Below are 56,392 nucleotides of genomic sequence, written 5' to 3'. Positions count from 1 at the left end.
GCTACGAATTGCGTACGCCGCTGACCTCGATCAGCGGGTTCGCCGAGATGCTGCATGGCGGCTATGCGGGGAAGCTCAGCAAGGATGCGGACACCTATGTCGAGGCGATCCTGCAATCGGTCGAGCGGCTGGGGCTGCTGATCGACGACGTGCTCGACCTGACGCAGGGGGGCGACGATGCCGAGATCGAACGGGTCGACGTCGATCTGGCGGTGGTCGCCCGGGCTGCGGCGGACACGATCATGCCGGCGGCGAAGCGGCGCAAGCTGGACTTCGCGGTGGAGGTCGCGCGCTCGGCGGGGCGGGTGACGGGCGATCCCAAGCGGCTGAAGGAAGTGATCGAGCATCTTTTGCGCCATGCCGTCGCGGCGACGCCTGAGGGCGGGCGAATTCTGCTTCACGCCGACGGCAGCGCGACGGGCGCGCGGATCGTCGTATCGGACGATGGCTTCGGCATGGATGCGGAAAGCGTCGCCAAGGCGTTCGACCGGTTCGGCGAGCCCGGCATGCAGCCGACCGGCGAACGCGCGCTGGGGCTGGGCCTGCCGCTCGCGAAGCAGTTCGTCGAGGCGCATGGCGGGCGGATCGATCTGGTGTCGCAGCCGGGTGAGGGGACGCTGGTGACGGTCGAGCTGCCGCGGCGGTGACGGTTCGTATGTGGATGACACTTGCTTTCCGTCACTCCGGACCGGTTCCGGGGTCCACTCCGCGGCGAGCGGGTTGGTTTGAGGCGTGGGCCGTCCCCTCGTGGACCGGTGGACCCCGGACCAAGTCCGGGGTGACGGAGTGGGGGTGGTGACGTCGATCTTGCTTTCAGACGCGGTGGCGACGGAAGCGTTCGGGGCGAGCCTTGCCGACCGCGTTCGTGCGGGCGACGTCATCGCGCTGAGCGGCGACCTTGGCATGGGCAAGACGAGCATCGCGCGCGGATTGCTCGCCGCGCTCGGGCTACAGGGTGAGGCGCCCAGCCCCAGTTTCGCGATCGTCCAGCCCTATGACCCGCCGGAGGTGCGGGTGCCGGTCCTGCACGTCGATCTGTACCGGATCGAGGACCCGGACGAACTCGAGGAACTGGGCCTCGACGAGGCGCTGTCCGACGCGGTGCTGCTGGTCGAATGGCCGGAGCGGGCGCCGGGATACTGGCCGCATGCGTTGCGGCTGACCCTGGCGCCGGCACCGGACGGCGGACGAATCTTGACAGCCGACGTCCCGGCGTCATGGAAGCCGCGATGGCCGATATGACCCCGCCCGCCGGTGCGCCCGCCTTCCTCGCGATCCATGGCTGGTCGGGCACGATCAGCCCGGTGGCGGGGGATGCGTCGTTCCGCCGGTATTTCCGCGTAACCCAAGCGGATCGCACCGCAATCCTGATGGATGCGCCGCCCCCGCACGAGGATCCGCGCCCCTTTATCGCGATCGCCCAATGGCTGCGCGAACGCGGCTTTGCGGCGCCTGCGATCCACGCCGCCGACCTCGATCAGGGCCTCGTCCTGCTCGAGGATTTCGGCGACGCGCGGCTGCGCGAGGCGGCGGATGCCGACGCCGCGGCGGCGCTGCCGCTGTACGAGGCGGCGATCGACCTGCTCGTGGCGCTGCGCGGGCATGCCCCAGCCGAGATCGCGCCGTACGATCATGCGGTGCTGCATCGCGAGGCGGCGCTGCTCCCAGAATGGTATGCCCCGGCGGTCGGGCTGGATGTCGACGTCGCGGGCTATCATGCGGCCTGGGATGCGGTGTTCGATCACGCGCTGACCGATGCGCCCGTCACGGTGCTGCGCGATTACCATGCCGAAAACCTGATGCTGGTGGGGTCGGCAAAGGGGCTCGGCCTGCTTGACTTTCAGGACGCGTTGGCGGGCCACCCCGCCTATGATCTCGTATCGCTGCTGCAGGATGCGCGACGCGACGTGGATCCGGAGGTCGAGCGCGTGATGCTGGACCGCTATCGCGCGGCGACGGGCGTGGGCGAGGGTTTCATGGACGCCTATCATGTGCTCGGCGCGCAGCGGAATGCGAAGATCATCGGCATCTTCACCCGGCTGTGGCGCCGCGACGGCAAGCCGCGCTACGCCGCGCTGTGCCCGCGGGTGTGGAGCTATCTGGAGCGGGACCTGTCGCAGCCGGCCCTGGCGCCGGTCGCGCGCTGGTTCGATGAGAACGTGCCGCCCGAATTGCGCGGCGATCCGAAGGTGCTGTCCGCATGACCCGTCAGCGATCGCTGCGTCCCGATCCCGGCGGCGCGGTGCCGCACACCGCGATGGTGATGGCAGCCGGCATCGGCAAGCGTATGCGCCCGCTCACCGCGACGCGGCCCAAGCCGCTCGTCGAGGTGGCGGGCAAGCCGCTGATCGATCACGTCTTCGATCGGCTGATCGACGCGGGCGTCGCGAAGGCCGTCGTCAACGTCCATTATCTGGCGGATACGCTGGAGGCGCATGTCACCAACCGGTTCGACGGGATCGAGGTGGCGATCAGCGACGAGCGCGCGCAGCTGATGGAGACGGGCGGCGGGCTGGTGCAGGCCCGCGGCCAGTTGGGAGACGACCCGATCCTCGTCGTCAACAGCGACAATCTGTGGATCGACGGGCCGGTCGACGCGATCAAGCTGCTGAGCCATCGCTGGGACGATGCCACGATGGACGCGCTGCTGCTGGTCGTGCCCTATGCGCGCGCGCATAATCACAAGGGGCAGGGCGATTTCCGCGTCGCGGCCGACGGCCGGATCGTCGGGCGACGCAAGGCAGGGGCGACCGCCCCGTTCGTCTACACCGGCATTCAGATCCTGCACCCGCGCCTGATCCGCGACTGGCCGGAAGGGCCCTTCTCGACCAACCTGTTCTGGAGCCGCGCGATCGAACAGGGCCGGGCCTATGCGCAGGTCCATCAGGGCCTGTGGTTCGACGTCGGCACCCCCGCCGCGATCCCCAAGACGGAGGCGATCATCGCCAATGGCTGAGGTGTATCCTGATGGCGGTGCCAGCCCGCTCCCCCTCCCGGCCACCCACACGGTATCCTGATGGGTGGCCGGGAGGGGGAGCGGGCCGGAACCGTCGAGCATAAAAAGCGCCCGCAACTCTTCACCATTCCGGCTCACCGCGCGTTCGCCGACACGCTGGTCGTAGGGCTGATGAAGCGCACGGGCGGTGACGCGATGGCGCTGGCCCGCGGCCTGATCCTGCTGCCCAACAACCGTGCCGCCCGCGCGGTATCGGCGGCGTTCGTGCGGGCGAGCGGCAGCGGGCTGCTGCTGCCGCGACTGGTGACGCTGGGCAGCCCCGATCTGGGCGAAGCGGTGGGCGCGGCGCTCGACCCTGTGGACGATGCCGATCCGCCGCCGCCCGCGATCGCGCCGATGCAGCGGCGCATGATCCTGGCGCGGCTGGTGTTCGAGGAGCGCGCTGCGGCGGGCGCGCCGGTCGACGCCGCGGAGGCGGTGCGGCTGGCGGGCGAGCTATGCCACACGCTCGATCAGTTGCTGGTCGAGGAGGTCGCGCCCGAGCGTTTGCGCGATCTCGATCTGGCGCCTGAGCTGACCGATCACTGGCAGCGGGCGCTGTCGACGTTCCGGATCGTGCTGGAGCGCTGGCCAGGTGAGCTGGCGAGGGCCGGCCGGCTCGACGCGGCGACGCGGCGGCGGATGCTGCTCGACCGGTTGGTGACGCGCTGGCAGACGCGGCCGCCCGCGGGCTTCGTCTGTGCGGCCGGCGTGACCGATCCGGCGCCCGCGGTCGCGCGACTGTTGCGCTGCGTCGCGGAGGCGCCGCAGGGGCTGACGGTGTTCGCCGGGCTCGATCTCCAGATGCCCGAGGCCGAGTGGGATGCGCTGGGGCCGCACGCACCCGATCCGGTGACCGGGCGCATCCGCCGGTCGATCGAGACGCATCCGCAATTCCATCTGAAGCTGATCCTCGACCGCATGGGCGTCGGCCGCGGCGAGGTGGCGCATTGGCCGGGCAGCGCCGGGCCGGACGCGGGGGCGTTGCGCGGGCGCGCGATCGCCAATGCTCTGGCGCCGGCCGCCTTCACCGGCAAATGGACCGAACTGAAGGCGGAGGACCGGCGCCTGACCGGGGTCGCCGCCGTGGAACTCGCGACGCCGGCGGAAGAGGCGCAGGCGATTGCGCTGGCGCTGCGCGGTGCGATCGAGGAACCGGGCAAGACTGCCGCGCTGGTGACGCCGGATCGCGCGCTCGCCCGCCGGGTCAGCGCGCATTTGCGGCGGTGGCAGATCGAGGCGAACGACACGGCGGGCCGGCCGCTGTCGATCCTGCCGCCGGGCACGCTGCTGCTCGCGCTCGCCGAGGCGGCGGCGCAGCGGTTCGCGCCGCTGGCGCTGCTGGCGCTGCTCAAGCATCCGCTGGTCAAGGTCGACCCCAGTGACCGCGCGCTGCGGGGCGCATGGCTGGACGGGACGCGCACGCTCGATCGCGCGTTGCGGGGCCCGCGACCGGCGGCGGGGCTCGACGGGATCATGGGGCATCTGCTGGCCAACCGGCGGGATCGGGCGGCGGCGTGGTTCGCCGAGCCGGTCGGCTTGCTGAAACCGATCGAGCTGGTGTGCGATCAGGGGCCGCAGCCGCTATCATCGCTGCTGGCGGTGCTGCGCGAGACGGCGCAGGCGTTGTGCGGGGACAATCTGTGGTCGGGACCGGCGGGACGGGCCGCGGCGGAGTTCCTCGACGCGCTGGAGGCAGAGGCGGCGGTCGGGCCGCCCCGCGTCGCGCCCGATGGCTTCCCGCCGTTGCTGCGCGGGTTGCTTGACGAAGTGGCGGTGCGGCCGGGATCGGGCGTCGGCCATCCGCGTATCGCCATCTATGGCCCGATCGAGGCGCGGTTGCAGACCGCCGACCTGATGGTGCTGGGCGGGCTGAACGAGGGCGTGTGGCCGGGGCGGCCGGCGCCCGATCCGTGGCTGGCACCGCGCATCCGGGCGGCGCTGGGGCTGGCCGGGCTGGAGCGGAGCGTCGGTATCGCGGCGCACGATTTCGGCCATGCGCTCGGCGCGCCGCGCGCGCTGGTGACGCGGGCGCGGCGCGATGCGGCGTCGCCCGCGCTTGCGTCGCGGCTGTGGCTGCGGTTGCAGGCGATGGCGGGGGATCGTTTCGTTCGAGCCCATGATCTGGAAGGATGGGCGCTCGCGCTGGACGATCCCGGTCAGCATCGCCCGGTCGTTCGGCCGGAGCCGATGCCGGGACCGGCGCTGCGGCCGAAGGCGATCTCCGTCACCGAGATCGACCGGCTGAAGGCGGACCCTTACGCCTTTTACGCACGCCGGGTGCTGGGGCTGATGCCGCTCGACCCGGTCGATGCCGATCCCAGCGCGGCGTGGCGCGGCACTGCGGTCCACGACATCCTGGAGCAATGGTGGAAGCAGGACGGTTGCGCGCCCGACGCGCTCGTCGCGCGCGCCACCGCGATGCTGGAGGACGAGCGGACGCATCCGATGATGCGCGCCCTGTGGCGACCGCGGCTGATGGAGGCGGTGCGCTGGATCGCCGACACCGTGACGGCGCAGGACGCGGAAGGACGCACGGTCGCCTCGGCGGAAGGCAAGGGTCATGTGACGATCGCCGGCGTGACGCTGTCGGGCCGGTACGACCGCGTCGATCGGCTGGCGGACGGCACGCTCGCGATCGTGGATTACAAGACTGGCAAGCCGCCCTCCGCCGCCGCGGTGCGCGCGGGGTATAGCCTGCAACTCGGGCTGCTCGGCGCGATCGCGGAGCGGGGCGGCTTTCAGGAGGTGAAGGGCAAGGCGGGCGGCTTCGAATATTGGTCGCTCGGCAAGAAGAAGGATCAGTTCGGCTATATCGAGACGCCGGTGGATGCCGAGGGCAAGCGCGACAAGATCGTCACGACCGAATTCACCACGATCGCGGTCAGCAATTTCGTCGACGCTGCCGGCACGTGGCTGACCGGCGATGCGCCGTTCACTGCGAAGCTGGTGCCGGAATATGCGCCTTATGCCGAATATGACCAACTGATGCGCCGGGACGAATGGTATGGCCGGGACTGAGCTGGCGACCCTGCCGCGATTGAAGGGCGCGCAGGCGGCGGCGAGCGATCCGCACGCGCACGTCTGGCTGTCCGCATCGGCCGGCACCGGCAAGACGCAGGTGCTCGCCGCGCGCGTGTTCCGCCTGCTGCTGCGGGGCACCGATCCATCGGCGATCCTATGCCTGACCTTCACCAAGGCGGGCGCGGCCGAGATGGCGCAGCGGATCAACAACCGGCTCGCCGCCTGGGTGCGGATGCCGGCACCGCAATTGTACGCCGATCTGGAAGCGCTGGGCGAGAAGGGTACGCCGGATTTGCAGGCGCGGGCCCGCACGCTGTTTGCGGGCGTGCTCGACGCGCCGGGTGGCGGCCTGCGCATTCAGACGATCCATGGGTTCTGCCAGAGCCTGCTCGCCGCATTTCCGGTCGAGGCGGGGCTGACCCCCGGCTTCCGCCCGCTGGAGGCGCGCGAGGAGGCGGTGCTGGCGCGCGAGACGCTGGCGACCCTGCTGACCGATGCCGAGCGCGAGGGCCGCGAACGGCCGATCGAGACGATCGGCGCGCTGTCGCTGCGACTGGGTGAGGGCGGGGCGGAGAGTTTCCTGCTCGCCTGCGCACGCTCGCTGCACGCGCTGGAGGCGCTGCCGATTGGGATCGGGCCGTGGTTGCGGCGCGCGCTCGACCTGCCGCAGGGGGATATCGGCGAGGCCTTGGCCGAGGGCTGCGACTGTATCGACACCGATCTGGTCGAGCGGCTGGCAGCGGCGAACACCGCCTGGGGTGCGGCGACGGGGGTGGGGCATGCCTACACGCTCCACCGCTGGCTCGCGGCGGCACCGGCGGAGCGGGCCGCGACGCTCGGCGACCTTGCCGGCGTGGTGCTGACGGGGAAGAACGAACCGCGCAAGGCGTCGAAGAAGCTGATCGATGCCGAACCCGATTATGCCGAGCTGGCCGTCGCGCTGGGGCAGCATTGCCTCGACCTGCTGTCGCTCACCGCGCGCGCCGCTTATGCCGATCTGCTGGCCGACGCGCTGGAGGTGGGCCGCGACTATGCACGCGCCTATGCCGCGGCCAAGCGGCGGACCGGGGCGGTCGATTTCGACGATCTGATCGGCGTGACGGTGCGGCTGCTCGAACAACCGGGCATCGGCGAATGGGTGCGCTACAAGCTCGACCAGGGCACCGAGCATGTGCTGATCGACGAGGCGCAGGACACCAACCTCAACCAGTGGCGGATCGTGACCGCGCTGGCAGGCGAGTTTTTCGTCGGCCGCGGTGTGCATGCGCCCTCGACCCGGACGCTGTTCACGGTCGGCGATTTCAAACAGGCGATCTTCGGCTTCCAGGGCACCGACCCGATCAACTTCCGCTGGGCAGAGGGGCATTTCGCCGGTCGTGCGGCAGAGGTGGAGGGGGCGGACGACTGGCCGGAGGAGGAACGCGGCCTGCCGTTCCAGCGCCTGTCGCTGACGCATTCGTTCCGGTCGACACGGCCGATCCTGGAGTTCGTCGATGCCGCCGTCGCCGCCGCGGGGGAGCCGGGCCTCGGCGCGATCGACGCGATGCAGGCGCATGCCAGCGAGGTGCCCGGCCCCGGCACGGTCGAACTGTGGCCGCCAGTGATCGCGGGCGGCAGCGAAACGGACGAGGAAGCGTGGATCGACGATGCCGTCCGCGCACAGGCGGTGCGGATCGCACGCGCGGTGCGCGACTGGCTGAACGGCGGCCTGATGCTGGAGAGCAAGGGGCGGGCGCTCAGGCCCGAGGACGTGATGATCCTCGTCAAGCGGCGTGGCGACCTCGCCTCGCTGATCGTCGCGCGCCTGTATGCCGAGGGTGTGCCGGTCGCCGGCGTCGACCGGTTGCGGCTGAACGCGCCGCTGGCGGTGCAGGATTTGCTCGCTGCGGTGCGCTTCGTGTTGCAGCCGGAGGACGACCTGTCGCTCGCCGCGCTGCTCGTGTCGCCGCTGATCGGCTGGACGCAGGACGAGCTGATGCATGCCGCGCCGCGAGAGCATGGCAGCCTGTGGCGGCACCTGACGCAGACGCTGTCGGAGGAACGCCTGGCGCCACTGCGCGCGATGCTGTCGCGCGCCGATATCGCGACGCCCTACCAGTTCCTCGAAGAGATCCTGTCGGGGCCGCTCGACGGCCGGCGGAGGCTGCTGCGCCGGCTGGGGGCGGAAGCGCGCGATCCGATCGAGGAACTGCTCAACGCCGCGCTGGCGTTCGAGACGACGTCGACGCCATCGCTGCAACGCTTCCTCGACTGGTTCGACCGCGGGGATGTCGAGATCGTGCGCGATCCGTCGGCGCCGCTCGACGCCGTGCGCGTGATGACCGCGCATGGCGCGAAGGGCTTGCAGGCGCCGCTGGTGATCCTGGCGGACGCGACCGTCGATCCCACCGCCGCGCCGCGTGCGCTGGTGCGCTGGGTGCCGGAACCGGGGGCGCAGCCTATCCCGATCTTCCGGCCCCGGTCGGGCGAGCGTGGCGGGCCGCTGGATGTAGCGATCGGCGAGGTCGAGCGCCGTGAGCTGGAGGAGCATTGGCGGCTGTTCTATGTCGCCGCGACGCGGGCCGAGGAACGGCTGGTGATTGGCGGCGCGCTGGGGCCACGTGCGCAGGGCGAGCCGCCGGTCGCGAGCTGGTATGCCGCGGCGGCACGCGCGCTGACCGAGCTGGGCGTGCCGGACGAGGGGCCGCGCGTGTTCAGTGGCTCCGATCCCCAGCCGCCGGTCAAGCCGCGCGGCGCTGCGCCGGCACGCTCGCCCGAACGGGTCGTGCTGCCCGATTGGGCGCATGTGCCCGCGCCGCCCGAGAGCCGTCCGTCGCGCCCGCTGACCCCGTCCGCCCTCGGTGAGGATGAGGTGAGCGACCCGCCGCCCGGCCCCGCGATGCGCGCCGCCGCCGAACGCGGGCGGCTGTTTCACGCGCTGTTCGAACGCCTGCCGCCGGTCGAGCCACAACATCGCGCCGGCTGCGCGGATCGTTGGCTCGCCACCGCGGGTGGTGTCGCCGACGCGGCCGAGCGGCAGCGGATCGTCGCGGGCGTGCTCGCGGTGATCGAGAACCCCGCCTATGCGCCGCTGTTCGGCCCCGACAGCCTTGCCGAGGCGCCGATCGCCGCGACGCTCGCCAACGGCATGGTCGTGTCGGGCACCGTCGACCGGCTGCTGATCGCGCCGGACGCGATTCGCCTCGTCGATTTCAAGACCGGGCGCCGCGTGCCGGATACCCTCGACGATATCCCGCCCTATCACCTCGATCAGATGGCGGCCTATGTCGCGGCGCTGCGCGTGATCTTCCCCGATCGCACGATCGAGGCGGCGCTGCTCTACACCGGCGGGCCGCGTCTGTTCGAACTGCCCGCAGACACGCTCGCCGCGCACAAGCCGCGCTTTCGCCTTCCGGAGCAAAGCTAGGGGCCGGACGGTTGAGCCGGGCGGCACGCCATCCTAGATGGACAGCAAAGGAGATATTCATGGCTACCAAACAGATTACCGACGCCAGCTTCGACGCCGACGTCCTCAAGGCTGATGGCCCCGTGCTCGTCGATTTCTGGGCCGAATGGTGCGGCCCGTGCAAGATGATCGGGCCGAGCCTGGAAGAACTGTCGGAAGAGCTGGGCGAGAAGGTGACGATCGCCAAGCTTAACATCGACGACAATCCCGATGCGCCGGGCCGTTATGGCGTGCGCGGCATCCCGACGATGATCCTGTTCAAGGGCGGCGCGCCCGCGGCGACCAAGGTCGGTGCCGAGCCCAAGGGCCGGCTGAAGGCCTGGCTCGAGGGCGAGCTGGCGTAAGAGGGTGAGGGGCGGGCCTGATGGTCCGCCCTTTCTCCTCCTACCGTTTTCCCTGAGCCCGTCGAAGGGCGCATGCCACGAGCGCGACGCTTGCGGAAAGCCACCCTTCGACCGGCTCAGGGCGACGGGTTGGGAGGGTGGCCTCAAGCGTCCTCGCGGACCAGCCCCACCGCCCGCTCCCACATCGCCTCGCTCGCCGCCGCGATCATCACGTCGCGGGGATCGCCGATACGGTAGGGGCTGCCATTCAGCTGACGCACCACACCGCCCGCTTCGGTAAGGAATAGCGCGCCGGCGGCATGATCCCAGGGCAGCGAGCGCTGGAAGATGGCGGCATCGTCCACCCCCAGCACCAGCCGCGGATATTGCTCCGCCGCACAGCGCGGCATCGGGTGCAGCGTCCAGTCGTCGCCCGCCCGGGCCGCCAAATCGGCCTGCTCCATACCGTCGAGGAAATAGGTCGGCACGCCCAATACGGGGCGTTCGTCCGTACGGGGACGTGCCGTCACCGCGACATCGTCGATGAACGCGCCGCCACCTGCGACGGTGTGGCACAGCCGGTCTGCGACGGGATCGAGGATCCAGCCCGCCAGCACCTCGCCCTCCTCGGCGAGCGCGATCATGATGCCGAACGGGGTCTTGCCGCTGGCGTAATTGTTGGTGCCGTCGATCGGATCGACGATCCACACCCGGCCCTGGTCGATGCCGTCGAGCAACGTCGCGTCCGCCGCCACCGCTTCTTCGCCGACGACCCGCGCCGATGCGTCGATCGCGACGAGGCCGGCGGTGAGCGCTTCCTCGCTAAGCCGATCGGCGATCGTCACCATGTCGTCCGCGGCCTTTTCCTCCACCTCGTCGGCGGCCAGGTTGCGGAAGCGCGGCAGGACGATCTCGGCCGCGACGCGCCGCATCAGCTGGACGACGGCGTCATGGTGCGGGTGATGCATGTCAGCTCCTATAATCGGCGTTGATCGAGATGTAGCCGTGGGTCAGATCGCAGGTCCAAACCGTGGCGGTGCCATCGCCCAGGCCGATATCGACCCCGATTTCGATATGCTGGCCCTTGAGGTGCGCGGCGACCGGCGCCTCATCATAGCCCTCGACCGCAAGGCCCGCCTGCGCAACCTGCGTGTCGCCGAAGCGGATCGACAGACGGTCGCGCTCGGCGGGTTCACCCGCCTTGCCCACCGCCATCACGACGCGGCCCCAATTGGCGTCCTCGCCCGCGATCGCAGTCTTCACCAGCGGCGAATTGGCGATCGACATGGCGATGCGGTGCGCGGAACGGTCGCTCTCCGCACCCTCGACCGCGATCTCGATCAGCTTGGTCGCGCCCTCGCCGTCGCGGACGACCAGCATCGCGAGCTGGTGGCAGAGGTCGGCAAGCGCAGCGGCGAAGGCATCGGCGCCCGCGCTGTCGCTGCTCTCGATCGGGTCATTGCCCGCCGCCCCCGTGGCGAAGGCGAGGACCGTGTCGCTGGTCGACGTATCGCCATCCACCGTGATGCACGAGAAGGTCTTGCCATTCGCCGCCGCCAACGCGCCTTGCAGGAAGCCGGGCGCGACCGCCGCATCGGTGAAGATGAAGCCGAGCATCGTCGCCATGTCCGGCGCGATCATGCCCGATCCCTTGATGATGCCGACCAGCGTGACGGTCCGGCCATCGACGATCGCGGTCGTCATCGCGCCTTTCGGATAGGTGTCGGTCGTGCCGATCGTCTCCGCCACCGCCAGCCAATCGCACGGGGTCGCGGCGAAGGCGGCGTCAAGGCCCGCTTCTGCCTTGTCGATCGGCAGCGGCACGCCGATAACCCCGGTCGAGGCGACGAACACGTCCGACGGCTGGCAACCGACGTGCTGCGCGGTGCGCGCCGCGATCGCCTCCACCGCCGCGCGGCCGCGATTGCCGGTGAAGGCGTTGGAGTTGCCGGCATTGACGACCAGCGCACGCGCCTGGCCCAAGGGCAGCGCCTGCCGGCACCATTCGACTTCGGGCGAGGGGCATTTGCTTTGCGTCAGCACGCCCGCCACGCTGGTGCCCTCGGTCAGCGTCACGAAGGTGAGGTCGCAGCGATCCCACGTCTTGTACCGTGCGCGGGCGACATGCGGGGTGACACCGGCAATGGCAGGCAGGGCGGGGAAAGAGGCGGGGGCTAGCGGCGAACGGGCATGATCTGTCATGTCTCAAGCCTATAGAAGCTCGCGTAGCGGCTTCAACGACGGAACGATGACAGTTGAAAAGGGGAGGGACGATGGTTTCGAAAGCGATGGTGCTAGTAGCATCTCTCACGCTGACCGGCGCGGCTCTGCCGGGCCAAGATAATGCTGCGGCGAGCGCGAAGGCAGAACCGGCAAACAATCCGGCCGACTGGATCGGCTACGCTGATTATCCGCCGGCATCCCTGCGGGCGCGCGAAGCCGGTACGGTCGCCGTTCGGCTCGTCGTCGATTCGACGGGCCGCGTGACGGCCTGCCAGATCGTGAGTTCGAGCGGGTACGCACGTCTTGATGAGGGCACATGCGCCACTTTGGTCGCTCGCGCGCAATTCGTTCCCGGTCCATCCGGCCGGACATTCGAGCGTCGAATCGTCTGGAAGATCCCAGAGGGTGATTCCGCCGTTTCGATCGGCCAGCCCTTCACCCCCACGAAGCCGATCGATGTCGCGACGACCACCATGGAAGATTACGTTGCCGACGTAGCGATCACCGTGGGGTTCGATGGTAGGGTGGAAAGTTGTCGCGTGATCGAGGCAAAGCCGACGTACATGCCCACAGACCCCTGCGCACAGAACCCTCCAGGTACGCCAATGGGCGTCGGGTATGTTCGCGCCGGCAAACCCATCAAGGCGATCATTCATCGCCGAATGACGTCGAGCGTGAGTTTCGAATGAGATGCGACGGACGGATGCGGATGGACGACGGACCGCATCTGCAATAGGGACTGCCCCTGTGAACCTGCTGCTGCTCCTTTCCGCGCTGCTGTCCGCCCTGACCGGCGGCGCCTCTGCGGCGCGTGCGCCGGTGGCGGCGCATGCCGCAGCGGGGATCGTGGCGAGCGTGCAGGCCGAGGTGCGGGCCGCTCGCGCGGCCAGCCGGCCGCAACAGCGGGTGCCGGGGCTGGCCGCGCTGGCCGATCTGGGCGTCACGACCGTGCTGGCGCTGCCCGCGGTCGAGCCTCTTTTTGCGAGCCGCCGGCGCGAATAGCGCGCGCGTGCGTTGCTTCGGCCACGGCCGACCCCATCTTTTCATGCACTCGACGCTGCGCGCCCTTCGTCCGTGCGCGCGCGCACAATCATCAGGAATCAGCCTATGTTCGGCGGCCTTGCCAAGTCCATTTTCGGGTCATCCAACGATCGTTACGTGAAGTCGCTGGGCAGCATCGTCCACAAAATCGCTGCGTTCGAACCGCAGCTCCAGGCGCTGTCCGACGAGGAACTGTCGGGCCAGACCGCCAAGTTCCGCGAGCAGCTGGCGAACGGCACCAAGCTCGACGACCTATTGCCCGAAGCCTTCGCGACGGTGCGCGAGGCGGCGGTGCGCGTGCTCGGCATGCGCCACTTCGACGTGCAGATGATCGGCGGCATCGTGCTCCATCGCGGCGAGATCGCCGAGATGCGCACGGGTGAGGGCAAGACGCTGGTCGCGACGCTCGCCACTTATCTTAACGCGCTGCCGGGCGATGGCGTCCACGTCATCACCGTCAACGACTATCTCGCCGCACGCGACGCGGAGTGGATGGGGCAGGTGTATCGTTTCCTCGGCCTCACGGTCGGCGTCATCATCCCGAACCTGACCGACGAACAGCGCCGCGCCGCCTATAACAGCGACATCACCTACGGCACGAACAACGAGTTCGGCTTCGACTATCTGCGCGACAACATGAAGTATGAGCGCAGCAGCATGGTGCAGCGTGCCTTTGCCATGGCAATCGTCGACGAGGTCGATTCGGTGCTGATCGACGAAGCCCGCACGCCGCTGATCATCTCGGGCCCCACCGACGACAAGTCGGAGCTGTACATGAGCGTCGACGCGATCGTGAAGCAGCTCACCCCCGACGATTACGAGAAGGATGAGAAGCAGAAGACGATCATCCTGACCGAGGACGGCACCGAACGCGCCGAGCGTCTGCTGGAAGCCGCCGACCTGCTGCAGGGCGCGAACCTGTACGATTTCGAGAACACGCAGGTCGTCCACCATCTGAACCAGTCGCTGCGCGCCAACATGATGTTCAAGGCGGACACCGATTACATCGTCAAGGACGGCAAGGTCGTCATCATCGACGAATTCACCGGCCGCATGATGGACGGGCGCCGCTGGTCGGACGGCCTGCATCAGGCGGTCGAAGCGAAGGAGGGCGTCACGATCGAGCCCGAGAACCAGACGATGGCCTCGATCACCTTCCAGAATTATTTCCGCATGTACCCGAAGCTTGCCGGCATGACCGGCACCGCGGCGACCGAGGCGGCCGAATTCTACGACATCTACAAGATGAACGTCGTGACGATCCCCACCAACGTGCCGGTGCAGCGGATCGACGAGGAAGACGAATTCTACAAGGATACCAACGACAAGTTCCGCGCGATCGCCAAAAAGATCCGCGAACATGCCGCGCTGGGCCAGCCGGTGCTGGTCGGCACGGTGTCGATCGAAAAGTCCGAACTGCTCAGCGAATTCCTGGTCCAGGAAGGCGTCGAGCATAAGGTGTTGAACGCGCGCTACCACGAGATGGAGGCGCATATCGTGGCGCAGGCGGGCCGCAAGGCCGCCGTCACGATCGCGACGAACATGGCGGGTCGCGGCACCGACATCAAACTCGGCGGCAACCTCGAATTCCGCATGCTCGACGAGCATCCGGACCTTGTCGAGGGCACGCCCGAATATGAAGCCGAGGCGACGCGCATCCGCGCCGAGATCGAGGTCGAGAAGCAGGAGGTGCTCGCCGCAGGCGGTCTGTTCGTGCTCGGCACCGAGCGTCACGAATCGCGCCGCATCGACAATCAGCTGCGCGGCCGGTCTGGCCGCCAGGGCGATCCCGGCCTGTCGCGTTTCTACCTCAGCCTCGACGACGATCTGCTGCGCATCTTCGGGCCGGACACGCTCTTTGCGCGCATGATGCGCTCGAATATCGAGGACGGCGAAGCGATCGGCAGCAAGTGGCTGTCGAAGGCGATCGAGACCGCGCAGAAGAAGGTCGAGGCGCGCAACTACGACATCCGCAAGCAGGTCGTCGAATATGATGACGTGATGAACGACCAGCGCAAGGTCATCTACGAACAGCGTGCCGACATCATGGATGCCGATGCGGTGGGCGACGTCGTCACCGACATGCGTGCCGAGACGGTCAACGTGATCGTCGGCGGTGCGTGCCCGCCCAACAGCTATCCCGAGCAATGGGATATCGAGGGCATGAAGGCGGGTCTGGTCGACGTGCTCAACCTCGACCTGCCGATCGACGACTGGCTGAAGGAAGAGGCGATCGACCCCGAGATCGTCGAAGAGCGCGTGCAGGAAGCCGCCGACGCCGCCATCGCCGCCAAGTCGGCGGAGCTGGAGCCGGAGACGTGGACGCAGGTCGAAAAGTCGATCCTGCTCCAGAACCTGGACCATCACTGGAAGGAGCATCTGGCGACGCTCGACGCGCTGCGCCAGGTCGTCCACCTGCGCGCCTATGCGCAGAAGACGCCGATCAACGAGTATAAGCAGGAGGCCTTCAGCCTGTTCCAGCGGATGCTCGACGCGATCCGCGAGGACGTGACGAAGACGATCGCGCACGCGCAATTCCAGCTGCAGCCGCTGCCGACCGACCTGCCCGAACTGCCCGACTTCATCACCACGCATTTCGACCCGTTCACGGGCGAAGACGATTCGAACGACATCGATGCCGGCACGATGGGGCGCATCACCGCGCAGATTCCGCCGATGCAGATGATGCAGCCGGATGTCCCGACAGAGCTGGGCGACAATCCGGAGCTGTGGGACGGCCGCGTGAACCGCAACGCGCCGTGCCCGTGCGGTTCGGGGCGGAAGTACAAGCATTGCCACGGCGCGGTGACGGTGTAAGGGGCGCCCTCCCACACATCCTCCGTCGCCCCGGACTTGTTCCGAGGTCTACTGGGCCGCGGGGACAGCTAGACCTCCCTTCGCCGCAGAGTGGACCTCGGAACACGTCCGGAGGTGACGGCAGTAATACCGCAACCGCTACACACGAAAAGGCCGGGCCACCCTGCGGTGACCCGGCCTTTTTCGTTACATCTGAAGCAGTCTTACTTCGGTAGCACTACGCTCGGGCCGATGCTGTTGACCACCGCGCGAGCGTCGAAGGCGCGGAGGTTATCGCGTGGGATCGGGCCCTTGCGCATCACGATCTCGGCGCTCGCTTCGTAGCGATCGATCGTGCGAATATCGAAGTCGTTACCCCAGGGGCCGAAGCCACCGCCGAACCATGGGTCCCACGTGCGCCAGCCGAACCCGCGGCCATAATAGCGCCACGACGGACCCCAATAGCCGCCGAAGCCACCATAGCCCCAGCCGCCGCCAATGCCCGGCGTCGTATAGGTGCGCGACTGCAGATCGGTGTCGCGGTTGGCCATGACGAAATAGTCATAGCCGTTCTGCAACGTCAGCTCGGCAGCACGGAACAGCAGATAGCGTTCGACCGTGTCGCGCGACGTCACGCTGTTGCCGGCGAAATTGACCAGGAAGCGACCCGGTTCGATCTGACGGTCGCTATAGCCCGTGCGGTTGAAACCCTGCCCGGTGGCGGGACGATAGGTGGTTTCGGTCGCGCAGCCCGCGACCATCAACGTGGAGGCGGCGAGCGCCGCGACCATAGCCTTGCGGCCAAGATGCATCATGACACCAATACTCCATTCGCGCGCGGGTGCGGCGAACCCCCGCGCGTATATCCACTTCCGTCCGAACGAGCGATGAACGACTTGGCTCCGTCCGGCAACGTTTCGTCGCGATCACGCGCCGATGACATGCAAAGCGACGCTGCGCCGATGCGGCGCAATCCGGTGCTCAAACAGATAGATACCCTGCCACGTCCCCAGCATCGGTTCGCCGCCTGCAACCGGTATCGACAGCTGAACGCCGGTCAGCGCCGCCTTCAGATGCGCGGGCATATCGTCCGGCCCTTCGTCGTCATGTTCGTACGCGGCGCTTTCGGGCGCGAGTCGATCGAAATAGGCCTCCATGTCGCGGCGGACGGCCGGTGCGGCATTTTCCTGGATGACCAACGAGGCCGAGGTATGCCGGCAAAAGAGCGTGAGCAGGCCGTCGCCGATCCCCTGCGCCGCCAGCCATTCGCAGACGGGTGCGGTGATGTCGACCAATCCTTTGCGGCGCGTCTGGATCGTCAGCGTGCCGACCGATTGATGCATGTTGGCTCCTTTTTGCGGTTGAGGTGCCTTGCCAACGCGCTGTCGCCACGTTCGGACCCTGACTGCGTCAAAGGATATAGACGATGCCCGCGCAAAACCGCTGCATCGCAGACTTCAGCGCCGCGCCGTGGCACGGATGCTGACTTTCATCGCAACGATCGCGGGAACTCGGGCAAGCCGGGGCTGCCCAGTAGCCTCTTAATGCGTACGAACGCCGCCAAGGGGGCGCCACGCACTGGACGTTTGCAATGAAGCGGGGTCGACGGGCGCAGGACGGCGCACGCGCGGCGTCGCGGCCGATCCCTATCCGTCGGAAAACTATTCGCTGTCGACGGGCTTCTTGCCGGTGACGGCCATCAGCACGGGGACGGTCAACAGGGCGGCAGCCATGGCGCCGATCGCCACTTCCAGAAAGATCATAGCAAAGCCTCTCCAGCGGAAGCGTTGATCGCTTCTCGCATCGGGGCATGATGCGGACGAGTCGAAGCCGGTGCAAGCGATTTCGCTGCCCGGCTGCGCACAAGACGCTGACGATGTGGGTGAAAATGGCTCCCTGAGTAGGATTCGAACCTACGGCCGCTCGATTAACAGTCGAGAGCTCTACCGCTGAGCTATCAGGGAACGCTGCGTCGTGGAGGGCGTCTATACCCACGAATTTTTGCGGCGCAACCCGTTAAAGCGAGTTTTCCACAGCTTCGTGCGGCATCGGCGGATCAGGCGATGAATTGCTCCATCGTGATGCGGTCGTCGAGCGCATGTTCGGGGTCGAACAACAGGGTCAGCTCGCGCGCGCGGTCGATCGCGACGCTCACTTCGGCGACGTCGCGGAATTCGCGCTGGTCGGCGACGGCGGATACCGGGCGCTTGGCGGCATCGAGCACGCGCAGCGAGATGCGCGCCTTGTCCGGCAGGATCGCGCCGCGCCAGCGCCGCGGGCGGAACGGGCTGATCGGCGTCAGCGCCAGCATGTTCGACCCCAGCGGCAGGATAGGACCCTGCGCGGACAAATTATAGGCGGTCGACCCCGCCGGCGTGGCGACGAGGATGCCGTCGCACGCCAGTTCCGGCATGACGACGCGTTCGTTGACGGTCACCTCGAGCTTCGCGGTCTGGCGGGTTTCGCGCAATAGCGAGACTTCGTTGATCGCCGGCGCCTGATGGACGCGCCCGTCGATGCCGGTGACGGTGGCGGCAAGCGGCGACACCTTGAACGGCTTGGCGCGTGCCAGCCGCTCGTCGATGCCGTGGCGGCGCCATTCGTTCATCATGAAGCCGACCGTGCCGAGGTTCATCCCGAAGACGGGCACGGGCGGGCGGCGCCGGTCGAGCAGGCCGTGCAGCGTCTGGAGCATGAAGCCATCGCCGCCCAGCGCGATGATGACGTCGGCCTCGGCGGGATCGACCCAGTCGGCAGCGTCCGCCAGTTCGGCGGCCGCGGCGCGGGCAGGGGCCGTGGGCGAGGCGACAAGCGCCCGCCGCTGATAATCGGTCATCCCCCGGTCACGCTCATATGGCGCGCCACCGCCGGTGCAGCGCCCGCCGCGATGCGGAAATCGTGGCGCGCAGGCTTGCGCAGCAAGCCGCGATCGATCGCGGCATCCAGCCCGTCAATGCCGCCGTCGCGCAGGGCTGCCTTGAGGTCGACCTGATCGTCATGCCCCAGGCACATATAGAGTTTGCCCTCGGTCGTCAGCCTTACGCGATTGCAGCCGTCGCAAAAATTGGCGGTGAGTGGCGAGATGAGGCCGAGGCGGGTGGCGGTACCCTCGACCTGCCAATAGCGCGCCGGGCCGCCGGTGCGATGCGTGGCGCGATACAAGGGGAAGCGTGCCGACAGTGCCTCGAACACGCGGGTCAGCGGCACGAAGCGATCGGTACGATCCTCATCCACCGCGCCCAGCGGCATCGTCTCGATCAGCGACAGGTCGTGGCCCTCGTCGATGCACCATTGCAGCATCGCCGGAATTTCGTCTTCATTGAGGCCGGCGAGCGCGACGGCGTTGATCTTCACCGCCAGCCCGGCGCGCTTTGCGGCGGCGATGCCGTCCAGCACCTGCGTCAGGTCGCCGTGCCGCGTGATGTAGCGGAAGCGATCGGGGTCGAGGCTGTCGAGACTGACGTTGATGCGCCGGATTCCGGCATCGACCAGCGCATCGGCGTACTGCGCGAGCCGCGTGCCGTTGGTCGTCATCGTCAGCTCGTCGAGTCCTGCCCCCACGTGCCGGCCCAGCCGCTGCACCAGATCGGCGACGTCGCGACGCACCAGCGGCTCGCCGCCCGACAGGCGGATCTTGGTCACGCCGCGCGCGATGAAGCGTTCGGCGATGATCGCGATTTCGTCGAGGGTCAGCAGCTTAGCACGGGGCAGAAACGTCATCTGCTCCGCCATGCAATAGCGGCAGCGCAAGTCGCACCGATCGGTGACGGAGATCCGCAGATAGCGGATCGTCCGTCCCTGCGGATCGACCAGCGGGTCGGCGGAGGGGGCAAGGGCGCTGGTCATGACATGGGGCTAGGCTGACAACCATCCGCCGACAAGTCCGTTCCGTTAAGCCCGCTTCACCGTGACACAGCATTGTCGGTTAACCCCCGCGCGCTTAGGCAGGAAGGGAATGGGGACCGTTACCGACAGCACACGATTGTTCATCGTCGCGCAGGACGATGATGCGGCAGCGCTCGCGGCGCTGGCGCAGGACGACGGCTGGGCGCCGGTCGTCGATACCGGCGGGCGTGAACTGGTCGCGCGGGCGCTGGCGAGTGGCGCGGCGGTGATCCTGGTCGATGGGCGGAAGGCGCCGGCGGCCGGTCTGGCGGCGGTCCGCGCGCTGGGCGGCCTGATCGCCGCGACCGGCGCGGCGCTGCTGGTGCTGACTGACGACGGCGATACGCTCGACCAGCTCTACGCCGCGGGCGCCACGCATTTCCTGCGGGAGACGGGCGATCCGGCCGATATCCAGCTCGCCCTGCGCTTTGCGGCGCGGCACGCGACCCGCCATCAGGGCGAGCGGCGCGGCCCGGCGTTCGGGCTGCGCGCCGATCCGGAAGACGTCAGCGAGCCGATTTCGGCCTGGCTCGAAGCCGGGCGTCAGGTCGGCATCGTCAGGATCGCACTGTCGCGGCTCGATATCCTGAATGCCGCACGAGGTCGTGCGGTGGGCGACGCGCTGATCGCCGAGGCGCATCGGCAGGTTCGTACGATGGCCGCCGAGCTGCTGGGCGACGATGCGGTGGTCGGCGCGCCGCGCGGCGGCGATATCGTCGTTGCGGCGGTGGCGGAGCAGGGCGCGCTGGTCGGCCTCGCACGTGCCCTTGATGGCGCCCTGTCGCGTCCGATTGCGGTGGGGGGGCGACAGGCGGTGCTGGGCAGTCGCTGGAGCTTGGCGGAGAGCGCACCGGGCGATGATGCCGCCAGCCTGCTCCACCGTGCCGCGGAGGCATTGGTGTCGGCGAAGGCCAGCGACGGGCCGACGATTCGCGTCGCCGGACCCGAGCACACGGCGCCGATCGATTCGCTCGCCATCGACCTGCATTTTGCGATCGAGCGCGACGAGATCGACATCCTGTTCCAGCCGCAGGCGCGAATCGATTCGCGGCGTATCACCGGGGTCGAGGCACTGGCACGCTGGCGGCACGGGCGGCTGGGGCCACTCGGCGCAGACGTGCTGTTTGCCGCGGCGGAGCGTGCCGATCTCGGCCTCGTCCTGTCCGATCATATCCAGGGGCTGGTGCTGGCGCGAATCGCCGCGTGGCCCGAATCGCTGTCGCATGTGCGCGTCGCGCTCAACATCACCGCCGGCGACCTCGGCCGGCCCGGTTTCGCCTATTCCTTCCTGCGGCGCGTCGGCGCCAGCGGCGTGGCGTGCGACCGGCTGACGGTCGAGGTGACGGAGAGTGGCGCGATCCACAATCTCGATCGCGCGGCGGCGATCCTCACCGATCTGCGCGCGGCGGGGCTGCGCGTGGCGCTCGACGATTTCGGCACGGGCTATTCCAGCCTCGCCTATCTCACCACGCTGCCGCTCGATTACCTCAAGCTCGACAAGGCGCTGGCGCTGGGCATCGAGCGGACGCGGCGCCACCGCGGCGTGGTGCGCGCGGTGATGACGCTGGCGCGCTCGCTGGGCCTCGCCGTCGTGGCGGAGGGGATCGAAACCGATACCCAGCGGCAGCTGCTGGCGGCGGAGGGCTGCGCCTTCTACCAGGGCTTCCTGCTCGCGCCCGCACTGGATGACGCAGCATTGGCAGCGATGGTGGGAGACGGGACATGCTGACGATCGTGGCGGCGCTGGCATTGCCGGCCCCGGTGCAGGATGCGCAGGCGGCGATCGAGGCAGCGCTGGCGGACAGCGCGGCAGGCTGGAGCGCCGGGGACATGCCCCGCTTCCTTGCGATCTACGCCGACGATGCGGTGTTCGTGACGAAGAATGGCCTCGTCCGCGGGAAGGCGGCGATCGCGGCGCGCTATGACAAAAGCTATGGCGCCGATGCGAGCAAGCGCGGCGCGCTGTCGTTTCGGATCCTCGGCGCGCGGGCGGTGGATGCGACCCACCGCATGCTCTGGGCGGAATGGCAACTGGCCTATCCCGATGGTCGCAGCGACAAGGGCATGACGTCGCTGCTGTTCGAGAAGCAGGCTCGCGGCTGGAAGATCATCGCCGACCACAGCAGCTGAGTTCGAAACCCGCTTAAGCCGCCATCACCCCGCTGCTTTCGCGAGCCCCTTCGACAGCTGCAACGCGCCATGCAGGCGCGACTTGGCGTCCGGCCACGCCCGCTGCAGCACCAGCTTGCTGTCGGGGCGCAGCTTGGCAACGCCGTTGAGCCGCTCGACATAGGCGAGCAGACCAGCGACGTTCGGCGGCGTATCGTCGTGGAAGCCGACCAGCACGCCGCGCGGCCCCACATCCATTTTGGCGATGCAGGCCTTGCGCGCATTGAGCTTGATCTCGATCACCTTGATGAGGTTCTCGGTCGCATCGGGCAGCGGACCGAAGCGGTCGATCATCTCGGCGGCGAAGGCTTCGATCTCGCGATTGTCTTCCAGCTCGTTGAGGCGGCGGTACAGGCCCATCCGCAGGTCGAGGTCGGGCACGTAATCGTCGGGGATCAGGATCGGCGCGTCGACGGTAATCTGCGGCGAGAAGTCGCGCGGACGGTCGCCCTTCAGCCCGCCGGCCTTGGCGTCCATGATCGCCTCTTCCAACATCGATTGGTAGAGTTCGTACCCAACCTCCTTAATATGCCCCGATTGTTCGTCGCCGAGCAGATTGCCCGCGCCGCGAATGTCGAGGTCGTGGCTGGCGAGCTGGAACCCAGCGCCCAGGCTGTCGAGATCGCTCAACACCTTCAGCCGCTTCTCCGCCGTGTCGGTCATCATCCGTTCGGGCGGCGTCACCAGATAGGCATAGGCGCGCGTCTTCGACCGGCCGACGCGGCCGCGTAGCTGGTACAGCTGGGCGAGGCCGAAGCGGTCGGCGCGATTGACGATCATCGTATTGGCCGAGGCGATGTCGATGCCGCTTTCGATGATCGTGGTCGAGACGAGCACCTCGAACTTCTTGTCGTAGAAGGCGCTCATCCGCTCCTCGACCTCGGTCGCGCTCATCTGGCCATGCGCGATAACGTAGCGGACCTCGGGCACCTCGTTGCGGAGATACTCTTCCAGGTCGGGCAGGTCGGCGACGCGCGGCGTGACGATGAAGCTCTGCCCGCCGCGATAATGTTCGCGCAGCAACGCCTCGCGCAGTACCACCGGGTCCCAGGGGATGACATAGGTGCGGACCGCGAGGCGGTCGACCGGCGGCGTCTGGATGACCGATAGTTCGCGGATGCCGCTCATCGCCATCTGCAACGTGCGCGGGATCGGCGTCGCGGTGAGGGTAAGCATATGCACGTCCGCCCGCAGCGCCTTCAGCCGCTCCTTGTGGGTGACGCCGAACCGCTGTTCCTCGTCGACGATGACGAGGCCCAGGCGCTTGAAGTCGATCGCCTTCGCCAGCAGCGCATGCGTGCCGATGACGACGTCGATGCTGCCGTCCGCCAGCCCCTCCTTGACCCGCTTCGCCTCGGCCGCAGGAACGAGGCGGCTGAGGCGACCGATGTTCATCGGAAAGCCTTCGAACCGCGCGCTGAAATTGTTGAAATGCTGGCGCGCGAGCAACGTCGTCGGGCAGACGACCGCGACCTGCTTGCCCGCCATCGCCGCGACGAAGGCGGCGCGCAGCGCGATCTCGGTCTTGCCGAACCCGACGTCGCCGACGATCAGCCGGTCCATCGGACGGCCGGCGCCGAGGTCGCCCAGCACGTCCTCGATCGCGCGATCCTGGTCGTCGGTTTCGGCATAAGGGAAGCGATCGACGAAGCTGGGATAGCCGGCGGGATCAGGCTCCAGCACGTCACCCGGATGCAGCGCGCGTTCGGCGGCGGTCTTGATGAGCTCGCCCGCGATCTCCCGGATGCGCTCCTTCATCTTCGACTTGCGCCGCTGCCACGCCTCGCCGCCCAGCCGGTCCAGGCTCGCGCCCTCTTCCGATGAGCCGTAGCGCGACAGGACCTCGAGATTCTCGACCGGCACGAACAATTTGTCGCCGCCGGCATATTCCACCGCGACGCAGTCGTGCGGCGACTGGCCGACGGGGATCGAGGTCAGCCCCAGATATTTGCCGATGCCATGATCGGCGTGGACGACGAGATCACCCGGTGTCAGCGTCGCCAGTTCGGCAAGGAAGGCATCCGCCGACTTCTTGCGCTTCGCCCGGCGGACGAGGCGGTCGCCGAGCATGTCCTGTTCGGTCAGTACCGCGACGTCGGGCGCGGTGAAGCCATGGTCGAGCGGCAGCACGACCAGCGCGACGCCGGCACTCTTCGACGTATCGGCGATGCCCAGCGCCTCATGCCAGCTGTCCGCCGCCTTGGCGCCGTTGAGGCCGTGATCCTTCAGCAGATTGCCCAGCCGCTCGCGCGCGCCGACCGAATAGCTGGCGAGGACCGGCTTCTTGCCCTGTTTGCGCAGCGCGCCCAGGTGTTTGACCACCGCTTCGTAGACGTTCGCACCGCCCGACCGCTCCGGTGCGAAATCCCGCGCGCCATCGACGCCGAAATCGAGCACGGTTGCGCTCTCGGGCTCGTGGAAGGGCGTGGTCAGATGCGCGTGACACGCCTCCAGCCCTGCCGCCCATTCCTTGGCGTCGAGGTACAGGGTCTTCGCGGCGAGCGGCCGATAGCTGCCGGGCTGTGCAGCCTCAGCGCGCTGGCGGTTTTCGTAATAATCGGCGACCGCCTCCATTCGCCCCTCGACCGCGCCGGGCACGCCGAAATCGCGCACGATGACGTCGTCGGCGGACAGATGGTCGAACAGCGTCGCCAATTTGTCTTCGAACAGCGGCAGCCAATGCTCCATGCCGGCAAGGCGACGCCCATCGCTGATCGCCTGGTACAGTGGATCGCCGGTCGCGGTCGCACCGAACTTGTCGCGATAGCGCGTGCGGAAGCGCTTGATCGATTCCTCGTCGAGCAGCGCCTCGGACGCGGGCAACAGCGTGAAGCCGTCGATCCGGCCGGTGGTACGCTGATCCTCGGGGCTGAACGTACGTACCGTCTCGATCTCGTCGCCGAAGAAGTCGAGGCGCAGCGCCTGCTCTTCCCCGCTCGGATACAGGTCGACGATGCCGCCGCGCACGGCATATTCGCCCTGATCGTGGACGGTTTCGGTGCGCACATAGCCGTTTGCCTGGAGCAGCTTGGCAAGATCGTCGCGATCGATCCGCGCGCCTGGCTCCAGCGTCGCCACCAGCTGGCGTATCCGGAACGGCGTCAGCACACGCTGCGTCGCCGCATTGGCGGTCGTCAGGACGAGCTGCGGACCCTTGGCCGGGCGCTGCAACCGGTAGAGCGCCGCGATCCGCTCCGCCATGATCCGCAGCGTCGGCGAGGCGCGGTCATAGGGCAGGCAGTCCCAGGCCGGGAAGACGATCACCTCCAGCTCGGGCGCGAAGAACGGCGCCGTCGCCGCAACGGCGCGCATCGCGGCATCGTCCGGCGCGATGAACACCGCGCGCCCCTTCGCTGCGCGGGCGAGGTCGGCGAGCAGCGACGGCTGGAACCCGGCGGGCACGCCCGACAGCGTCAGCGGCGTCTTGGCGGTCAGGATCGTCTTGAGGTCGGGCATCATGGTCCTTGAAGAAGGCAGGCGACTTACGGGCGAACGGCTGCCCCAAATCTATCGTCACCCCGGACTTGTTCCGGGGTCCACTCTGCGGCGAGGGAATAGCCAGAGGCTCATGCCGCCCCCGTGCGGCTCGGTGGACCCCGGAACAAGTCCGGGGTGACGGGGGAACAGACGGAGCTAGTGCCTACTCCGCCACCGGCACGTAGCTCAGCGAGCGCATCTGCATCATCATGTCGCCCTCCCATTCCGGCGGGCAGGGCATCGATCCGATCGCCCAGGCCATGATATCGACATCCTGTTCCTCCAACAGCGCCTCGAACCAGTCGAGCTGTTCGGGCGTCCACCCCGCGCCATGCGCATCGAAGAAGCCGCCGATCATCAGATCCGCCTCTTTCGTGCCGCGATGCCAGGCGCGGAATTTCAGGCGCTTCAAGCGGGTGGCGTGATCCATAGGTCATCCAATACGAATAGCCCGGCGGATGCTGACGGCATCGGTCGGGTAGGCTAGAGGGGTCATGTAGTCATGCGTCCCGCCATCCTCAATCCGCTGTTCGCCGAGGTCACCGCGCTGAAAGGCGTGGGGCCTGCGCTCGCCAAGCCGCTCGACCGGCTGGGGCTGGAGCGCGTGGTCGACGTCGCCTTTCATCTGCCGAGCGGCTGGATCGATCGCCTGCCCCGCGAAGAGCTGGACGTCGCCGACGCCGGTCGCATCATCGCGATCACGCTGACCCCGCGCGATTATCGCACCAGCACCGGCCGCGGTCCGACGCGGGTGCAGGCGACCGATGCGAAGGGCAATTACGTCTCCCTCGTCTATTTTGGCGGGTCGTCGGGCTGGGTGAAGAAGCTGCTGCCGCTGAACGAGCCGCGCCGCGTGTCGGGCAAGCTGGAAAGCTATGGCGAGACGCTCCAGATTATACATCCCGATCTGGGCGAGCCCGAAGAACCCTTCCGCGAACGCGAGGCGATCTATCCGCTGTCGGAAGGCATGACGTCCCGCCGCCTTGCCGGGTTCGCCGCTCAGGCGATCGAGCGGGCGCCTGATCTACCCGAATGGATCGACCCCAGCCTGAAGGCGAAGCGTGGGTGGCCCGACTGGCGCGACGCGCTCGCCCGCATCCACGCTGACCCGGCCGACAAGATGGCGCGCGAACGCCTGGCCTATGACGAGATCTTCGCCAACCAGCTCGCGATGACGCTGGTGCGCGCCGACACGCGCAAGCGGCGGGGCAGGGCGTTGGTCGGCGACTATCGTCTGCGCGACCAGTTGCGCCTGCCCTATAGCCCCACCGGCGCGCAATCGCGCAGCATCGCCGAGATCGAGGGGGACCTCGCTCAGACCGCGCCGATGCTGCGCCTGCTGCAAGGCGACGTCGGATCGGGCAAGACGCTGGTCGCGGCGATGAGCCTGCTGATCGCGGTCGAGGCCGGCGCGCAGGGCGCGATGCTCGCCCCCACCGAAATTCTCGCGCGCCAGCATTATGAGACGCTGCGCAAATTGCTGTCGGGCGTCGACGTCAACATCGCCGTGCTCACGGGCCGCGACAAGGGCCGCGCGCGCGAGGCGACGCTGATGGCGCTGGCGAGCGGCGAGATCGATATCCTCGTCGGCACGCACGCGATCTTCCAGGAAGCGGTGGGCTATCGCGACCTGGCACTGGTCGTGGTCGACGAGCAGCACCGGTTCGGCGTCGCCGAGCGTATGATGCTGCAAGCGAAGGGCAAGGCGCCGCCGCACCTGCTGGCGATGACCGCGACCCCGATCCCGCGCACGCTGACGCTCGCGCAATATGGCGAGATGGACGTCAGCCGATTGGACGAAATGCCGCCCGGCCGCGAACCGATCGAAACGCGTGTTGTGTCCGAGGATCGGCTGGACGAGGTCGTCAACGCGATCGGGCGCCATATCTCCGACGGTGGCCAAGCCTATTGGGTCTGCCCTTTGGTCGAGGAGAGCGAGAAGAGCGACCTCGCCGCCGCCGAGATGCGCGCCGAATCGCTGCGCGCGCGCTTCGGGGACAGGATCGGTGTCGTCCATGGCCGGATGAAGCCGCCCGAAAAGGATGCGGTGATGGAGGCGTTCGCCGGCAATCGTCTGTCCGTTCTCGTCGCGACGACGGTGATCGAGGTGGGGGTCGACGTGCCCAATGCCACGCTGATCGTGATCGAACATGCCGATCGCTTCGGCCTTGCCCAGCTCCACCAGCTACGCGGTCGGGTGGGGCGTGGCGGCGGCCTGTCGCGCTGCCTTCTGCTGCGTGGGGCGTCGCTCAGCGAGACGTCGCGTGCGCGGCTGGCGCTGATGCGCGAAACGAACGACGGCTTCCGCATCGCGGAAGAGGATCTACGCCTGCGCGGCGGCGGCGAATTGCTCGGTACGCGTCAGTCGGGCGAGGTAACGTTTCGTCTGGCGCTGCCGGACATGCTCAGCGACCTCCTCCACTGCGCGCAGGACGATGCCCGTTTGCTGATCGATCGCGACGGCGGGCTGGAGGGGCCGCGCGGACAGGCGGCGCGGATCGCACTGTATCTGTTCGATCGCGACGCTGGCGTGGCGCTGCTGCGGTCGGGCTAAGGGGCGAGCAGGTCAGCCCTGCATCGCGCCCAGGACGGCGTGATATTGGTTCGCCGGTATCGCCTTTTCGAACTGGCAGCCGATCCGGCCGCCAAGCGCCCAGCGCACGGCCGCCTGCATCTCACCGACCACGGGCAGCGTCACGCGCAGCCATTCGCCGACGCTCACGTCGGCATCGCTGCGAATCATCACGCCCTGCGGTGACAGGTTCACCGCCAGCACCGACAGCGTCCGACGATCGGTCAGCACGGCACGGCATCGATGATGCACCTCGTCGCGCGGCTCGGCACGGCCGTCGATCGGGTGGGACAGGGCTTGCGACATGGCCGATACTCCTCACGCCCCGGACGTGGCCGTGACCATTCCGGACTGAAGCGATAGAAGAGTAACCGTTTACGCTTGCTTACTGTTCCCGAACGAGCAGGCCGTGGTTCTTCTTGCCCGCGGACAGGCGAACCGGGTCTTCGCCGACAGCGATCATCAGCGCCTCGTCGCTCACCTTGTCGGTGCCGATGCGGGCGCCACCGCCCGCGATCAGGCGACGCGCCTCGCCCTTCGACTTGGCGAAGCCGAGCGCGATCAGCGCATCGACGACGTTGATCGATCCGCCCGCGACCGTGACGCTGGGCAGCGCCGCGCCGCTGGCACCTTCCTCGAACGTGCGGCGCGCGGTCTCAGCCGCGTCCTCGGCAGCGGCGCGACCGCGGCACATCGCCGTCGCCTCGTTGGCAAGCACCTTCTTGGCTTCGTTGATCTCGGCGCCTTCCAGCGCCTCCAGCCGCGCGATCTCGTCCAGCGGCAGATCGGTGAACAGGCGCAGGAAGCGGCCCACGTCGCGATCGTCGGTGTTGCGCCAGAATTGCCAGTAATCGAAATGCGGCAGCTGGTCCTCGTGCAGCCACACCGCGCCCGCGACGGTCTTGCCCATCTTCTCGCCTGATGCGGTCGTCAGCAGCGGGGTAGTGACGCCGAACACCTCGGTGCCGTCCATGCGGCGGGCGAGCTCGATCCCGTTGACGATATTACCCCATTGATCGCTGCCGCCCATCTGCAGCCGCACACCGCAGCGGCGCGATAGCTCCATGAAGTCATAGGCTTGCAGGATCATGTAGTTGAATTCGAGGAAGGAAAGCGACTGTTCGCGATCCAGCCGCAGCTTCACCGAATCGAAGCTGAGCATCCGGTTGACCGAGAAATGCTGGCCGACGTCGCGCAGGAACGGAATGTATTCCAACGCATCGAGCCATTCGGCATTGTCGAGCATGATCGCGTCCGTCGGGCCGTCCCCGAAGGTCAGGAAGCGTTCGAAGATCCGCTTGATCGACGCGACATTGGCCTGAATCCCATCCTCGGCGAGCAGTTTGCGCGCCTCGTCCTTGAAGCTGGGGTCGCCGATCTTGCCGGTGCCGCCGCCCATCAGCACGACGGGCTTGTGCCCGGTCTGTTGCAGTCGGCGCAGCAGCATGATCTGCACCAGGCTGCCGACGTGGAGCGACGGTGCGGTCGGATCGAAGCCGATATAGCCGGGCACGACCTGCTTCGCCGCGAGCGCATCGAGCGCGGCCGCATCGGTGAGCTGGTGGAGGTAGCCGCGCGTCGCGAGCGTGTTCAGCAGATCGGACTGGTAGGTCATGGCGCGCGGTTAGCAAGCCGAACGCCGCACGTCACCCTGTCCCATTCGGGCAGACGCAATCGGCCGTTACCGCCCCGACAGCTGGCTCAGCGGATCGACCGGCGTACGCCCCTTGCGCAGCTCGAAATGCACCTCTGGGCGGTCGGCAAGGCCGGTGTCGCCCGACAGCGCAATCGTCTGTCCCCGCTTCACGCTCTGGCCCCGTTGGACGAGCAGCTTGCTGGCGTGGCCATAGACGCTGGTCCAGCCGCCACCGTGCTTGATGATGATCAGGCCGCCCAGCGCCGCGATCCCGTCGCCGGCATAGGCGACGACGCCGTCCGCACTCGCATGGATCGCCGTGCCCACCGGGACCGCGATCTTGATCCCGTCGTTGCGTTCGCCGCTGCGGCCGGGGCCGAAGCGGCGGACGACCTGACCGTCGACCGGCCAGACGAACCCGCCTTGTAGCCGCGCCGGCGCCGCGACGACCTCCGTCGATGGCAGCACGCGGCGCGGATTGGCGACGGGCCGCGCGGGCGCCTGACGGGGGGCGGGCGTCGGCTCGCCGCCGGTCAGGATGTCGTCGATGTCGAGGCGGAAGGCGGCGGCGCGCTCGGCCAGGCTGGGCGCCTGGGTCGGGTCGCCGGGGATCAGGATACGCTGGCCGGCCCGCAGGATATAGGGTTCCTCCAGGGCATTGGCGGCGACGATCCGCGACCATTCGATGCCATAGGCCCGGGCGATGGCGATGCCCGTCTCGCCCTGCCGCACCAGATGATAGCGGCCGCCCGGAATGGTGAGTGTCTGCCCCGTCTGCACCGCAAAGGGCGGTTCGAGCGCGTTGGCGCGCGCGATCGCCTCCGCGCTGGCACCGGTGCGCTCGGCGATCCGGCGCAACGTGTCGCCCGGGGCGACGGTATAGCTCTGTGTCGCGACCACCTGCGCGTCGGGCGTCACGGGCCGCGCTTCCCATGCGGGGCGCGCGGTGGGGGGCATGGCCACCTGCCGCGAGGGAGGGGGCATCTCCTCACGCAAGGGTTGCGGGGCGTCCTGCTCGGGATAGCGCGCGGCGGGTTCGGGCGGCGGGTAAGCGGCGGCCGGGGGATAGGCGGGGCGGGGCGGGGGCGGGGCCTCGGCCGAGATGTCGTCGACGCTCGGAATACACGCCGACAGCATCAGCCCGGCCAGCGCTACCCCCGTGACGGTCCGACCCCGCGCCATCCGATCAGCCCTGCGGTTCGAGCCGGTCGAGCCCGCGCAGATAGGGTCGCAGCACTGCCGGCACGACGACCGATCCGTCCGCCTGCTGATAGTTTTCCAGCACCGCGACCAGCGTACGTCCCACCGCAAGGCCGGACCCGTTCAGCGTGTGAACGAAGCGCGGGGCCTTCTCGCCCTCCGCCCGGTAGCGCGTGTTCATCCGCCGCGCCTGGAAATCGCCCGTGTTCGAACAGGACGAAATCTCGCGCCACGCCTGCTGGCCCGGCAGCCATACTTCGAGGTCGAAGGTCTTGCGCGCGCCGAAGCCCATGTCGCCCGTGCAGAGCAGGATGCGTCGATAGGGCAGGTCCAGCGCCTCCAGCACGCTTTCCGCACAACGCGTCATGCGCTCATGCTCGGCGTCGCTGTCCTCGGGACGGCAGATGCTGACCAGCTCGACCTTTTCGAACTGGTGCTGGCGGATGAACCCGCGGGTGTCGCGTCCGGCCGCGCCCGCCTCGCTGCGGAAGCAGAGCGTATGGGCGGTGAGCCGCATCGGTTCGACGAGCGTGTCGAGGATCTGGCCCATCGCCGATGCGGTCAGGCTGACCTCGGCGGTCGGGATCAGCCAGCGGCCATCCGTCGTGCGGAAGGAGTCCTCGGCGAACTTGGGCAGCTTGTCCGTGCCGTACATTGCGGGGTCGTTGACCAGCACGGGCGGGTTGCACTCGACGTAGCCATTGTCGGCGGTCTGGTGGTCGAGCATGAACTGGGCGAGCGCCCGGTGCAGCCGCGCCATTGGCCCGCGCAGGAACGTAAAGCGCGCGCCCGACAGATCGGCGCCCGTCTTGAAGTCCATGCCCAGCGCCGGACCGATGTCGGCATGCTCGCGTGGCGTGAAGTCGAACGCGCGCGGGGTTCCCCAGCGGGTCTGTTCGACGTTGCCGGCCTCGTCCTCGCCGTCGGGGACGTCCGCTGCGGGCAAATTGGGGATGGTGGCCAGCGCGCGCTCGAGCGCGAGGCCTGCTTCGGCATCGGCGGCCTCGAGACCGGGCAGCGCCTCTTTCAGCGCCGCGACTTCGGCCATGAGCGCCTGCGCGCGCACTTCGTCCTTTTGCGCCTTTGCCTGACCGATGCCCTTCGATAGCTCGTTCCGGCGGGTCTGCGCGTCCTGGGCAGCGGCGATCGCAGCGCGGCGCGCGTCGTCCAGCGCGATGAGCTCGGCGGACTGGGGGGCAGCGCCCCGGCGGGCGAGGGCGGCGTCGAAGGCGGCGGGATCGTCCCGGATGGCGCGGATGTCGTGCATGGCGCGGCTATGCCCCGCCGCGCGTCAGGCGGCAACCCGCCCGCCTCGGCTGCGTTGAGCAGGGGATAGCAACGATCAGGAGAAGCCCCGATGCAGGTCCCCCACAATGCCTTCGTGCTCGTCGCCGACGGTCGCAAGGCGCTGTTCTTCCGCAACGAGGGCGATGCGGACTATCCCAATCTCCAGGTCGAGCATGCCGAGGAGAAGGTGAACCCGGCCGATCGCGATCAGAAGACCGATGCCGCCGGTCAGGCCTCCTCGACGCAAGGTGGCACGATGGGCGAAACGGACTTCCACCAGCAGGAAGAGGATCGCTTCGCGGCCGAGACGGCCGATATGCTGAAGCGCCGCGCGCTGGCCAACGATTTCGAATCGCTGATCATCGTCGCCCCGCCCAAGACGCTGGGCGAGCTGCGCAAACATTATCACAAAGAGGTCAGCAACCGGCTTGCGGGTGAGCTGGCCAAGGACCTCACCGGCCATCCGGTGCCGGATATCGAGCAGGCGCTGCGTTCGGCCTGACGAACCGCCCAAAGAAAAAAGGGGCTGCCGAGCGATCACTCGGCAGCCCCTTTTTTGTTACGAAACCGGGCTTCGGGTCAGGCCGCCTGCGGCTTGGCGAAGCGCTTGCGGGCGACCAGAGCGGCGGCAGCGGCGCCGAACAGCAGCACCATCGGCGGCGCGGGCACCGGCGCGGGCGGGCCGCCCGACGATCCGGTCGAACCCGGCGGCGGCGGGGGCGGCGGCGGTCCGCCGGTGGAGCTCCAGCCCTTCGAGCTCGAACCATATTGGCCCTGGCCTTGGCCTTGTCCCTGGCCCTGACCTTGCCCCTGACCTTGGTTCTGCCCCTGACCCTGGTTCTGGCCCTGGCCCTGGCCCTGATTCTGGCTCTGGTTGTTGTTGTTATTATTGTTGTTGTTGTTTTCGTTGTAATTCTGGTTGGTGTTATTGTTCTGGTTATTATTGTTATTGTTGTTCTGATTGTCGACGACGACGTTCGCGCCGCCCGTGGAGCTGCTGGTCGACGAACTGCTCGACACGTTCCCCGACGAGCTGCTCGACACATTGCCGGACGACGAGGAACTGCTGGACGAACTGGTCGAGCTCGACCCGCCGCTGGACGTCGACGAAATCACGATGCTGCCCGACGATCCGGACGATCCACCGCCGAAGAAGCCGCCCCCGAAGAAGCCGCCGCCGCCGCCACCCCAGCCGCCGCTGCCGCCGACGACCACCGGAACACCGCCACCGCCGCCGGTTACGAAGCCTTCGGACGCGGGCAGGGGCACCGGCACCGGTGCCGCCTGACTGGCGACCGTCACCACGGCTGGTGCGCAGGCCGCGGTGGTCGTCGTGGTCACCACACGACGGCGCAAGGCCTTACGCTGGACCGCGGCGACCTGCCGATGCGCGACCACGCGCTTCTTGACCTGTTTGGTGTAGACGGGGCGGCTGGGACGTTCGGCGACGTGGACGGCGCCACCGCCGATCAACGCACCGCCACAGGCGCATGCGCACAATTTCGCCAAAGCCATCCGTACGGACATCGGGTCTCTCTTTCATTGCCGGTCCCTGCGGCCCGGATCGTCGTGTCGCAGCAACGGAGTGCCGCCTATGCCATTCAACGCAAAACAAACCGTTAAGTGCAAGTTTGTTAACCAGCAATTCGCTGCTTTTGCAGTGCTTCACCGAGATTGCACCATCTGATTCGCGGTTAACGTACCAGAGTGAAACAGCGGTGGGTTTCGCAATCGCGTTCCGACCGTAACGCAGCTTAGTCGCTGACTTGCAACCGTTCTGGTCCCATTCGCAATAAAAGTTCGTGTTTGCGATCGATTCGGTAACTCGCATCGCTTGTGGTTCCGTTCAGCCGCGATTATAGGCGCCTCACCAATATGGGGGCGGTCCCGGGTTCAAGTTCAGGGACCGGAGGGAGAGTGGCATGGCAACGCACGTAAGCCGCGTACACGACAGGAATGCCGACATGTTGCCCGCGAACGACGCCGGCGACTGGAGCGATGATGGTTATCGGCCCAGCCCCGATGAGCCGTTCATGAATCTTCGCCAGCAGACCTATTTCCGCAACAAGCTGCTCCGCTGGAAGGACGCGATCCTGCAGGACGCGGCCGGAACGCTCAACCAGCTGCAGCTCGACTCGCTGCGCGAAGCCGATCTGACCGACCGCGCGTCGAGCGAGACGGATTGGTCGATCGAACTGCGCACCCGCGATCGCCAGCGCAAGCTGGTGTCGAAGATCGAAGCCGCCATCCGCCGCATCGACGAGGGCGAATACGGCTATTGCGAAGTCACCGGCGAGCCGATCAGCCTCGGCCGGCTGGAGGCGCGACCGATCGCGACGATGACGCTGGAGGCGCAGGAACGCCACGAGCGTAACGAGAAGATTTCGCGCGAGGATTGATCGTGCGCCGGCGGTCGCGCTGCGATGTGCCGGCGTTTACGTTCTGGTAAGATTCGGGGCGGCATGCGGTGGGAATTTCCCGGCCGATCATGACGAGGGCACCGGATATGGACAGCCTCTTCCACGCGTCTCTTACGGCATCCGACGATGCCGGGCCTGTCAACGACGGCGTCGTGACGCCGCGCCAGCCACCGCGCGAAAGCCTGTTGCTCCCGGCGCGTCTGTGGCTGCACGGCGATCATTGCGATCGCGGGGTTCGGATGCGCAACCTGTCGCCGGGCGGGGTGATGGTCGACTGCGGTGTGCTGAGGGAGCCGGGATCGCTGGTGCGTCTGGAGATGCCGGGGCTGGGAACGGTCGCGGGGAAGGTCGCCTGGTGTACCGCGGGACGGATGGGGATCGCGTTCGACGCCCCGATCGATCCGGCGCTGGTGCGCGACGAGGTCACTGCGGTCTAAGGTTCGCGGCGGGCGTTCCCCTTCGACGTGCCGCCCCTGCAAAAAGCCCCTCCGGGTTGGGGAGGGGCTGAATGGCGTCAGGCTCTACAGGCCCGTAAGCTCTTCCTTCAATTTCAGCTTTTGGCGCTTCAGGTCGGTGAGGATCGCGGAGTTGGGCATCGGGCGATGGGATTCGTCGGCGATGCGGCGGTCGAGCGCGGCATGCTTGGTTTCCAGTGCCTGTTGATGCGTCGTCTGCATTTCGGTGTACCTCCTGATGCATGCGTGTTGGGGGACTGAGTAAACCACCGAACATCCTAAAAGTCGTCACCGAAAATGGTTGAACGCGATTAGCCGAGGGGCATGATGCGACGACTTGGGTTGGTCGTCCGGCTGCGCTAGGGGCAAAGCGGGCCGCAGGGTGGTGGCAGGGGGTTTTACCATGGACGACGCGCAGATCATCGCCCGCCTGGAACAGCTGCGCACCGAGCATCGCGATCTCGACGCGGCGATCACGGCCTTGGGCGCCAGCGCGACGCCCGACCAATTGCAGCTCGCCCGGCTGAAGAAGCGCAAGCTGCGGCTGCGCGACGAGATCGCCTTATGCGAAGACCAGCTGATCCCGGATATCATCGCCTGAGCCGCCGGTGGTGTTTTTTCCGTTTTGGCACAGCATCGACAGCAACGGCCGCTGGGCAGGCGGCGCACGCTATGCCACCGGTGAACGCATGACTGGCAGCCGTTCCGAATCACGCATTCATCGTCGCCTGATCGATTCGCTCTATACGGAGGCGATGCTGCTGGCGGACGAAGCGCGCAGCTATTTCGACGAGGCGGGACGGCTGGAGCGGGAAGCGCTCGACCCGCTGATCCGCGTCGGCTTTTCGTGCGAGTCGTTGAAGGTGACGACGCGGCTGATGCACGTCATCGCCTGGCTGCTGACGCAGCGTGCGATCGATGCGGGGGAGATGCAGCCGCGCGATGCGCTCGACGGGAACCGGCGGCTGGGCCACGCGCCGCAATTCGACGCGGACTTGGTCGCGGCGCTGCCGCAGCGTGCCCGCGCATTGGTAGAGGCGAGCGCGAACCTGCACCGCCGCGTCGGTCTGCTGGATGCGGCGCAAGTCGATGCGGTCGCCCCCAGCCCGGTCCAGCGCCTGCACGATCGGCTGGCACTGGCCTTCTGACCGCGACGCGGCGCCGGATCAGCCGGCGATCCGCGCCTTTGCCGCCGCATATTCGCGCGCGAAGCGATCGACGCGGTCGGCGACGCTTTCCACCGCATCGATCACGCCGATGCCCTGGCCCGATCCCCAGATATCGCGCCAGGCCTTCGCCTTCGATCCGTTGTTGCCGCCGAAGTTCATCGTCTTCAGGTCACCCTCGGGCAGATGATCGGGGTCCAGCCCGGCCGCTTCGATCGAGCTACGCAGGTAATTGCCGTGCACGCCGGTGAACAGGTTCGAATAGACGATGTCGGCCGCCTTGCTCGCGACGATCGACGCTTTGTAATCGGGCGCGGCATTCGCCTCGGTCGTGGCGATGAAGGGTGAGCCGATATAGGCGAAGTCGGCGCCCATCGCCTGCGCCGCCAGAATCGCACCGCCCGTCGCGATGGAACCCGACAAAGCGAGCGGTCCATCAAACCACTGGCGGATTTCCTGGATGATCGCGAAGGGGGACAGGCGCCCCGCATGGCCGCCGGCACCGGCCGCCACCGCGATCAGCCCGTCCGCTCCCTTTTCGATCGCCTTGCGCGCGAAACGATCGTCGATGACGTCGTGCAGCGTGATGCCGCCCCAGCCATGCACCGCGGTGTTCAGGTCCTCGCGGGCGCCCAGCGAGGTGATGACGATCGGCACCTGCCACTTGGCGCAGGTGGCAAGATCGGCTTCCAGCCGGTCGTTCGATTTGTGAACGATCTGGTTGACCGCGAACGGCGCGGCGGGATGATCCGGGTGCGCCCGATTATGCGCGGCGAGCTCTTCGGTGATTTGGTGCAGCCATTCGTCCAGCAACGCCTGCGGCCGGGCGTTGAGCGCCGGAAAGGAGCCGACGATGCCCGCCTTGCACTGCGCGATCACGAGTTCCGGCCCGGAAATGATGAACAACGGCGAACCGATCACGGGCAGGCGCAGGCGGTCGAACAGCGTGGGCGTCGTCATGGTCGGGCGGCTCCTCTTCGTATGATCGGTTGTCTAGCGAAACCTATCCGCCTGTCCAGCACGACGGCGCTTGCGGCGCGCGCGCAAAGGCGTCAGACGGGACGTAACATTGTATCCGGAGTTACCAGTTTATGAAACTCGCCGTCGCCGCCGCTCTCGCGATGACCGTCTCTGCGCCTGCGCTCGCCGCGGGCAGCCTGCCGACCGATGTCGTGCCCGTGCTGTATGATATCGCCGTGACGCCGAATGCGCAGGCGATGACCTTCACCGGCACCGAGACCGTCACCGTGGACGTGAAGGCGGCGACCCGCACGATCACGCTCAACGCCGCCGATCTGGACGTCACGTCGGCGACGGTCGACGGGAAGGCCGTCCGCTTCGCGCTCGACAAGGACAAGCAGCAGCTCGTGCTGACGCTGCCCGCCGCCGCGACCGTCGGCCGTCACACCGTCGGCTTCGCGTGGAGCGGCAAGATCAACCAGTCCGCTGCCGGCCTGTTCGCGATCGATTACACCAATCAGGACGGGTCGAAGGCGCGCATGCTCGCGACGCAGTTCGAGGCACCCGACGCCCGCCGCTTCGCACCGATGTGGGACGAGCCGGCGTTCAAGGCGAAGTTCAAGCTGAAAGCGGTGGTGCCGGCGGGGCAGCTCGGCATTTCCAACATGCCGGCGACGTCGGTGACGAAGCAGGCCAACGGCACGCAGCTGTATAGTTTCGCCGAAACGCCGGTGATGTCGAGCTACCTCCTGTACCTCGGTATGGGTGATCTGGATCGCAAGACGGTGCAGGCGGGCAATGTCGAGATCGGCGTCGTGACGCGTCGCGGCGTCGCGGACCAGGGCGATTACGCGCTGGCGCAGGCCAAGCGGCTGCTCGGCTATTACAACAGCTATTTCGGCACGCCCTATCCGCTGCCGAAGATGGACATGATCGCCGGCCCCGGCTCCAGCCAGTTCTTCGGCGCGATGGAGAATTGGGGCGCGATCTTCTACTTCGAACCCGAACTGCTGTTCGATCCCAAGCGCGCCACCGAAAGCGGCCGCCAGCGCATCTTCACCGTCGTCGCGCACGAAATGGCGCACCAATGGTTCGGCGACCTCGTCACCATGCGCTGGTGGGACGATCTTTGGCTGAACGAGGGCTTCGCCTCGTGGATGGAGAACAAGTCCGCTGCCGATCTGAACCCCGACTGGAATGCGGAAGCCGGCGCGGTCATGAGCGACCGCGAGGCGGCGATGAGCATCGACGCGACCTCGGCCACGCATCCGATCATCCGCAAGATCGAGACGGTCGACCAGATCGGCGAAGCGTTCGACGGCATCACCTATATGAAGGGGCAGGCCGTGATCGGCATGCTCGAATCGACGTTGGGCCCGGACAAGTTCCGCGACGGCATTCGCCGCTACATGGCGAAGTACAAATACGGCAACACGGTCACCGAACAGCTGTGGGCGGAACTGTCCGCGGCGGCGGGGCAGCCCGTCGCGGAGATCGCGCACGGCTATACGCTGCAGGGCGGCGTGCCGCTGGTGACGCTGTCGAACGCGCAGTGCGTCGGCGGCATGACGCAGGCGACGCTGGTGCAGGGCCGTTTCGGACTGGATGAGGCATCGAAGAAGCCGCAGACGTGGAAGGTGCCGATGGTCGTCGGCACGCTCGGCGGCGGCGAGACGCGCACCATCGTCACGGGCCCATCGACCAAGGTCAGCGTCAAGGGCTGCGGCACGCTGGTGCTGAACCAGGGCAAGGGCAGCTACACGCGCGTGATGTACGATCAGCCGGCGCACGATGCGCTGGTGCGCGACTATACGCGGCTGGAGCTGAAGGACCGCCTCGGCACGCTCGCCGACGATTATGCGCTGGCGGCGGGGGGCTATCAGGACCTCTCGCGCTTCTTCGCGCTGATGGGCCGGGTGGGCGAGGGCGCCGATCCGCTCGAATGGCAGCTGGTGTCGGGACGCCTCGGCAGCCTAGCCGGGCTGTACGAGGGCACGCCACTGGAGACGGCGCTGCGCAATCGCACCGTCGCCATCCTCGGCCCGGTTCTGCGGCGCATCGGCATGACGGCGCAGCCAGGTGAGTCGCCGCTGGTGACGAACCTGCGCGAATCGCTCGTCTATCGCCTGGGCGCGGCGGGCGACGGCCAGGTGCTGGCGCAGGCGCGCAGCTATGTCGCGCAGCTCAAGACCAACCCGACCGCGATCCCGCCCGCCATCCGCGCACCGGTGCTGTCGACCTTCGCCACCTATGCGACGCCCGCCGATTGGGATGCGCTGCTGGCGCTGACCCAGGCGGAAACCAATCCGGTCGCCAAGAACCGATATGTATCGCTGCTCGGCGCGGCGGAGGACGATGCGGTCGCGACCCGCGCGCTGGCCTTGCTCAAGACCGACACGTTCACCGCCCCCCAGAAGGCGGCGCTGCTGCGGGCGATTTCGGGCAGCCATCCCGATATGGCATTCGATTGGGCGGTGGCGAACCACACGCTGGTCGATGGCTTCATCGAGGAAAGCAGCCGTTCGGGCTTCATCGTCGGTCTGGGCGGAGGCTCGTCCGACCCCAAGATGCCGGGCAAGATCGAAAGCTTCGCGCAGACGCTCCCGGAAACCTCGCGTGCGCCGGCGCGTCGTGTGATCTCGGGCATCGCGGTGCGCAAGGCGGCGGCGGAACGCCTGCGCCCGGCAGTGGAGACGTGGCTGAAGTCGGGGAAGTAACGAAGTTATCGCAACTGGGTGGGGCAAGCCTTCGCCTCACCCGGTTCGTCATAACGGACGCGGTCCGAATATTCCGTAGCTCAGAGGGCTATCGCGCCCGCCAGGCTGTGCTTGATGTGGTGACGATGTGGGGGCCGGCGAACCGACCCCTCTACCCTTACGCCACCTTCGCCATGCCGCCGATGATCTTGTCGAGCGTGATCGGATATTCGCGAACGCGCACGCCGGTCGCATTGTAGATCGCATTGGCGATCGCCGCGCCGACGCCGCACAGTCCGAGCTCGCCGACGCCCTTGGCCTTCATCGGCGACGTCGTCGGATCGGTTTCGTCCAGGAACACCACCTCCTGGTGCGGGATGTCGGCGTGGACCGGCACCTCGTAGCTTGCAAGGTCATGGTTGACGAAGAAGCCGAACCGTTTGTCGACCGCGAGCTCCTCCATCAAAGCCGCGCCCACGCCCATCGTCATCGCGCCGATCACCTGGCTGCGCGCGGACTTCGGGTTGAGGATACGCCCGGCGGCGCACACCGCCAGCATGCGGCGGACCCGGATTTCGCCGGTATAGGCGTCGACGCCGACCTCGACGAAATGCCCCGCGAAGGTCGACTGCTGCACCTTCTTGGCGAGGTCGCCGAACTCGATACTGTCCTCGGCGGACAGGCCCGCGTCGCCCGCGGCCTGACCCAGCGGCACGCTGCGATTGCCCGAGCGGACCTTGCCATCCTCGAAAACGACGTCAGCCGAATTAAAGCCGAGCTTCTGCGCGACCGCCTCACGCAGCTTGACGCAAGCAGCATAGACGCCAGCGGTCGCGCTGTTCGCGCCCCACTGTCCGCCCGATCCGGCTGCTACGGGGAAGTCGCTGTCGCCGAGCAGCACGTGAATCCTGTCGAGGGGGACGCCCATCATCTCGGCGGCCGTCTGCGCGATGATCGTATAGCTGCCGGTGCCGATGTCGGTCATGTCGGTCGCGACCGTGACGATGCCCTTGGCATCGATGCCGACGCGGGCGCCCGACTTCATGTTGATGTTGTTGCGGAAGCCCGACGCGACGCCCATGCCGACCAGCCAGCGGCCGTCTCGCACTGCGCGCGGCTTGGCCTGGCGCCGGCTCCAGCCGAAGCGATCGGCCCCCATCTGGAGGCATTGCACCAGCTGGCGCTGCGAAAATTTGCGTTCAGGCTTCTCGGGATCGACCTGCGTGTCGTTCGCGATGCGGAAGGCGACCGGGTCCATGCCCAGCTTTTCCGCCATCTCGTCCATCGCGACCTCAAGCGCCATCAGCCCCGGTGCTTCGCCTGGCGCGCGCATCGCATTGCCTTCGGGCAGGTCGAGCACCGCGAGGCGCATCGACGTCAGCCGGTTGGCGCCGGCATAGAGCAGCTTGGTCTGCGCCACCGCCGTTTCCGGTCCACCGCCGGGCAGATCGCCCGAACCGCTTTCGTGTGCGATCGCGACGAGCTTGCCGTCCTTGCCCGCGCCCAGTCGGATGCGCTGGCGCGTCGCCGGGCGGTGCGTGGTGTTGTTCGCCATCAGCGGCCGTTGCAGCGCGACCTTCACCGGCCGGCCCGCCGCCTTGGCACCCAGCGCCGCCAGGATCGCATCGGCGCGCACGAACAGCTTCCCGCCGAACCCGCCGCCGATATAGGGCGAGATCAGCCGGACGTTCTGTTTCGGAATACCCAGCGTCTTGGCGACGTCGCCTTTGCCCCAGGCGATCATCTGGTTCGACGTCCACAGCGTCAGCCTGTCGCCATTCCATGCCGCGGTGCTGGCATGCGGCTCCATCATCATATGGCTCTGGTCGGGCGTCTCGTAGCGCGCGTCGAGCGTCACGAGGGCCGCGGCGAACGCCTTGTCGAAATCGCCGACCCGGTCGACGGGCGGCGCGGCGCTGCCTTCACCGCTGCTGTCGCCCTTTAGCGGCGCCGTCTTGAGCGCGCTGTCGAGGTCGAAGCGGCCCTTGCCACGCGCATAATCGACGCGGATCAGGCCCGCGGCGGCGCGCGCCTGTTCGAACGTCTCGGCAACGACGAGCGCGATCGCCTGATGATAATGGTCGACCGCCGGACCGCCAAGCAGCTTGGCGGTATTCATGTCGCCCTTGCCGAGCGGACCGGCCGTGTCGGCGGTAACGATCGCCAGCACTCCCGGCGCGGCCTTGGCAGCGCTGAGATCCATGCTGCTGATCCGGCCCTTGCCGATGCCGGCGCCGACGACATAGCCATAGGCGGCGTTCGGCGCGACGTCATGACGCTCATAGGCGTATCGCGCCGTGCCGGTGGTCTTGTATTTGCCGTCGATACGATCGGTCGGCTTGCCGATGACCTTCAGCTGGTCGATCGGGTTGGTGCCCGCAGGCTGATCGAACTTCACGCGGCGCTCCTGCTCTTGGCTTGGGCCATCACACCGGCGAGCGTGCGCTCGACCAGCGGCACCTTAAAGGCGTTGTCGGCGGTGGGGCGCGCGCCGGCGAGCAAGCGGCTCGCCACCGCCGTCGCCCCCTGCGGCATGGCGGCATCCGCCTCGGGCGTCCGCCATGGCTTGGGCGCAATCCCGCCGATCGCGGCACGGCCGGTGCCGTCGGGCTGGATCACCGCGGCCACCGACACCAGCGCATAGGCGTAGGACGCGCGGTCACGCACCTTATGATAGATGTGCGTCCCGCCGAGCGGCTTGGGCAGCGTCACCGCCGTGATGAGCTCACCCGGCTGCAGCGCCGTTTCGATATGCGGCGTATCGCCCCACAGGCGGTGAAAGTCGGCGATCGGGATCGAGCGTGTCGTGCCCGATGGCTGCACCGTCTCGACGCTCGCGTCGAGCAGCCGCATCGCCACCGCCATGTCGCCGGGATAGGTCGCGATGCACGCATCGCTCGTGCCGATGATGCCGAGCTGCCGGCTGTAGCCGCCGATCGCCGCACAGCCCGATCCGGGCTTGCGCTTGTTGCACGGCTGGTTGGTGTCGTAGAAATAGGGGCAACGCGTGCGCTGCAACAGGTTGCCCGCGGTGGTCGCCTTGTTGCGCAGCTGCCCGCTGGCGCCCGCGACGATCGCGCGGGTCAGGACGCCATAGTCGCGGCGTACGCGCGCGTCCGCCGCGAGATCGGTATTGCGCACCAGCGCGCCGATGCGCAGGCCGCCGTTCTCGGTCGGCTCGATCTGGTCGAGCTTCAGCCGGTTGACATCCACCAGATGCACCGGCTCCTCGATCTGCAGCTTCATCAGGTCGAGCAGGTTGGTGCCGCCCGCGATAAACTTGGCACCGGGGCGCGCGGCCACGGCCTGCGCAGCGGCGGCGGGCGTGTCGGCGCGTTCGTAGGTGAAGGCCTTCATGCTTTGGCTCCCGCGACATCCCGCATCGCGTCGATGATGTTCGAATAGGCGCCGCAGCGGCAGATGTTGCCGCTCATCCGTTCGCGCATTTCCTCCGCAGTCAGCGCAGGCGCGCCGGCGACGTCGTCCTGCACATGGCTGGGCACGCCGCGCTTGATCTCGTCCAGCACCGCGACCGCCGAGCAGATCTGGCCGGGGGTGCAATAACCGCACTGATAGCCGTCGTGCTTGACGAAGGCCGCCTGCATCGGATGCAGCTTGTCGGGCGTGCCGAGCCCTTCGATCGTGATGATCTCGTCGCCATCGTGCATCACGGCGAGGCTGAGGCAGCTGTTAATGCGCCGCCCCTCGACCAGCACCGTGCAGGCGCCGCACTGGCCATGGTCGCAGCCCTTCTTCGTGCCGGTCAGCTTCCAATGTTCGCGGAGCGCATCGAGCAGCGTCGTCCGCGTGTCGAGCGCGACCTGGCTGGTCCGGCCATTGACCTTCAGCGTCACCGGCATCGTCGGCGGGGCGGGCCGTTCGTCGAGCGGCACGGCTGCCGCCTCAGTAGGCATGGCGGTCGCCGCCGCACCGATCGCCCCGCTCGCGAGCACGCCGCGGCGAGACATGGACAGTTCGTAATCGCTCATCAAAGGCCCCTTGATGCATTTGACATACCGACGTTTTCGACACGGTGTACGCCACTGGCGGGGTAGGCCTTATCGTTTCGACGCAGCGCAAAGCAAACCCTTGTTATCAGTACGCAAAGAAACGGGCCCAGGTTCCAACGGAACCCGGACCCGCAACGTTTTGATGCAGATAGGTGGCGGGATCAGAACCCGATATGCGCGCCCGCCGACAGAACGACCGCATGGGCATCGCGCAGGGTGCCGCGGGTCAGGACGTTGGTCTGCGCCGCGGTGCCGACATAGGCCGCGGTCTGACGGTCGATCGTCGTGTCTTCGAAATCGACATAGTTTGCAGCGAGATCGAAGCCGAACTTCGGAGTCACCTGGAAGGTGCCGCCGACGCCATAATTCCAACGGTTCGAATCCGGCACGCGCGCGTCGCGCAGGCCGTCCTGCGTCGGGGTCAGCGCGCGCTGCACGCCGGCGCGGACCGTCAGGCTGGGCGACACGGCATAGTCGACGCCGCCGGCCAGGCTGTAGCTGTCGCGATAGTTTTCGGGCAGCGCGGTGTTCAGCGGCGCGCCGAGGCGGATCGCGTCGAACTTGCTCCAATTGTAGCGCACCGCCTGGCCGTTCAGCGTCAGCGCCGGCGTCACTTTGATGCGCGCACCGACGATCGTCTGCGCAGGCGTGTAGAAGCTCGCCTGCACGCCGGTCAGCGTGCGGTTCTGGCCGGCCAGCGGGCCGACCAGGCCAGCGACGGTCAGGTCACCCGTCAGCGTATGCTCGATGCGCGACTTGTAGCTGATGCCGACGGTCGCCCAGTCGTTGTGCATCTGAACGCCCGCGGTCCAGCCGATGTCCCAGCCCTTGCCTTCCAGCTTTTGCGAGCCGTCGGCGGTGGTGGTCAGGTTCGGCAGCGCGTTGCCCAGGCTGGCATAGACGTGCTCGACGTTCGCACCGCCGCCGACGCGCAGCCAGTCGGTCAGCGCCACGGCGATCGACGGCTGGATGTCGATCGTCATCAGCTTGGTGCGGGTCGCGCTGTAGCGGGTCCAGCTGTTGTTGTCGTAGTCGGTGGTGAAGCTGTAGGGCGACGTCACCGCGAGGCCGAACGCGACCGGGCCGAACGGCAGGGCGATCGCGCCCGACGGCAGCAGGCCCTTGTCGATCGGGTTGCGCGCTTCCTGCGCACCGCCGACGGGCTGGTAGTTCGCGGGGTTGGCGCACGACACGCCGGCCGGGCGACACACCACGGTGCCGTTGTTGACGACGCGGCCGCGCGGCAGGATGCCCGACGCGTTGATCGCGGCTTCGCCGCGCTCCATCCCTGCGATCGATGCCGGGTTCCACCACAGCGACTGCGGGCCGGTGTCGGCGACTTCACCCGAGAAGGCGCGGCCGGCGCCACGCGCCGACTGCTCCTGCAGGTAGAAGGCCTGGGCGTGCGCCACCGAGGCGAAACCGAACGAGCCGAGGACGGCAGTGGCGAGCAACGAAGTCTTGATACGCAGGGACATGAGCGGTCTTCCTTAAGCTTACTGGTAGGTCGAAACGGGATGGATCAGCGCACGCGCGTCCAGGTCTGCGTCTTGCAGAGCGGCACGAACACGCAGCCACGCACCTTCAGCGTGTTGGCGTCGACGGGCGTCACCTTCGCCTTGTACGTCTTGCCGTCGTCGGGGTTGTAGATCTTGCCGCCGCTCCAGGCATCGCCATCGGCGGTGAAGCCGCTGATCAGCAACAGCCCCTTCAGCAGGCGGCCGCGCTGCGCCGGATCCTGATTGTTGACGTCCTTCAGGTCGGGCTGCTGGCGAAGCAGTTCGGACGAGATCAGCCGGCCGCAGATCGACGCGCCGCAGCGCTGGATTTCGACGATGCCGTTGCGCGTCTCGGTCTTCCACCGGCCCAGCGCGACGTCGGGGGTGGGGGCGGGCGCAGGGGCGGCGGCCAGCAGCGCGCCAATCAACATCAGGGACATGGTCACTTCTCCTCTCCCGGATGGACGCGAACGGCCGCGCCCATCGAACAAGCCGTTCAAGCCTTGCGCCGTATCTGTACGGTCGCATTGTGGCGCCGCGGAGGCCACCCGATGCCGGGCCATGACCTATTGGCGAGCCAGATGCCGTTTACGGCAATCTGATGCCCGCCTAATCCCGGGGCGCGGTGTGTCAAGTGTGATGACGTAAACCGCGGTGCTCAAAGCATCTTTTTGCGCGGACGGCATCGGATCGTGCCAGCCGCCATGCGCCCGGGCGGGGTCCAGGCCTCGCATTCGCAAGGCATGGACCCCGCCCGATGCCGCGTCAGTTGCGCAGTGGCTTCCCCGTGGTCAGCATCTGCTGCACGCGTGCCTGTGTCCGCGGGTCGCGCACGGCCTCCATGAACGCCGCACGCTCCAGCGTCAGCAGGTCATCCTCCTGCACGGTATCGACCAGATCGGCCTCGCCGCCGGTCAGCACCGTCGCGAGCCGGCCCGAGACGACCTCGTCATACTCAGTCGCCATGCCCTTCTTGCGGAAGCCCTCGACGACGCCGGCGATGCCGGTGCGGCCGCTTTCGCCCGGCAGGCGGAAGGTCGGCTTTTCCGGCGCCTTATAGCCGTCGACCAGGCTGAGCGCCTTCGCCTTGGCGTCGGCGAGCAGGCGGTCGCGATTCATCGTGATGCCGTCGCTGGCTTTGAGGAACATCATCTCCTTGGCCAGCGCGGCCGACTTCGACACCTGCGCGGTCGAGATCGTCTCGAACGCTTTGGCGGCGGCGGGCATCGGCCCGCGCGGCATCATCGGCGCCTTGGCGAGGCGATCGAGCAGCTCGCCATTGCCGCCCCAGCCGGGCAGCAGGCCGACGCCGCACTCGACCAGACCGATGTAGCTTTCGGCATGCGCCTGCACCGCATCGGCGTGGAGCACGACCTCGCAGCCGCCGCCCAGCGCCATGCCGGCCGGCGCCGCCACGACGGGGAAGGGGGCGTATTTCAGCGCCTTCAGCGCCTGCTGCCCGCCCGCGATCAGCTTTTCGATCTCGCCCCACATGCCCGCGGCGACGGCGAACATCGCCATGCCGAGGTTGGCACCGGCCGAGAAGTTCGAGCCTTCGTTGTAGATCACCAGCGCCTTGAACCGGTCCTGCACCAGCGGAATGGCCTGCTGGATCAGGCTCATGATCTCGCCGTCGAGCGCATTCATCTTGGTGGTGAACTCGAGCGCCGCGACGCCGTCGCCGACATCCCACACAGCGGCCGACGCGTTCTTGAGCAACGGCTCGGAGCGGAGCTTGATGTCTTCGAGCAGCAGAACGCCATCGCCGCGGACGACGTCATGATAGTCGCCGTCCGTGCCCAGGAACTGGCGCTTGCCCTCGACGACGCGATAGAAACTGCGGTCGCCGGCCGTCTCGAGGATCGCGGGAACGCTGCGGCCTTCGTCGCGCAGCCGCTGCGCGAAGGTGGCGGCACCGATCCGGTCGAGCAGCTCGAACGGGCCGAACTTCCAATTGTAGCCGAGCTTCATCGCATCATCGATCGCGACGATATCGTCCGCGGCTTCGCCGACCAGCATCGCCGCATAGGACAAGGTCTTGCCCAGGATCTCCCAGGCATAGTCACCGACCTTGCCCGGCGTCGCGATCAGCGCGCCCAGATCCTTTTCCGCCTTGGGCGGCAGCGGCGCGGGCTTCTGCCCACCGCGATACTCGCCGGTGGCCAGATCGAGCGCGAGCTTGGTCTTCGTCGCCTTGTCGAAGCGGTAGAAGCCGCCCTTGCCCTTGCGACCCGTAAAGCCCTCGGCGATCATCTTGTCGACGAGCGGCATCGGACGGACGGTGTCGAAATAGGGGTCGCCCTGCGGCAGCGTGGACGACAGGCTCTTCGACAGCAGAGGCATCAGGTCGACGCCGACCAGGTCGACGAGGCCGAAGATGCCCGTCTTGGGCACGCCCATCGGCCGGCCGCCGATCTGGTCGGCCTCCTCGACGGTCAGGCCCTGGTCCATCGCCGCATTGATCGCGACGGCGAGCCAATAGGTGCCGATGCGGTTGGCGATGAAGCCCGGCGTGTCCTTGGCGCGGACGATCCGCTTGCCCATGAAGCGATCGACGAAGTCCTCGACCTTTTCGGCCACCGCCGCGTCGGTGTGGTCGCCGCGGACGATCTCGATCAGTCGCATGTAGCGCGGCGGATTGAAGAAGTGCGTGATGAGGAAGTCGGCCTTGAACTGGTCCGAGCGCCCGTCGACCAGATGGCCGAGCGGAATGGTCGACGTGTTCGAGCTGACGGCGGTGCCGGGGCGCTTCAACTGCTCCAGCTTCGCGTAGAGCGCCTGCTTAATGTCGAGCCGTTCGACGATCGCCTCGACGATCCAGTCGCACTCGGCGGCACGGTCGAGGTGGTCGTCGATATTGCCCGTCTCGACCAGCTTCGCCGCACCCTTCGACATGAAGGGCGCGGGTTCGGTCTTGAGCATCTTGGCGACTGCGCCCTTGGCCACTGCGTCTCGATCGTCGCCCTCCTTGGGGACGATATCGAGCAGCAGCACCGGGATGCCGGCGTTGGCGACCTGTGCGGCGATGCCGGCGCCCATGACGCCCGCACCGATCACGCACACCTTTTTGATGGATTCGCTCATGTTATGCGCGCTCCAGCACCGTGGCGATGCCCTGGCCGCCGCCGATGCACTGGGTCGCGAGTGCATAGCGGCCGCCCTCGCGCTCCAGCAGCGCCGCCGCCTTGCCGACGATGCGCGCACCAGTCGCGCCCAGCGGGTGGCCGATCGCGATCGCGCCGCCGTCGAGATTGATCGTTTCGTCCTTCAGGCCGAGATCGCGGATGCAGGCGATCGCCTGGCTGGCGAAGGCTTCGTTGATCTCGACGACGTCGAGGTCGCCGACCGACACGCCGGCGCGCGCCAGCGCCTTCTGCGAGGCGCTGATCGGGCCCAGGCCCATCGTCTCCGGCTCGATGCCCGACACGCCGACCGCCTTGATGCGGGCGAGGATCTTCAGGCCGTGCTTCTTCGCGAACTCTTCCGAGGTGACGAGCACCGCGGAGGCGCCATCGGTAAGCGGCGACGAGGTGCCGGCGGTGACCGATCCGTCCTGACTGAACGCGGGCTTCAGGCCGCCCAGCGCTTCGACGGTGGTGTCGGGACGGATCGTGCCGTCTTCGCTGACCGTGCCGGCCTTCGTCTGGATCGGCACGATTTCATCGCTCAGCCGGCCATCGGCGCGCGCGGCGGCGGCCTTCTGCTGGCTCTTCACCGCGAACGCATCCTGCTCAGCCCGCGTGATCTGATACTTGGTCGCGACATTTTCCGCCGTGTCGCCCATGCCCATGTACGCGCCGGCATTCTTCTTCGCGAGAACGGGGTTGGGCAGGGGGTTGTAGCCGCCCATCGGCACGCGGCTCATCGATTCCAGGCCGGCGCAGATGAACGCCTCGCCCGCACCGATCTGGATCTGGCCCATCGCGATATGGATCGCGCTCATCGACGATCCGCAGAAACGGTTCACCGTCATGCCGCCGACCGACAACGGCAGGTCGGCGAGCAACCCGATCATCCGTGCGACGTTGAGGCCCTGTTCGCCTTCGGGGAAGGCGCAGCCCAGGATGATGTCCTCGATCTCGGCGGCGTCGACGCCGGTCTTTTCGATCAGGCCGCGAATCGTCTGCGCGGCGAGATCGTCGGGACGGACGCGGGCGAGGGCGCCCTTGCCGGCGAGGTGGAACGGCGAGCGCGCATAACCGGCGATGACGACGTTGGTCATGAAATCCTCTCTTTGGCAGGCATCGGGATGCAAGCGCAGACTTGCGTGATGCCGTATAGGTGCGATACCTTCCCATTACGTCAAGTGGATCGAGCCGACAATATGCTCGATGATGCGCATGAGAGGATGAGGGAATGAGCGACACCGCCACCGCCGGAACGACGGCGCAGGGTGCAGCGCCGCTGGCGATCAAGCAGGGCGTGCCGCTGCCGAGTCGGCCCCGCCTGCTCGGCGACCTGCTCGACCATACCGTCGCACGCTTTCCCGGTCGCGCGGCGATCGACTTCATGGGGTCCGTCACCAGCTGGGGCGAGCTCGGCAAGGCGGTCGACCGCGCCGCGGCGGGCTTGCAGGCGCTGGGCGTGGTGAAGGGGACGCGCGTCGCGCTCTGCCTGCCGAATACGCCCTATTATCCGATCCTGTTCTTCGCGACGCTGAAGGCGGGCGGCATCGTCGTCAACGTCAACCCGCTCTACGTCGAACGCGAGCTCGCGCACCTAATCCACGATTCGGGCGCGGAGATCATCGCGACGCCTGACGTCGCCGAAATTCAGGCGCGGGTGCTGAAGGTCGCGGGCGACGCGGGTATGCGCCACGTCATCACCTGCCCGATTGCCGACGCCCTGCCGACGATCAAGAAATTCGCCTACAAGCTGGTCAAGCGTAAGGAGATCGGCCGCGCCCCGCGAGACGCGCGTCATCTGTTTTTCGCCGACCTGATGGCGAAGCGCGCCACGCCTGCTCCCGTCGCGGTCGCGCCGGACGAGGTGGCGGTGCTGCAATATACCGGCGGCACCACCGGCGTGCCCAAGGCGGCGATGCTCTCCCACGCGAATATCGTCGCGAACACCGACGCGATGCTGGTCCATGTCGGCGGCGAAACGCCCGATCAGGATCGCGTGCTCGGTGTCTTGCCGCTGTTCCACGTCTTCGCGCTGACCAACGTGCTGACCTTCTCGACGCTTGTCGGTGCAGAGATGATCCTGCTGCCACGTTTTGAAATGAAGCAGTTGCTCGGCACGCTGAAACGTACCCGGCCGACCTACTTCCCGGCGGTGCCCACGATCTACAATGCGCTCGCCAATCTGGGGGAGGGGCAGCGTCCCGACCTGTCCGCGATCAAGGTCTGCATTTCGGGCGGCGCGCCGCTGCCGATCGAAGTGCGCCATGCGTTCGAGACGAACACGGGCGCGAAGCTGGTCGAGGGCTATGGCCTGTCCGAAGCCTCGCCGATCATCACCTGCAACCCGTTCGACGGCGTCAACAAGGAAGGCTCGGCTGGTCTGCCCTTCCCCGGCACGACGATCGAAATCCGCGACCGCGAAGACCCGTCGCGCATCATGCCCAAGGGCGAGAAGGGCGAAATCTGCGCGCGTGGGCCGCAGGTCATGAAGGGCTATTGGCACAAGCCTGCCGAAACCGACGCGGCCTTCGCCGATGGTGCGCTGCGGACGGGAGACGTCGGCTATCTCGACGACGACGGCTATCTCTTCATCGTCGACCGGATCAAGGACATGATCCTGTGCGGCGGCTACAACGTCTATCCGCGCGTCATCGAAGAGGCGCTGTACGAGCATCCCGCCGTCGTCGAAGCCGTCGTGATCGGCGTACCCGATGCGCATCGCGGCCAGGCGCCCAAGGCCTTCGTCGTCCTGTCTGAACCGGGCAGCGTGACAGGCGCCGATCTGCGCGACTTCCTGCGCGACAAGATCAGCAAGATCGAGCTTCCCCGCGAGGTGCAAATCCGCGACAGTCTGCCCAAGACGTTGATCGGCAAGCTTTCCAAAAAGGAGCTGGTCGAAGAGGAAATGGCGAAGGCGGCGCGTTAGACGCCGGCTCGCTTCAGGTGAGGGTGCAAGGGGTGAACGAGGACAGAGGCGAGTTGCAGGGTATCCAGGAGGTGGCCGAGATGCTCGGCATCACGCCGCGGACCCTGCGTTTCTATGAAGACAAGGGGCTGATCGAGCCCTGCCGCATCGGGACGACGCGCGTCTATCGTCGGCGCGAGATCGCCCGGATGCAACTGATCCTGCGTGGCAAACGGCTGGGGTTTTCGCTGACCGACATCGCCGAATTCCTCGACCTGTACGATGCGGACCCCCAGCATCTCGAACAGATGCGCGCGCTGGCCGAGCGGGTTCGCATGCGGATCGAGGAGCTGGAAAAGCAGCGCGATGCGCTCGACCAGACGCTGGGCGAATTGGCCAAGCTCGAAGGCGAGGCGCTCGCCCGGGTGCATGCGCACGAACCGGAAGCGCAACGGGCGGCGGGGTAACACCTCACCCGCCATGCCGGACATGAATTTGGGTGACGGCGTGACGCCATGGATGGGACGACCGCCTCTCGCCAATGCCGCGGGTGGGCGATAGGAGGATTGCATGTCCGACCCGCGCGAAACCGATCCGATCCTCGATCCCAAATACGACGCCGCTGGCCTCATCACCGCGGTCGTCACCGCGCGCGACGGTGCGCTGCTGATGGTGGCGCATATGAACGCCGAGGCGCTGGCCGCGACCCAATCGAGCGGCGAGGCCACCTTCTGGTCGCGCAGCCGCGGCCGGCTGTGGAAGAAGGGCGAAACCTCGGGCAACGTCCTGCGCGTCGTCGAGATGCGGATCGACTGCGATCAGGATGCGCTCTGGATCATCGCCGATCCGGCCGGCCCCGCGTGTCATACCGGGGCGACGAGCTGCTTCTACCGGCGGATCGACGGCGATCGGCTCATCCGCGTCGCATGAGGGCGTTGCTGGCGCTGGCGGCGGCGGTCGTCCTGCTGGCGGGCTGCGGTTCGCGACCGCAGCCGTCCGCCGACGCCGCGACGTCCGGTGCGCAGCTAGAAGCGGCGGCGATCCGCACCGGCCTGATCGACGATCCGACGCGCGCCGATTTGCTCGGCTCCTGGGCGTTGGACACCGACCGCGTCTGCGTCGTGCCGGGTGCGAAAGGCCGGCTTCGGCTGGGAGCGCTCGTCGATTACGGCGAGGGGCAGGGGTGCGCGGCGTCCGGCACCGCCCGGCGCAGCGGAGACCGCGTGCAAATGACCTTCGGCGCCTGTCGTTTCGAGGCGCGGTTCGAAGGCGATCGAATCGTCTTTCCAGCGGAATTGCCGGCCAGCTGCGACAGCCTGTGTACCGGGCGCGCGTCCCTCGCCGCGCTGACCGTCGAACGGCTCAGCACATCGACGGCGGAGGCGGAAACGCTGCGGACGCCGGGCGGAAAATTGCTGTGTCCCACCGCGTCAGCCAATTGACGTTGACGTAAACGTGATGTAGTCGAAGCGCATGGCTTCGTCTCCCGCTTATGCGATGATCGAACATCGCCACGACCGCGACCATTTCACGATCTCGGACCTGTCCGAGGAGTTCGGCGTCACCGCGCGGGCGCTGCGCTTCTACGAGGACGAAGGCCTGATCGCGCCCGAGCGACGTGGCACGCAGCGCATCTATTCGCACCGCGACCGCGCGCGTCTCGCCTGGATCCTGCGCGGCAAGCGCGTCGGGTTCAGCCTGAGCGAGATCCGCGAGATGATCGACCTGTACGATCTGGGCGACGGGCGGCGCGTGCAGCGGCAGGTGTCGATCGACCGCTGCCAGGCGCGCATCGCGCTGCTCGAACGGCAGAAGCAGGACATCGACGCCGCCATCGCCGAACTCACCGAATTCGTGGAGGTCGTCTCGGCCGTCCACAACACTGAACAGCAAGGATAATCGGATGCCCCAGTATACGCCCCCCGTCCGCGACACCCGCTTCCTGCTGGAGCATGTCGTCGGCCTGCAGAACTACAGCAACCTGCCCGGCTTCGACGCCGCCACGCCCGACGTCGTCGAGGCGGTGCTGGAGGAAGGCGGCCGTTTCGTCGCCGAGGTTCTGTTCCCGATCAACCAGTCGGGCGACCAGGAAGGCTGCACCCGCCACGAAGACGGCAGCGTCACGACGCCCAAGGGCTTCAAGGAAGCCTATAAGCAATATGTCGAGAGCGGCTGGGCGACGCTGGGCAACCTGCCCGAACATGGCGGGCAGGGCATGCCGCACGTCGTGTCGATCGCATTCCAGGAATATATGATCTCGTCGAACATGGCCTTCGCCATGTATCCGGGCCTCACTCATGGCGCGATCGCCGCGCTGATCGCCAAGGGCAGCCCCGAGCAGCAGGCGATGTACGTCCCCAAGATGGTGTCGGGCGAATGGGGCGGCACGATGAACCTCACGGAGCCGCAGTGCGGCACCGACCTGGGCCTGATCCGCACCAAGGCGGAGCCGCAGGCCGACGGATCGTATGCGATCACCGGCACCAAGATCTTCATCTCGGCCGGTGAGCACGACCTGACCGACAACATCATCCACCTCGTCCTGGCCAAGACGCCGGGCGCGCCGGACAGTTCGAAGGGCATTTCGCTGTTCGTGGTGCCGAAGGTGCTGGTGAACGAGGACGGCAGCCTGGGCGAGCGCAACGCCGTCACCTGCGGCTCGATCGAGCACAAGATGGGCATCCACGCCAATTCGACCTGCGTCATGAACTATGACGGTGCGAAGGGCTGGCTGGTCGGCGAGGAGATGAAGGGCCTGGCCGCGATGTTCATCATGATGAACGCGGCACGCCTCGGCGTCGGCCTCCAGGGTCTCGCCATCGCCGAAGTCGCCTATCAGAACGCCGTGCAATATGCGGGCGACCGCCGTCAGGGCCGCGCGCTGACCGGCCCCAAGGAGCCGAACGAAAAGGCGGATACGCTGTTCGTCCACCCCGACGTGCGCCGCATGCTGATGGAGGCGAAGGCTTGGACCGAAGGCCTGCGCGCTTTGTGCCTGTGGGGCGCGCTCCAGGTCGACCTCGAGCATAATGCCGGCACCGAGGAAGAGCGCGAGATGGCGGGCGACCTGATCGGCCTGCTCACCCCCGTCATCAAGGGCGTCGGCACCGACAAGGGCTATGAGATCGCGACCAACGCGCAGCAGGTGTACGGCGGCCACGGCTACATCCAGGAATGGGGGATGGAGCAGTACGTCCGCGATGCCCGGATCGCGATGATCTACGAAGGCACCAATGGCGTGCAGGCGATGGACCTCGTCGGCCGCAAGCTCGCCACCAAGGGAGGTCGCGCGGTGCAGGCGCTGTTCAAGATCGTGACCGAGGAAACCGCGGCGGCCGAGGGTGTCGAGGCGACCGCCGGCATCGCGGCGGCGCTGAAGAAGGCGCTGGGCGAACTGCAGGCCGCGACGATGTGGTTCATGGCCAATGGCATGAAGAACCCGGAAAACGTCGGCGCGGGCGCGGTGCCCTATATGCACCTGATGGGCATCGTCGCGACCGGCCTGATGTGGCTGCGCATGGCCAAGGCGGCCGCTGAGCAGAAGGCGGCGGGCGAGGGCGATGCCGCCTTCCTCGACGCCAAGCTGGTCACCGCACGCTTCTTCGCCGAGCGCATTTGCCCGGACGCCGGCGCACTGCGTCGCAAGATCGAAGGCGGCGCGGAGAGCGTGATGGCGCTGCCGCCCGAAATGTTCCGCGCAGCGTAACCGCCTATTCCTCCCTCGGCGCAGCCGGGGGAGGGGGACCGTTCGGCGTCAGCCGAAGGGTGGAGGGGGCGTTCCCGCACACGCCGAGCTCGCGCTAATCCTCCCCGTCGGCCAACCCCAGCGTTGCCACCTAGCTTTCGCGAGGCAGGATCGATCTACGGCAAGCGGTCCGCCAGTGCGCGGATCGCCTGTCCTTCGAACGCCGCGACCGTCTCGCCGTCGATCACGACGGCGCGCTCCGGCCGCAATACCGCTTCGTTCTGCAAGCCGTTGTCGAGCGCCAGCCAGGCCTGCACCGTCTGCTCCAGACTGGTCACCTCCGCCAATTCCGATCCGCCGCGGTCGACATTGGCCAGCACCGCGCTCATCCGCCAGTCGATGCCGCTCATGCGAGATCGTTCTCGCTGATCACCACCAGCGCCTGATCGGGATCGCGCGCCAGCGCATCGGCGGCCAGCGTCTGGATCCGCGCGCGGTGGCGCTGGAACAGCGGCATCGCGTCGAATGTCGCATCGCCGGCCAAGGCTTCCAGCACATCATAGCGCAACGCGAAGGCATAGCGCTCGCCGCTCGCCTCGCCGGCAAATTCGACCTGGCGGTCGGCGGTGTTGTCGAACACGCTCGCCGTGTCGATCGTAACGCGGTCTTCGGCCATCATTCGTTCCTTGCGTCGGGGGTAGGCCGCCGGTGGCGGCGATAGAACAGGGCGCCGATCCCCGCCGCGGCCATGGCGGCGGTCGCGGTCATCGCCGGGTGCAGCGCCGCGCGGGTGTAGGTGCTGGTCTGCCGCACCGCGGGATGCTCGCCGGACCGCACCCGGCCGGTATCGGTCGAGGCGAACAGATTGGCCGGCGCGGGCTGTGACTTGGCCGGATCGACGAAGCTCTTCGCTGCGATCGGCGCCAGACGTTCGAACAGGCGCGGAAAATGCGCGGCGAACAGCGCCTGCGCCCGTCCGGCACCGCCGACGGTAATGTCGCGCCTCGCGTGGGTGGCGCAGAACAGGATCGTGCGCGCCACGACCTCCGGCGCGTAGACGGGCGGCGGAATCTGCGCCTCGCCCGCCTCGTGGTTCACCGCATGCTGAGCGATGGGGGTATCGATCCCCGATGGCTTCACCAGCGTAACCGTGATCGGCACGTCGTCCGCAGCCAGTTCGATCCGCAGCGCCTCGACATAGGCTTTGATCGCATGTTTGCTCGCCGCATAGGCGCCCATGATCGGACTGGGCAGGTCGGATGCGATCGATCCGATCGTGATCAGGGTCCCGCCGCTGTCCCGCAGATAGGGGATCGCCGCCTGACAGCCGTTCACCACGCCGAAGTAATTCGTGTCGAACAGCGCGCGATGTTCGTCCAGCGGCAATCCGGCCAGCTT

The 56,392-nt window shown here is 67.5% G+C and carries 50 protein-coding genes and 1 tRNA gene (2 of these 51 cut by a window edge); 25 read left to right on the top strand and 26 right to left on the bottom strand.

The annotated features are described in order from the left end of the window. The 7 genes from SPHME3_RS0113475 to trxA all read left to right on the top strand — a co-directional run. Window positions 1–647, top strand: the final stretch of a protein-coding gene (locus SPHME3_RS0113475; protein WP_018250821.1) for a sensor histidine kinase. 1,705 nt of this gene lie to the left of the window's left edge; only the last 647 of its 2,352 coding nucleotides appear in the window; its start codon lies beyond the left edge, outside the window; its stop codon occupies window positions 645–647. Window positions 648–792: 145 nt separating this feature from the next. Beyond that, window positions 793–1,242 carry a tRNA (adenosine(37)-N6)-threonylcarbamoyltransferase complex ATPase subunit type 1 TsaE gene (gene tsaE, locus SPHME3_RS0113470; RefSeq protein ID WP_018250820.1) on the top strand — a complete coding sequence of 150 codons (450 nt, stop codon included), beginning with the start codon at window positions 793–795 and terminating at the stop codon, window positions 1,240–1,242. Then, window positions 1,239–2,204 (top strand): aminoglycoside phosphotransferase family protein, encoded by a 966-nt coding sequence (locus SPHME3_RS0113465; protein WP_024310531.1) that lies wholly within the window; start codon window positions 1,239–1,241, stop codon window positions 2,202–2,204. The genes tsaE and SPHME3_RS0113465 overlap by 4 nt, the downstream gene beginning before the upstream one ends. After that, window positions 2,201–2,956 (top strand): nucleotidyltransferase family protein, encoded by a 756-nt coding sequence (locus tag SPHME3_RS0113460; protein WP_017978676.1) that lies wholly within the window; start codon window positions 2,201–2,203, stop codon window positions 2,954–2,956. Before SPHME3_RS0113465 ends, SPHME3_RS0113460 begins: the two co-directional genes overlap by 4 nt. A gap of 60 nt (window positions 2,957–3,016) precedes the next feature. Continuing rightward, a complete protein-coding gene (addB, locus tag SPHME3_RS0113455; RefSeq protein ID WP_018250819.1) occupies window positions 3,017–6,016 on the top strand; it encodes a double-strand break repair protein AddB in 3,000 nt (999 codons plus the stop codon). Then, window positions 6,003–9,425, top strand: a complete 3,423-nt coding sequence (addA, locus tag SPHME3_RS0113450) for a double-strand break repair helicase AddA (protein ID WP_017978678.1) — start codon at window positions 6,003–6,005, stop codon at window positions 9,423–9,425. The genes addB and addA overlap by 14 nt, the downstream gene beginning before the upstream one ends. Window positions 9,426–9,484: 59 nt before the next feature. Continuing rightward, window positions 9,485–9,808: a thioredoxin TrxA gene (trxA, locus tag SPHME3_RS0113445; RefSeq protein ID WP_017978679.1), complete on the top strand. Its 324-nt coding sequence runs from the start codon at window positions 9,485–9,487 to the stop codon at window positions 9,806–9,808. Window positions 9,809–9,951: 143 nt separating this feature from the next. On the opposite strand, the gene SPHME3_RS0113440 is transcribed toward trxA, so the two are convergent. After that, window positions 9,952–10,755, bottom strand: a complete 804-nt coding sequence (locus SPHME3_RS0113440) for an inositol monophosphatase family protein (RefSeq protein ID WP_017978680.1) — start codon at window positions 10,753–10,755, stop codon at window positions 9,952–9,954. Between the two features lies 1 nt (window position 10,756). Then, a complete protein-coding gene (gene argJ, locus SPHME3_RS0113435) occupies window positions 10,757–11,989 on the bottom strand; it encodes a bifunctional glutamate N-acetyltransferase/amino-acid acetyltransferase ArgJ (RefSeq protein WP_024310532.1) in 1,233 nt (410 codons plus the stop codon). Between the two features lie 71 nt (window positions 11,990–12,060). Between argJ and SPHME3_RS0113430 the strand changes: the two genes are divergently transcribed. From SPHME3_RS0113430 to secA, 3 genes are all read left to right on the top strand, one after another. Next, window positions 12,061–12,699 carry an energy transducer TonB gene (locus SPHME3_RS0113430; protein ID WP_018250818.1) on the top strand — a complete coding sequence of 213 codons (639 nt, stop codon included), beginning with the start codon at window positions 12,061–12,063 and terminating at the stop codon, window positions 12,697–12,699. A 58-nt stretch (window positions 12,700–12,757) separates the two neighbouring features. Next, a complete protein-coding gene (locus tag SPHME3_RS0113425; protein ID WP_017978683.1) occupies window positions 12,758–13,012 on the top strand; it encodes a hypothetical protein in 255 nt (84 codons plus the stop codon). Between the two features lie 105 nt (window positions 13,013–13,117). Further along, on the top strand, window positions 13,118–15,868 hold the full coding sequence (secA, locus tag SPHME3_RS0113420) for a preprotein translocase subunit SecA (protein WP_017978684.1): 2,751 nt from the start codon (window positions 13,118–13,120) through the stop codon (window positions 15,866–15,868). 203 nt (window positions 15,869–16,071) lie between these two features. Here the strand turns inward: secA and SPHME3_RS0113415 are convergent, their stop codons facing one another. From SPHME3_RS0113415 to moaA, 5 genes are all read right to left on the bottom strand, one after another. Then, window positions 16,072–16,662, bottom strand: a complete 591-nt coding sequence (locus SPHME3_RS0113415) for a CC0125/CC1285 family lipoprotein (RefSeq protein ID WP_017978685.1) — start codon at window positions 16,660–16,662, stop codon at window positions 16,072–16,074. Window positions 16,663–16,773: 111 nt separating this feature from the next. Next, window positions 16,774–17,190, bottom strand: coding sequence for a secondary thiamine-phosphate synthase enzyme YjbQ (locus SPHME3_RS0113410; RefSeq protein ID WP_017978686.1), 417 nt, complete (start codon window positions 17,188–17,190; stop codon window positions 16,774–16,776). A gap of 546 nt (window positions 17,191–17,736) precedes the next feature. Next, window positions 17,737–17,811: transfer RNA gene (locus SPHME3_RS0113400), tRNA-Asn, on the bottom strand. Between the two features lie 92 nt (window positions 17,812–17,903). Next, a complete protein-coding gene (locus SPHME3_RS0113395; RefSeq protein ID WP_017978688.1) occupies window positions 17,904–18,683 on the bottom strand; it encodes an NAD kinase in 780 nt (259 codons plus the stop codon). Continuing rightward, window positions 18,680–19,693 (bottom strand): GTP 3',8-cyclase MoaA, encoded by a 1,014-nt coding sequence (gene moaA / locus SPHME3_RS0113390; protein ID WP_017978689.1) that lies wholly within the window; start codon window positions 19,691–19,693, stop codon window positions 18,680–18,682. Before moaA ends, SPHME3_RS0113395 begins: the two co-directional genes overlap by 4 nt. A gap of 109 nt (window positions 19,694–19,802) precedes the next feature. On the opposite strand from moaA, the gene SPHME3_RS0113385 reads away from it, so the two are divergent. Next, window positions 19,803–21,461 carry a GGDEF domain-containing phosphodiesterase gene (locus SPHME3_RS0113385; RefSeq protein WP_017978690.1) on the top strand — a complete coding sequence of 553 codons (1,659 nt, stop codon included), beginning with the start codon at window positions 19,803–19,805 and terminating at the stop codon, window positions 21,459–21,461. After that, a complete protein-coding gene (locus SPHME3_RS0113380; RefSeq protein WP_017978691.1) occupies window positions 21,455–21,862 on the top strand; it encodes a YybH family protein in 408 nt (135 codons plus the stop codon). The genes SPHME3_RS0113385 and SPHME3_RS0113380 overlap by 7 nt, the downstream gene beginning before the upstream one ends. A gap of 24 nt (window positions 21,863–21,886) precedes the next feature. Here SPHME3_RS0113380 and mfd read toward each other — a convergent pair whose 3' ends face one another. Continuing rightward, a complete protein-coding gene (gene mfd / locus SPHME3_RS0113375; protein ID WP_018250817.1) occupies window positions 21,887–25,357 on the bottom strand; it encodes a transcription-repair coupling factor in 3,471 nt (1,156 codons plus the stop codon). A gap of 184 nt (window positions 25,358–25,541) precedes the next feature. After that, window positions 25,542–25,808 carry an FAD assembly factor SdhE gene (locus SPHME3_RS0113370; RefSeq protein ID WP_017978693.1) on the bottom strand — a complete coding sequence of 89 codons (267 nt, stop codon included), beginning with the start codon at window positions 25,806–25,808 and terminating at the stop codon, window positions 25,542–25,544. Window positions 25,809–25,880: 72 nt separating this feature from the next. On the opposite strand from SPHME3_RS0113370, the gene recG reads away from it, so the two are divergent. Further along, window positions 25,881–27,932, top strand: coding sequence for an ATP-dependent DNA helicase RecG (gene recG, locus SPHME3_RS0113365; protein WP_017978694.1), 2,052 nt, complete (start codon window positions 25,881–25,883; stop codon window positions 27,930–27,932). 12 nt (window positions 27,933–27,944) lie between these two features. Here the strand turns inward: recG and SPHME3_RS0113360 are convergent, their stop codons facing one another. The 4 genes from SPHME3_RS0113360 to serS form a co-directional block, all read right to left on the bottom strand. After that, entirely contained in the window at window positions 27,945–28,256 is a 312-nt protein-coding gene (locus tag SPHME3_RS0113360) for a PilZ domain-containing protein (protein WP_017978695.1), read from the bottom strand. A gap of 79 nt (window positions 28,257–28,335) precedes the next feature. Next, window positions 28,336–29,565: a tyrosine--tRNA ligase gene (tyrS, locus tag SPHME3_RS0113355; protein WP_017978696.1), complete on the bottom strand. Its 1,230-nt coding sequence runs from the start codon at window positions 29,563–29,565 to the stop codon at window positions 28,336–28,338. 66 nt (window positions 29,566–29,631) lie between these two features. Next, window positions 29,632–30,768 (bottom strand): M23 family metallopeptidase, encoded by a 1,137-nt coding sequence (locus SPHME3_RS0113350; RefSeq protein WP_017978697.1) that lies wholly within the window; start codon window positions 30,766–30,768, stop codon window positions 29,632–29,634. Between the two features lie 4 nt (window positions 30,769–30,772). After that, on the bottom strand, window positions 30,773–32,053 hold the full coding sequence (gene serS / locus SPHME3_RS0113345; protein WP_017978698.1) for a serine--tRNA ligase: 1,281 nt from the start codon (window positions 32,051–32,053) through the stop codon (window positions 30,773–30,775). A 90-nt stretch (window positions 32,054–32,143) separates the two neighbouring features. Between serS and SPHME3_RS0113340 the strand changes: the two genes are divergently transcribed. Then, window positions 32,144–32,575 carry a host attachment family protein gene (locus tag SPHME3_RS0113340; RefSeq protein ID WP_017978699.1) on the top strand — a complete coding sequence of 144 codons (432 nt, stop codon included), beginning with the start codon at window positions 32,144–32,146 and terminating at the stop codon, window positions 32,573–32,575. 77 nt (window positions 32,576–32,652) lie between these two features. On the opposite strand, the gene SPHME3_RS0113335 is transcribed toward SPHME3_RS0113340, so the two are convergent. After that, window positions 32,653–33,600 carry a hypothetical protein gene (locus tag SPHME3_RS0113335; protein WP_156002626.1) on the bottom strand — a complete coding sequence of 316 codons (948 nt, stop codon included), beginning with the start codon at window positions 33,598–33,600 and terminating at the stop codon, window positions 32,653–32,655. 437 nt (window positions 33,601–34,037) lie between these two features. Between SPHME3_RS0113335 and dksA the strand changes: the two genes are divergently transcribed. Both dksA and SPHME3_RS0113325 read left to right on the top strand, forming a co-directional pair. Beyond that, window positions 34,038–34,472: an RNA polymerase-binding protein DksA gene (dksA, locus tag SPHME3_RS0113330; protein ID WP_017978700.1), complete on the top strand. Its 435-nt coding sequence runs from the start codon at window positions 34,038–34,040 to the stop codon at window positions 34,470–34,472. Window positions 34,473–34,579: 107 nt separating this feature from the next. After that, the gene (locus SPHME3_RS0113325) at window positions 34,580–34,930 is read left to right on the top strand and encodes a PilZ domain-containing protein (RefSeq protein WP_017978701.1); all 351 of its coding nucleotides are present in this window, start codon (window positions 34,580–34,582) and stop codon (window positions 34,928–34,930) included. Between the two features lie 84 nt (window positions 34,931–35,014). On the opposite strand, the gene SPHME3_RS20730 is transcribed toward SPHME3_RS0113325, so the two are convergent. Next, window positions 35,015–35,170: a YdcH family protein gene (locus SPHME3_RS20730; RefSeq protein ID WP_017978702.1), complete on the bottom strand. Its 156-nt coding sequence runs from the start codon at window positions 35,168–35,170 to the stop codon at window positions 35,015–35,017. A 181-nt stretch (window positions 35,171–35,351) separates the two neighbouring features. On the opposite strand from SPHME3_RS20730, the gene SPHME3_RS0113315 reads away from it, so the two are divergent. Then, a complete protein-coding gene (locus tag SPHME3_RS0113315) occupies window positions 35,352–35,549 on the top strand; it encodes a YdcH family protein (RefSeq protein ID WP_017978703.1) in 198 nt (65 codons plus the stop codon). Between the two features lie 7 nt (window positions 35,550–35,556). Further along, window positions 35,557–36,096 (top strand): DUF1465 family protein, encoded by a 540-nt coding sequence (locus tag SPHME3_RS0113310; RefSeq protein WP_017978704.1) that lies wholly within the window; start codon window positions 35,557–35,559, stop codon window positions 36,094–36,096. 18 nt (window positions 36,097–36,114) lie between these two features. Here SPHME3_RS0113310 and SPHME3_RS0113305 read toward each other — a convergent pair whose 3' ends face one another. After that, entirely contained in the window at window positions 36,115–37,074 is a 960-nt protein-coding gene (locus tag SPHME3_RS0113305; RefSeq protein ID WP_017978705.1) for an NAD(P)H-dependent flavin oxidoreductase, read from the bottom strand. Window positions 37,075–37,205: 131 nt separating this feature from the next. Between SPHME3_RS0113305 and SPHME3_RS0113300 the strand changes: the two genes are divergently transcribed. After that, the gene (locus SPHME3_RS0113300; protein ID WP_017978706.1) at window positions 37,206–39,791 is read left to right on the top strand and encodes a M1 family metallopeptidase; all 2,586 of its coding nucleotides are present in this window, start codon (window positions 37,206–37,208) and stop codon (window positions 39,789–39,791) included. Window positions 39,792–39,948: 157 nt separating this feature from the next. On the opposite strand, the gene paoC is transcribed toward SPHME3_RS0113300, so the two are convergent. The 7 genes from paoC to SPHME3_RS0113265 form a co-directional block, all read right to left on the bottom strand. Further along, the gene (paoC, locus tag SPHME3_RS0113295; RefSeq protein ID WP_018250816.1) at window positions 39,949–42,168 is read right to left on the bottom strand and encodes an aldehyde oxidoreductase molybdenum-binding subunit PaoC; all 2,220 of its coding nucleotides are present in this window, start codon (window positions 42,166–42,168) and stop codon (window positions 39,949–39,951) included. Next, a complete protein-coding gene (locus SPHME3_RS0113290) occupies window positions 42,165–43,127 on the bottom strand; it encodes an FAD binding domain-containing protein (RefSeq protein WP_017978708.1) in 963 nt (320 codons plus the stop codon). The genes paoC and SPHME3_RS0113290 overlap by 4 nt, the downstream gene beginning before the upstream one ends. Then, entirely contained in the window at window positions 43,124–43,759 is a 636-nt protein-coding gene (gene paoA / locus SPHME3_RS0113285) for an aldehyde dehydrogenase iron-sulfur subunit PaoA (protein WP_017978709.1), read from the bottom strand. The genes SPHME3_RS0113290 and paoA overlap by 4 nt, the downstream gene beginning before the upstream one ends. Before the next feature lie 182 nt (window positions 43,760–43,941). After that, the gene (locus tag SPHME3_RS0113280) at window positions 43,942–45,258 is read right to left on the bottom strand and encodes an OmpP1/FadL family transporter (RefSeq protein ID WP_017978710.1); all 1,317 of its coding nucleotides are present in this window, start codon (window positions 45,256–45,258) and stop codon (window positions 43,942–43,944) included. 44 nt (window positions 45,259–45,302) lie between these two features. Then, the gene (locus tag SPHME3_RS0113275; RefSeq protein ID WP_017978711.1) at window positions 45,303–45,719 is read right to left on the bottom strand and encodes a DUF2147 domain-containing protein; all 417 of its coding nucleotides are present in this window, start codon (window positions 45,717–45,719) and stop codon (window positions 45,303–45,305) included. Window positions 45,720–46,044: 325 nt separating this feature from the next. Further along, complete coding sequence (locus SPHME3_RS0113270) at window positions 46,045–48,363, bottom strand: 3-hydroxyacyl-CoA dehydrogenase/enoyl-CoA hydratase family protein (RefSeq protein ID WP_018250814.1); 2,319 nt, start codon at window positions 48,361–48,363, stop codon at window positions 46,045–46,047. Window position 48,364: 1 nt separating this feature from the next. Further along, window positions 48,365–49,501, bottom strand: a complete 1,137-nt coding sequence (locus SPHME3_RS0113265) for a thiolase family protein (RefSeq protein ID WP_018250813.1) — start codon at window positions 49,499–49,501, stop codon at window positions 48,365–48,367. Between the two features lie 134 nt (window positions 49,502–49,635). Between SPHME3_RS0113265 and SPHME3_RS0113260 the strand changes: the two genes are divergently transcribed. The 6 genes from SPHME3_RS0113260 to SPHME3_RS0113235 all read left to right on the top strand — a co-directional run bounded on the left by SPHME3_RS0113260 (window position 49,636) and on the right by SPHME3_RS0113235 (window position 55,015). After that, a complete protein-coding gene (locus SPHME3_RS0113260) occupies window positions 49,636–51,330 on the top strand; it encodes a long-chain-fatty-acid--CoA ligase (RefSeq protein ID WP_017978714.1) in 1,695 nt (564 codons plus the stop codon). A 32-nt stretch (window positions 51,331–51,362) separates the two neighbouring features. Next, window positions 51,363–51,776 carry a MerR family transcriptional regulator gene (locus SPHME3_RS0113255; protein WP_017978715.1) on the top strand — a complete coding sequence of 138 codons (414 nt, stop codon included), beginning with the start codon at window positions 51,363–51,365 and terminating at the stop codon, window positions 51,774–51,776. A 103-nt stretch (window positions 51,777–51,879) separates the two neighbouring features. After that, window positions 51,880–52,239: a phosphoribosyl-AMP cyclohydrolase gene (gene hisI / locus SPHME3_RS0113250; RefSeq protein WP_017978716.1), complete on the top strand. Its 360-nt coding sequence runs from the start codon at window positions 51,880–51,882 to the stop codon at window positions 52,237–52,239. Next, on the top strand, window positions 52,236–52,751 hold the full coding sequence (locus SPHME3_RS0113245) for a hypothetical protein (RefSeq protein ID WP_018250812.1): 516 nt from the start codon (window positions 52,236–52,238) through the stop codon (window positions 52,749–52,751). The genes hisI and SPHME3_RS0113245 overlap by 4 nt, the downstream gene beginning before the upstream one ends. Window positions 52,752–52,782: 31 nt before the next feature. Next, window positions 52,783–53,208, top strand: coding sequence for a MerR family transcriptional regulator (locus SPHME3_RS0113240; RefSeq protein ID WP_020486487.1), 426 nt, complete (start codon window positions 52,783–52,785; stop codon window positions 53,206–53,208). A gap of 4 nt (window positions 53,209–53,212) precedes the next feature. Next, the gene (locus SPHME3_RS0113235; RefSeq protein WP_017978719.1) at window positions 53,213–55,015 is read left to right on the top strand and encodes an acyl-CoA dehydrogenase C-terminal domain-containing protein; all 1,803 of its coding nucleotides are present in this window, start codon (window positions 53,213–53,215) and stop codon (window positions 55,013–55,015) included. A 155-nt stretch (window positions 55,016–55,170) separates the two neighbouring features. Here SPHME3_RS0113235 and SPHME3_RS0113230 read toward each other — a convergent pair whose 3' ends face one another. The 3 genes in view from SPHME3_RS0113230 to SPHME3_RS0113220 are tightly spaced (each overlapping or abutting the next) and all read right to left on the bottom strand, a layout consistent with a single transcriptional unit that may run on beyond the window. Then, the gene (locus SPHME3_RS0113230; RefSeq protein ID WP_017978720.1) at window positions 55,171–55,404 is read right to left on the bottom strand and encodes a hypothetical protein; all 234 of its coding nucleotides are present in this window, start codon (window positions 55,402–55,404) and stop codon (window positions 55,171–55,173) included. After that, window positions 55,401–55,673 (bottom strand): DUF1488 family protein, encoded by a 273-nt coding sequence (locus SPHME3_RS0113225; RefSeq protein ID WP_226341768.1) that lies wholly within the window; start codon window positions 55,671–55,673, stop codon window positions 55,401–55,403. Before SPHME3_RS0113225 ends, SPHME3_RS0113230 begins: the two co-directional genes overlap by 4 nt. Beyond that, window positions 55,670–56,392 carry the 3' portion of an SDR family oxidoreductase gene (locus SPHME3_RS0113220; RefSeq protein WP_231292009.1) on the bottom strand. Its footprint extends 294 nt past the window's final position, so only the last 723 of its 1,017 coding nucleotides appear in the window; its start codon lies beyond the right edge, outside the window; it ends in the stop codon at window positions 55,670–55,672. Before SPHME3_RS0113220 ends, SPHME3_RS0113225 begins: the two co-directional genes overlap by 4 nt.

It is taken from the genome of Sphingomonas melonis DAPP-PG 224, from assembly GCF_000379045.1.
Classification (GTDB): Bacteria; Pseudomonadota; Alphaproteobacteria; order Sphingomonadales; family Sphingomonadaceae; genus Sphingomonas; species Sphingomonas aquatilis.
The sequence above is the reverse complement of the archived record's forward strand: the minus strand, read 5'-3'. Positions and strand labels throughout refer to the sequence as shown.

Excerpts from the sequence above, each read along its gene's own strand:
- addA (WP_017978678.1), top strand. The coding sequence starts at position 6,003 with ATGGCCGGGACTGAGCTGGCGACCCTGCCGCGATTGAAGGGCGCGCAG.
- SPHME3_RS0113415 (WP_017978685.1), bottom strand. The coding sequence starts at position 16,662 with ATGATGCATCTTGGCCGCAAGGCTATGGTCGCGGCGCTCGCCGCCTCC.
- SPHME3_RS20730 (WP_017978702.1), bottom strand. The coding sequence starts at position 35,170 with ATGCAGACGACGCATCAACAGGCACTGGAAACCAAGCATGCCGCGCTC.
- mfd (WP_018250817.1), bottom strand. The coding sequence starts at position 25,357 with ATGCCCGACCTCAAGACGATCCTGACCGCCAAGACGCCGCTGACGCTG.
- SPHME3_RS0113315 (WP_017978703.1), top strand. The coding sequence starts at position 35,352 with ATGGACGACGCGCAGATCATCGCCCGCCTGGAACAGCTGCGCACCGAG.
- SPHME3_RS0113430 (WP_018250818.1), top strand. The coding sequence starts at position 12,061 with ATGGTTTCGAAAGCGATGGTGCTAGTAGCATCTCTCACGCTGACCGGC.
- SPHME3_RS0113460 (WP_017978676.1), top strand. The coding sequence starts at position 2,201 with ATGACCCGTCAGCGATCGCTGCGTCCCGATCCCGGCGGCGCGGTGCCG.
- SPHME3_RS0113265 (WP_018250813.1), bottom strand. The coding sequence starts at position 49,501 with ATGACCAACGTCGTCATCGCCGGTTATGCGCGCTCGCCGTTCCACCTC.
- SPHME3_RS0113225 (WP_226341768.1), bottom strand. The coding sequence starts at position 55,673 with ATGATGGCCGAAGACCGCGTTACGATCGACACGGCGAGCGTGTTCGAC.
- hisI (WP_017978716.1), top strand. The coding sequence starts at position 51,880 with ATGTCCGACCCGCGCGAAACCGATCCGATCCTCGATCCCAAATACGAC.
- SPHME3_RS0113465 (WP_024310531.1), top strand. The coding sequence starts at position 1,239 with ATGACCCCGCCCGCCGGTGCGCCCGCCTTCCTCGCGATCCATGGCTGG.
- SPHME3_RS0113240 (WP_020486487.1), top strand. The coding sequence starts at position 52,783 with ATGGCTTCGTCTCCCGCTTATGCGATGATCGAACATCGCCACGACCGC.
- SPHME3_RS0113290 (WP_017978708.1), bottom strand. The coding sequence starts at position 43,127 with ATGAAGGCCTTCACCTACGAACGCGCCGACACGCCCGCCGCCGCTGCG.
- SPHME3_RS0113335 (WP_156002626.1), bottom strand. The coding sequence starts at position 33,600 with ATGTCCGTACGGATGGCTTTGGCGAAATTGTGCGCATGCGCCTGTGGC.
- SPHME3_RS0113230 (WP_017978720.1), bottom strand. The coding sequence starts at position 55,404 with ATGAGCGGCATCGACTGGCGGATGAGCGCGGTGCTGGCCAATGTCGAC.
- secA (WP_017978684.1), top strand. The coding sequence starts at position 13,118 with ATGTTCGGCGGCCTTGCCAAGTCCATTTTCGGGTCATCCAACGATCGT.
- tyrS (WP_017978696.1), bottom strand. The coding sequence starts at position 29,565 with ATGACCTACCAGTCCGATCTGCTGAACACGCTCGCGACGCGCGGCTAC.
- SPHME3_RS0113245 (WP_018250812.1), top strand. The coding sequence starts at position 52,236 with ATGAGGGCGTTGCTGGCGCTGGCGGCGGCGGTCGTCCTGCTGGCGGGC.
- trxA (WP_017978679.1), top strand. The coding sequence starts at position 9,485 with ATGGCTACCAAACAGATTACCGACGCCAGCTTCGACGCCGACGTCCTC.
- argJ (WP_024310532.1), bottom strand. The coding sequence starts at position 11,989 with ATGACAGATCATGCCCGTTCGCCGCTAGCCCCCGCCTCTTTCCCCGCC.
- SPHME3_RS0113350 (WP_017978697.1), bottom strand. The coding sequence starts at position 30,768 with ATGGCGCGGGGTCGGACCGTCACGGGGGTAGCGCTGGCCGGGCTGATG.
- moaA (WP_017978689.1), bottom strand. The coding sequence starts at position 19,693 with ATGACCAGCGCCCTTGCCCCCTCCGCCGACCCGCTGGTCGATCCGCAG.
- addB (WP_018250819.1), top strand. The coding sequence starts at position 3,017 with ATGGGTGGCCGGGAGGGGGAGCGGGCCGGAACCGTCGAGCATAAAAAG.
- SPHME3_RS0113235 (WP_017978719.1), top strand. The coding sequence starts at position 53,213 with ATGCCCCAGTATACGCCCCCCGTCCGCGACACCCGCTTCCTGCTGGAG.
- SPHME3_RS0113305 (WP_017978705.1), bottom strand. The coding sequence starts at position 37,074 with ATGACGACGCCCACGCTGTTCGACCGCCTGCGCCTGCCCGTGATCGGT.
- SPHME3_RS0113260 (WP_017978714.1), top strand. The coding sequence starts at position 49,636 with ATGAGCGACACCGCCACCGCCGGAACGACGGCGCAGGGTGCAGCGCCG.
- SPHME3_RS0113270 (WP_018250814.1), bottom strand. The coding sequence starts at position 48,363 with ATGAGCGAATCCATCAAAAAGGTGTGCGTGATCGGTGCGGGCGTCATG.
- SPHME3_RS0113300 (WP_017978706.1), top strand. The coding sequence starts at position 37,206 with ATGAAACTCGCCGTCGCCGCCGCTCTCGCGATGACCGTCTCTGCGCCT.
- SPHME3_RS0113340 (WP_017978699.1), top strand. The coding sequence starts at position 32,144 with ATGCAGGTCCCCCACAATGCCTTCGTGCTCGTCGCCGACGGTCGCAAG.
- SPHME3_RS0113325 (WP_017978701.1), top strand. The coding sequence starts at position 34,580 with ATGGACAGCCTCTTCCACGCGTCTCTTACGGCATCCGACGATGCCGGG.
- SPHME3_RS0113440 (WP_017978680.1), bottom strand. The coding sequence starts at position 10,755 with ATGCATCACCCGCACCATGACGCCGTCGTCCAGCTGATGCGGCGCGTC.
- SPHME3_RS0113395 (WP_017978688.1), bottom strand. The coding sequence starts at position 18,683 with ATGACCGATTATCAGCGGCGGGCGCTTGTCGCCTCGCCCACGGCCCCT.
- SPHME3_RS0113385 (WP_017978690.1), top strand. The coding sequence starts at position 19,803 with ATGGGGACCGTTACCGACAGCACACGATTGTTCATCGTCGCGCAGGAC.
- SPHME3_RS0113370 (WP_017978693.1), bottom strand. The coding sequence starts at position 25,808 with ATGGATCACGCCACCCGCTTGAAGCGCCTGAAATTCCGCGCCTGGCAT.
- serS (WP_017978698.1), bottom strand. The coding sequence starts at position 32,053 with ATGCACGACATCCGCGCCATCCGGGACGATCCCGCCGCCTTCGACGCC.
- paoA (WP_017978709.1), bottom strand. The coding sequence starts at position 43,759 with ATGAGCGATTACGAACTGTCCATGTCTCGCCGCGGCGTGCTCGCGAGC.
- SPHME3_RS0113275 (WP_017978711.1), bottom strand. The coding sequence starts at position 45,719 with ATGTCCCTGATGTTGATTGGCGCGCTGCTGGCCGCCGCCCCTGCGCCC.
- SPHME3_RS0113360 (WP_017978695.1), bottom strand. The coding sequence starts at position 28,256 with ATGTCGCAAGCCCTGTCCCACCCGATCGACGGCCGTGCCGAGCCGCGC.
- SPHME3_RS0113380 (WP_017978691.1), top strand. The coding sequence starts at position 21,455 with ATGCTGACGATCGTGGCGGCGCTGGCATTGCCGGCCCCGGTGCAGGAT.
- dksA (WP_017978700.1), top strand. The coding sequence starts at position 34,038 with ATGTTGCCCGCGAACGACGCCGGCGACTGGAGCGATGATGGTTATCGG.
- recG (WP_017978694.1), top strand. The coding sequence starts at position 25,881 with ATGCGTCCCGCCATCCTCAATCCGCTGTTCGCCGAGGTCACCGCGCTG.
- SPHME3_RS0113280 (WP_017978710.1), bottom strand. The coding sequence starts at position 45,258 with ATGTCCCTGCGTATCAAGACTTCGTTGCTCGCCACTGCCGTCCTCGGC.
- SPHME3_RS0113410 (WP_017978686.1), bottom strand. The coding sequence starts at position 17,190 with ATGCATCAATCGGTCGGCACGCTGACGATCCAGACGCGCCGCAAAGGA.